We start from the raw sequence: 56,269 nt of genomic DNA on the forward strand, positions 1-56,269 counted from the left end.
GGCCGAGCTGCGGGAGACGGCGAGGGACGGCGGCGGCTGCCGGTTCCGCGCCCGCTGCCCCTTCGCCACCGACCGCTGCGGACAGCCGCCGCCCGTGGTGACCGTCGGCGGCGCGGGCCACGAGGCCCGCTGCTGGCTGCACACGGACGACACCGCCCCCGCCGGGCTCTGATTTGTCCGGACAATCGAACTTCCGGACTTCCCGTCAACTTCTCCCGCCGCTAATCTCGCCCCGTGGCCAAACCCGTAGCCGACCCGACCTCCCACCTCGAACTCAGCGTCGACCGCAGCAGTCCGGTCCCGCTGTACTTCCAGCTCTCCCAGCAGCTGGAGGCGGCGATCGAGCACGGCGCGCTGACCCCGGGCAGCCTGCTCGGCAACGAGATCGAGCTGGCGGGCCGCCTCGGCCTGTCCCGGCCCACCGTCCGCCAGGCCATCCAGTCCCTCGTCGACAAGGGGCTGCTCGTGCGGCGCCGCGGCGTGGGCACCCAGGTCGTGCACAGCCAGGTCAAGCGCCCGCTGGAGCTGAGCAGTCTCTACGACGACCTGGAGGCGGCCGGGCAGCGGCCCGAGACCCGGGTCCTCGGCAACACGCTGGTGCCCGCCTCCGCGGAGGTCGCCGCGGCCCTGGCGATCGGCGAGGGCGAGGACGTGCACCGCATCGAGCGGCTCCGCCTCGCCCACGGCGAACCCGTCGCGTACCTCTGCAACCACCTGCCGACCGGACTGCTCGCCCTGGAGGACGCCCGCCTGGAGGCCACCGGCCTGTACCGGCTGATGCGGGCCGCGGGCATCACACTGCACAGCGCCCGCCAGTCCGTCGGGGCCCGCGCCGCCACGGCCGAGGAGGGCGAGCGGCTCGGCGAGCCGGCCGGGGCGCCGCTGCTGACCATGCAGCGGACCACGTTCGACGACAAGGGGCGCGCGGTCGAGTTCGGCTCCCACACGTACCGGGCGTCCCGCTACTCCTTCGAGTTCCAGCTCCTCGTCCGGTCCTGAGCTCCCCGGGACACGGAACGGGCACGACGTCCGAATGTTCTGACAAATTCATTGACGCTGCCGTGGGACCCCGCTACAAACACCTCCAGCCGCACCGGGCGGCCGGAGGAGAGGTGGCTCCACCATGCGCACGACGCGTACAGCCCGCACGGCCGCGGCCCTCGTCGCGGTGATCGCCCTCGCCGTCGGATGCAGTGGCTCGGGCGGCAAGGAATCCGAGGACAAGCCGGACGCCTCCGGCGGTGGCGGCGGCCAGGGCGTGAACACACCGCGCCTCAAGATCGCGATGGTCACGCACTCCGGCGAGGGCGACACCTTCTGGGACATCGTGCAGAGCGGCGCCAAGCAGGCGGCGGCCAAGGACAACGTCCAGTTCCTGTATTCCAACGACAAGGAGGCCAAGGGGCAGGCCGAGCTGGTCCAGGCGGCGATCGACAAGAAGGTCGACGGGATCGTCGTCACCCTCGCCAAGCCGCAGGCCATGCAGGCGGTCCTCGGCAAGGCGAAGGAGGCCGGCATCCCGGTCGTCTCCATCAACTCGGGCTCCGAGTTCTCGGCGAAGTTCGGCGCGCTCAGCCACATCGGCCAGGAGGAGTCGGTGGCCGGCGAGGCCGTCGGCACCGAGCTGGCGGACCAGGGCAAGAAGAAGGTCCTCTGCGTCATCCACGAGCAGGGCAACGTCTCGCTGGAGCAGCGCTGCGACGGCGTGCGCAAGACGTTCAAGGGCACCGTGGAGAACCTGAACGTCGACGGCACCAACGCCCCCGGCTCCCAGTCCTCCATCGAGGCCAAGCTCCAGGCCGACAAGTCCATCGACGGGATCGTCGCGCTCGGCGCGCCCATCGCGGCGCTCGCGGTGAAGGCGAAGGACGACGCCGGCAGCAAGGCGGAGATCGCCACGTTCGACCTGAACGCCGAGGTCGTACGGCGGCTGAAGGCCAAGGAGGTGGCCTTCGCCGTGGACCAGCAGCCGTATCTGCAGGGCTATCTGGCCGTCGACGAACTGTGGCTGTACAAGACGAACGCGAACGTCCTCGGCGGCGGAAAGCCCGTCCTCACCGGCCCCGCCCTCGTCACCGAGAAGGACGTGCCGCAGCTGGAGAAGTACACCGCGCGCGGTACCCGGTGAATGGATGCATGATCCCCGTGACCCATACTTGTGCGTTTGGGACCGCAAAGTGGTCCCCAAGGACCGGCAAACGGTCCGCCGTGACCGGCTCGCCGCCGATCCCGGTGAACGACGCAGCAGACCAAGAAGGGCACGGCCTCGTGGCACGGTTTCGGACCTGGGTGAGCATCGCCGTAGCGGGGGCCCTCGGCCTCACGCTGGCCGGGTGCAGCAGCACCGGCGGCAAGCGGGCGGAGGACGCCCGAAAGGCCCAGCAGGCCCAGGGCAAGGCCGCGGTCGACACGCCCCGCTGGACGGTCTCCATGATCACCCACTCGGGCGACGGCGACACCTTCTGGGACATCGTCCAGAGCGGCGCCGAGCAGGCGGCGGTCAAGGACAACATCAACTTCCTCTACTCGCACAGCGACGAGGCCCAGCAGCAGGCGCAGCTCGTGGACGCCGCCATCGACAAGAAGGTCGACGGCATCATCGTCACGCTCGCCAAGCCGGACGCCATGAAGGCGGCCGTGGCCCGCGCCGAGAAGGCCGGGATCCCGGTCATCACGGTGAACTCGGGCTCCGAGGAGTCCAAGAGGTTCGGCGCGCTCGCCCACATCGGCCAGGACGAGACGATCGCCGGTGAGGCCGTCGGCGACGAGCTCAACAAGCGCGGCAAGAAGAAGGCCCTCTGCGTCCTGCACGAGCAGGGCAACGTCGGGCACGAGCAGCGCTGCGCCGGTGCGAAGTCGACGTTCGACGGCAAGATGACGAACCTCTACGTCGAGGGCACGAACATGCCCGACGTGCAGTCCTCCATCGAGGCCAAGCTGCAGTCCGACAAGTCCATCGACGCCGTCGTCACGCTGGGCGCGCCGTTCGCCGCCACCGCCGTGAAGGCCAGGGAGGACGCGGGCAGCAAGGCCGAGATCGAGACGTTCGACCTGAACGAGAAGGTCGCCCAGGGCCTCCAGGACGACAGCCTCGGCTTCGCCGTCGACCAGCAGCCCTACCTCCAGGGCTACGAGGCGGTGGACCTGCTCTGGCTCTACAAGTACAACGCCAACGTGCTCGGCGGCGGCAAGCCGGTCCTCACCGGACCGCAGATCGTCACCAAGGAACAGGCCGCCGAGCTGGAGGAATACGCGAAGCGGGGGACACGATGACCACGACGGTGCCCGAGAAGCACCCGGGAAGCGGGCCGCCCGAGCCGCGGCTCGACGAACGGCTCGTGAAGAGCTCGCCCTGGAAGAAGCTGCTCGGCCGCCCCGAGCTCGGTTCGGTGGTCGGCGCGATCGCCGTCTTCGTCTTCTTCTCGATCATCGCGGACAGCTTCCTCCAGGCGTCCAGCCTGGCGACCGTGCTGTACGCGTCGTCGACCCTCGGCATCATGGCCGTCCCGGTCGCCCTGCTGATGATCGGCGGCGAGTTCGACCTGTCGGCGGGCGTCCTGGTGACGTCGTCGGCGCTGATCTCCTCGATGTTCAGCTACCAGATGACGGCGAACACCTGGGTGGGCGTCGGCGTCTCGCTCCTGGTCACCCTCGCCATCGGCGTCTTCAACGGCGTCATGCTGACCCGCACCAAGCTCCCCAGCTTCATCATCACGCTGGGCACGTTCCTGATGCTCACGGGCATGAACCTGGGCTTCACCAAGCTGATCAGCGGCACGGTGTCGACCAAGTCGATCGCCGACATGGAGGGCTTCTCCTCCGCCAAGGACGTCTTCGCCTCGACGCTGACCATCGGCGGCGTCGACTTCAAGATCACGATCCTCTGGTGGCTCGCCCTGGTCCTGGTCGCGACCTGGATCCTGCTGCGCACCCGCGTCGGCAACTGGATCTTCGCGGTCGGCGGCGACGTGGACGCGGCGCGCGCGGTGGGCGTCCCGGTCAACAAGACGAAGATCGGCCTCTACATGGGCGTCGCCTTCGGCGCCTGGATCTCCGGCCAGCACCTGCTCTTCTCGTACGACGTCGTGCAGTCCGGCGAGGGCGTCGGCAACGAGCTGATCTACATCGTCGCGGCCGTCATCGGCGGCTGTCTGATCACCGGCGGCTACGGCTCCGCGGTCGGCGCGGCCATCGGCGCCCTGATCTTCGGCATGACCAGCAAGGGCATCGTGTTCGCCGAGTGGAACTCCGACTGGTTCAAGTTCTTCCTCGGAGCGATGCTGCTCCTCGCGACCCTGCTCAACGCGTGGGTCCGCAAGCGCGCGGAGGCGAGCAAATGACGGAAGACCGCACTCCTCTCGTGGAGCTCGACGGCGTCAGCAAGTACTACGGGAACATCCGCGCCCTGGAGGACGTGTCGCTCGTCGTGAACGCGGGCGAGATCTCCTGCGTGCTCGGCGACAACGGCGCGGGCAAGTCGACCCTGATCAAGATCATCGCGGGTCTGCACCAGCACGACGCGGGCTCCTTCCGGATCGAGGGCGAGGAGACGAAGCTCTCCAACCCCCGGCAGGCCCTGGACCTCGGCATCGCCACGGTCTACCAGGACCTCGCCGTCGTCCCGCTCATGCCGGTGTGGCGCAACTTCTTCCTCGGCTCCGAGCCGACGAAGGGCACGGGCCCCTTCCGGCGCATGGACGTCGACCTGATGCGCCGCACGACCCGTACCGAGCTGCTCCGCATGGGCATCGACCTGCGCGACGTGGACCAGCCCATCGGCACGCTGTCCGGCGGTGAGCGCCAGTGCGTGGCGATCGCCCGGGCCGTCTACTTCGGCGCGAAGGTCCTCGTCCTGGACGAGCCGACCGCGGCGCTCGGCGTCAAGCAGTCGGGCGTCGTCCTCAAGTACGTGGCGGCCGCGCGTGACGCGGGTCTCGGCGTGGTCCTCATCACGCACAACCCGCACCACGCGTACCTCGTCGGCGACCGGTTCGTGCTGCTCAAGCGCGGCGCGATGTTCGGCAGCCACGCGCGCGAGGAGATCACCCTGGACGAGCTCACCCGGCAGATGGCGGGCGGCTCCGAACTCGACGACCTCCGGCACGAGCTGGAGCGGGCGCCGGTGCCCACGCATCTGGGCGGCCACACGCCCGACGGCACCGAGAAGTAGCGCCCCGCCCGACGCGCCGTCTCGGCTGCCGGGTCCTGCGCGGGGAACTGCGCGACCGGCCCCCACGCACCCGCACCCGCCCACGAGAGACCGGCCACCCCGCCCCTGAGGCGCGAAACCCGGCATGCGGCGGAGCCGTTGCGTGAGGCAGAATCGCCGCAATGAGCACCTACCGCGACCTCGCACACCGTGGCAGCGCACGGGCCACCGTCCTGCGGACGGTCGGCACCAGGGAACGCCGCTCGCACCTGACCGCCCCCCGCGTCCCGACGGTCGGCATCGACATCGGCGGCACGAAGGTGATGGCGGGCGTCGTCGACGCGGACGGCACCATCCTGGAGACGCTCCGCACGGAGACCCCGGACAAGTCGAAGAGCCCGAAGGTCGTCGAGGACACGATCTGCGAGCTGGTCCTCGACCTGTCCGACCGGCACGACGTGCACGCGGTCGGCATCGGCGCGGCGGGCTGGGTCGACGCGGACCGCAACCGCGTCCTGTTCGCCCCCCACCTGTCCTGGCGCAACGAACCGCTCCGCGACCGCCTCGCGGGCCGCCTCGCGGTCCCGGTGCTTGTCGACAACGACGCGAACACCGCCGCCTGGGCGGAGTGGCGGTTCGGCGCGGGCCGCGGCGAGGACCACCTGGTCATGATCACGCTGGGCACCGGCATCGGCGGCGCGATCCTGGAGGACGGCCAGGTCAAGCGGGGGAAGTACGGCGTCGCCGGCGAGTTCGGCCACATGCAGGTCGTCCCCGGCGGGCACCGCTGCCCGTGCGGCAACCGCGGCTGCTGGGAGCAGTACAGCTCGGGCAACGCGCTGGTCCGCGAGGCCCGCGAGCTCGCCGCGGCCGACTCCCCGGTCGCGTACAACATCATCGACCGGGTCAAGGGCAACATCCCCGACATCACCGGCCCCCTCATCACGGAGCTGGCCCGCGAGGGCGACGCCATGTGCGTCGAGCTGCTCCAGGACATCGGCCAGTGGCTCGGCGTCGGCATCGCCAATCTCGCCGCCGCCCTCGACCCGTCCTGCTTCGTCATCGGCGGCGGCGTGAGCGCCGCCGACGACCTGCTCATCGCCCCCGCCAGGGACGCCTTCAAGCGCCAGCTGACCGGGCGCGGCTACCGCCCCGAGGCCCGGATCGCCCGCGCCCAGCTCGGCCCGGAGGCCGGCATGGTCGGCGCCGCCGACCTGGCCCGGCTGGTCGCCCGCCGCTTCCGCCGCGCCAAGCGCCGCCGCGTGGAGCGCTACGAGCGGTACGAGCGCTACACCCGTACCCGTAGCGGTGCCGAAGGCTAGGGCCGGGAACAGCGACAGGAAATGCCCACCATGACGACCGTGCCCCGCCAGCCCTCGTCCCCCGACGACGAGGAGTCGCGCCGGGCCGCTGCCCGCCGCCGCGTGATCCGCCGCCGTGCCCTCACGCTCCTGACCATCGTGCTGCTCATCGGCATCCCCGCCGGATACCTGGTGATCTCCGCCAACCAGAGCCGCAACAGCGGCAAGGACAAGGAGGCCAAGTACTCCGCGACCGGCCTCACCATCGGCTGGCCGTCCAAGGTGCAGCGCCGGCTCTACGAGATCCCGATCCCGGCCCACTCGCGCAACGTCGCCTACTACGAGACGAACAACTACAAGGTCAGCCGCCTGTACGCGCAGTTCCTCACCAGCGACAAGGGCCTCGACTCGTTCCTGGAGAAGATCGACAGCGACGCCTCCGACCTGAAGAGGAACGTCCTCCCGATCAGCGACCGCGACCGCTCCGTGGCGGGCTGGAACTTCTCGGGCCCCGGCCCCTGGTACGGCCTGACCCACGACCAGCCCGACCCGAAGCCGACCCAGAGCGTCGTCGTGAACCGCTCGAACCCGGACCACCCGATGGTCTACGTCGTCTCCACCACGGAACCCTGACCACACCGCGACGACGCCAGGGCACAATGCCTCTCGTGCTGCATGTACGAGTGATCAGTCCGGCCGACCGCACCGACGAAGTCCTGCGCATCGCGGGGCAGTCCGTGGGCGTCGTCAACGTCGTGCGCTTCCTGGGCGCCGCCACGGCGCCGCCCGGCGACGTGGTGGAGTTCAACGTCGCCAGGGAGGCCGCCAACCACGTGCTGGGCAGTCTGGGGGAGTTGGGCCTCAAGGACACCGGAGCCATCACGGTGGAACAGATCGACCTGTCGATCTCCACCGCCGCCGAGCGGGCCGAGGAGGCCGCCCCGGGCGACCCGGCCGACGCGGTCGTCTGGGCCGAACTGGCCGCCCGCGTGACCGCCGACACCCGGATGACGTGGTCCTACCTCGCCTTCCTCGCGCTGGCGACGCAGATCGCCGCCATCGGCGTCCTTCTCGACCAGCCCATCCTGATCGTCGGCGCGATGGTGCTCGGACCGGAGTTCGGGCCGGTGGCCGCCGTCTGCTTCGGGATCGTGCGCCGCAGGCCGCGTTTCGTCGGCACCGCCGTGTGGTCGCTGGTGGCGGGCTTCGCCGTGGCGATGGCGATCACGGCCGCCTGCGCCGCCGTCAGCCGGGGCCTGGGCTGGATCACCCCCGAGATGCTCGACGACCGGCCGCTGACGGACTTCATCATCCACCCCGACCGGTGGTCGTTCATCGTGGCGGTCCTCGCTGGGATCGCCGGCATCCTGGCGCTGACCGCGGGCAAGTCGTCCTCGCTCGTCGGCGTCTTCATCTCGGTCACCACGGTCCCGGCGGCGGGCAACATCGCGGTCGCCGTGCCGCTCGCCCACTGGAAGGAGGTCGGCGCCTCCTTCACCCAACTCGGCGTGAACCTGGCCGGCATGTTCGTCGCCGGTGTCGGCACACTGCTCCTGCAACGCGTCCTGTGGGCCCGCTTCGGCCACAGGACCGGCCGGTGAGGCTGGTGTGAACACGCCTTCACGGGAGCCGAACCAACCTGGCCGGACCTCTCCACACCTGTGACCCGCTGTCGTTTCCCGGCCCGGCGTATGGCAGCGTGGGCGCGTGAGCACGACGACGAACAAGCCTCTGGAGTACGGCCTCGACGGGCCCGACGACGCGCCGGTCCTGGTCCTGGGACCGTCCCTCGGCACGACCCGTCACATGTGGGACCGGCAGATCGCCGAGCTGGCCCGGCAGTGGCGGGTGTTCCGCTTCGACCTGCCCGGGCACGGCGGCGCGGGCGCCCACCCGGCAGGCTCCGTCGCCGAACTGGCCGACCGGCTGCTCGCCACCCTCGACGAGGCGGGCGTGCAGCGGTTCGGGTACGCGGGCTGTTCGCTCGGCGGCGCGCTCGGCGCCGAGCTGGCGCTGCGCCACCCCGAGCGGGTCGCGTCCCTGGCCCTGATCGCGGCCTCGCCCCGGTTCGGCACGGCCGACGAGTTCCGCCAGCGCGGCGTCATCGTGCGCAGCAACGGGCTCGACCCCATCGCCCGTACCTCGCCCGAGCGCTGGTTCACGTCCGGCTTCGCGGCGGCCCAGCCCGCCATCACGGACTGGGCCGTGCAGATGGTGCGCACCACCGACCCGGGCTGCTACATCGCCGCCTGCGAGGCGCTCGCCGCCTTCGACATCCGCGCGGAGCTCGGCAGCATCGGCGTCCCGACGCTGGTCCTGGTCGGCTCCGAGGACCAGGTGACCGGACCCGCCGAGGCGCGCACCCTGGTCGCCGGCATCCCGGACGCCCGCCTCGCGGTGGTGCCCGGGGCCTCGCACCTGGCGCCGGTCGAGCAGCCCGCGGCCGTCACCGACCTCCTCGTACGGCACTTCTCCACGGCCTGGCTGCCCGCCTACGAGACCGGCCAGCACGCCATCCCGGCGGCCCCGGTCAAGCCGGTCCTCGCGCCCCCGCCGCCGCCCGCCGCGCCCGTCGCCGAGATAGCGGCCGCCGTGCTGCAGCCCGAGGCCGCCGTCCGCCCCGACCCGCACGACGCGGGTCTGAAGGTGCGCCGCGAGGTCCTCGGCGACGCGCACGTGGACCGGGCCCTGGCCGCGGCCGACGCGTTCTCCGGCGACTTCCAGGAGCTCATCACCCGCTACGCGTGGGGCGAGGTCTGGAACCGTCCCGGCCTGGACCGCCGGATGCGCTCGTCCGTGACGCTGACGGCCCTTGTCGCGGGCGGCCACCTCGACGAACTGGCCTTCCACACCCGCGCCGCCCTGCGCAACGGACTGACCGCCGACGAGATCAAGGAGATCCTGCTCCAGACGGCGGTCTACTGCGGCGTGCCCGCGGCGAACTCCGCGTTCAAGGTGGCCCAGCAGGTGATCCGCGAGGAGACGACACCGCAGGAATGAGCGCAGGATGGGAGGCATGAAGCTCACGAAGAAGACCCATGCCTGCGTCCGCCTGGAGAAGGACGGGCAGACGCTCGTCATCGACCCGGGCGGCTTCTCCGAGGATGACGCCGCCCTCGGGGCCGACGTGATCCTCGTGACGCACGAGCACCCGGACCACTTCGACGAGAACCGGCTGCGCGCCGGGATGGAGGCCAGTCCCGGCGCGCACATCTGGACCCTGGCGTCGGTCGCGGAGAAGATCTCGACGGCGTTCCCCGGCCGCGTCCACACGGTCGGCCACGGCGACACGTTCACGGCCGCGGGCTTCGACGTCCAGGTCCACGGCGAACTGCACGCCGTCATCCACCCCGACATCCCGCGCATCACCAACGTCGGCTATCTCATCGACGGCGGCACCGTCTTCCACCCCGGCGACGCCCTCACCGTCCCCGACCAGCCGGTCGAGACGCTGATGCTGCCCGTCATGGCGCCCTGGAACAAGATCTCCGAGGTCATCGACTACGTGCGCGAGGTCAAGCCGCGCCGCGCCTACGACGTCCACGACGCGCTCCTGACGGACCTCGCGCGCCCGATCTACGACAGGCAGGTCGGCGCGCTCGGGGGCACGGAGCACCTGCGGCTGGCGCCGGGCGACGCCGCCCGGATCTGACGCCCGCTCCGGGTCAGCCGAGGAGCCGCAGCACGTCCTCGGTCGAACCGAGCTCGGCGATCCGCGGGAAGATCTTGCCGAAGGTGTGCTCGTGCGACGCGGCGTCCGTGTCGGTCGTCGCGTCGTCGACCACCACCAGGTGGTAGCTCAGCTCGAACGCGGAGCGCGCGGTCGACTCGACGCCGATCGACGTCGAGATGCCGCCGAGCACGATCTGGGTGACCCCGCGCCGCCGCAGCTGGAGGTCCAGCTCGGTGCCGGTGAACGCGCCCCAGTGCCGCTTGGTGATCACGATGTCGTCGCCGAGCGGCCCGAGCTCGTCGGGGAACGCGGCGAACTCGGCGGGCGGCGCCTGCGTGAGCCCCGGCGCGGCGGACCGGCTCACCGGCAGGTCGCCGCCGTCCGGCGACCAGGCGACGCGCACCCGCACCACCGGCAGACCCTTGGCGCGGAAGGCGTCGGCGAGCCGCGCGGCGTTCTTCAGGACGCCGTCGGAGGGGTGCACGGTCGGCAGGCCGAGGATGCCGTTCTGGAGGTCGATGAGGACGAGCGCGGGGCGCTCGTCGAGGGAGAGGGGGCTCTTGGTGCTCATGTTCGGCAGGCTACCTGCCTAACAGGAAAACTTGCAAGGTTGCCTGTCTATCCTGGGGTGCCGGACGGGCTCGTTGTCACACCCGCCCGGTAGGTTGTGAGGCATGCGCATTGCTACCTGGAACGTGAACTCGATCACCGCGCGGCTGCCGCGCCTCCTTGCCTGGCTGGAGACCAGCGGCACGGACGTGCTGTGCATCCAGGAGACCAAGTGCTCGGCCGAGCAGTTCCCCGCGGACGAGCTGCGGGAGCTGGGCTACGAGTCGGCGGTGAACGCGAACGGCAGGTGGAACGGGGTGGCGCTGCTCTCCCGCGTCGGCCTGGAGGACGTCGTCAAGGGCCTGCCGGGCGACCCCGGCTACGACGGCGCCGAGGAGCCCCGCGCGGTCTCCGCGACCTGCGGCCCGGTCCGCGTCTGGTCGGTCTACGTGCCGAACGGCCGGGAGGTGGACCACCCGCACTACGCGTACAAGCTGCAGTGGTTCGAGGCCCTGAAGGCGGCGGTCGCGGGCGACGCGGCGGGCTCGCGCCCGTTCGCGGTGATGGGTGATTACAACGTGGCGCCGACGGACGACGACGTCTGGGACATCTCCCTCTTCGACGGCGCCACGCACGTCACGCCGGCCGAGCGGGCCGCGCTCGCCGCGCTGCGCGAGGCGGGCCTGTCCGACGTGGTGCCGCGCCCCCTCAAGTACGACCACCCCTTCACGTACTGGGACTACCGCGCCCTCGGCTTCCCGAAGAACAAGGGCATGCGCATCGACCTGGTCTACGGGAACGCCGCGTTCGCCGGCGCCGTGAAGGACTCCTACGTCGACCGCGAGGAGCGCAAGGGCAAGGGGGCATCGGACCACGCCCCCGTCGTGGTGGATCTGGACGTGTAGCGCGACTGCGGGTGCGTAGGGCTTCTCGCGCAGTTCCCCGCGCCCCTGAGATGCGCACCTGCGGTGCGGCATCTCCCCACCGGGAAAGGCTGCGCGCAGCGCATGCCTTCCAGGGCCGCGGGGAACTGCGCGAGCAACCCACCACAATCCGCAGCCCGCGACGAAGGACCTGCCCGGCAGACGCAGTCGTCCTGTTGGGGGCGCGGGGAACTGCGCGAGAACCCCCACGCACCCGCAGGCCGCGACGGAAGCCCGCCTGGCAGACGCAGTCGCGCTGTTGGGGGCGCGGGGAACTGCGCGAGAAGCCCCACGTACCCGCAGGTCGCGACGGAAGCCCACTCGGCAGACGCAGTCGGTATGTCAGGGGCGCGGGGAACTGCGCGACCAGCCCCCGCCGGCTCGCAGCGATCATCGGTGGTCCGGAGCTAAGGCGCGAGCAGTCTCAGGTCGACCGAGTCGGCCAGTGCCTTCAGTCCCGCATCCCCGGGATGCAGATGATCCCCGCTGTCGAACTCGGCCCGTATCCGGGCCGGATGCGCCGGATCCCGCACGACGGCGTCGAAGTCCAGCACCCCGTCGAACCCCGAACCACCCTTCCGCAACCACGAGTTGACAGCGACCCGCTCCACATCGGCCGCGGCCGTGCACAGCGCCTCCCCCTCGCACGGAGTGATCGTCGCCCCGACCACCTTCAGCCCCCGCGCATGCGCCCGCGCCGCGACCTCCCGGAGCCCGGCCACGACCTGCTCCCCGGACGCGCCCCACCGCACGTCGTTGACGCCCATGAACACCACGACCGTCCGGGCCGACGTCTGCGCGAGCACATCGCGGTCGAGCCGGTGCAGCGCGCTCACCCCACCCGTGTCGGTGGAGATGCCGTCGCCCGGGTACCGGTCCGCGACGACCCGGTTCGCCGAGATGCCCTGGTTCAGCACGCCGTACCGCGGCACCTCCGACTGGCCGAGCAGCCGCGTCGACAGCACGTTCGGCCACCGGTGGTTCGCGTCCTGGGTCGACTTCACGCCGTCCGTGATGGAGTCGCCGAGCAGCACCACGGAGCCCGGCCCGCCGCCGACGTCGACGCCGGTGAGGAGCGGCCAGTACGAGAGGGTCGACGTGTACGCCGTGCCGGCCGCCTCCGCCGCGTGGTCGCCGGGCGCGCTGACGTACGACCGCTGGATCGCCTGGCTGTGCACGGGCGCCGCGGCCACCGGCTCCGGCAGGTGGAAGCTCACCAGGAGGTTCGCGTCCGCCGGCACGTCGAAGCCGACCGGGTCGCTCCACGCCTGGGTGCCCGCCGGCAGCAGTGCCCCGGCCCCGCCCCGGAACGTCAGCGGCACCGGCGCGCTCCGCGCCGCCGCCCCCGCCTCCTGCACCGCCACCGACGCGCTGCCGATCCGCACCGGCGTCGAGGCGAACGTGTTGTCGAGCCGGATCCGCACCCGCGGGCCGCCCGTGCTGGTGTGCACGACGAGCCGCACCGTGCGGTCCGCCCACGGCCCCACCGTCGTGTAGCCGGCCGTGGACGCCGACCAGGTGCCCGTCCACCCGGTGGTCGCCGCGCGCACCGAGACGTCGAAGACGTGCAGCGCCCGCCCGTCGCCGGAGGCGTCCGGCAGCTCCACGGACGTGATCTGGCGGCCCTTCCGCACCGGCACCGTGACCGTGTACAGCCGGGTCTTCTCGGTGAGTTGGGCGTCCGGCGTGTTCCGGTGCGGCAGCGCGACCGACTTCGTGGCGAGCGGTCCGGTGCGCCAGTCCGGCGCGGTCAGCGTGTACGAGGAGCGGGAGCCGTCGGCGTACCGGACGGTGCCGGTGCCGGCCGCGTCGCCGCCCGTCCCGGCGACCAGGAACGCCAGCGCGTCGCCCCGGCCGGTCACCCGGACCTGCTGCCCGTCCGCCGTCACGTTGTCGGGGCCGCTGCCCGCGGACCTCGGCCACTTCAGGCGCGCGCCGTCAACTCCCAGCGTCCGGCCGGGAGTCCAGCCCGCCGCGGTCAGGTCCTGCGCGGAGAGCGAGCCGCCCGCGCCGTCGAAGTCCGCCTCGCCGGGCCGCGCGTCGTCGCTGACGGCCCGGTTGTCGAAGAGCCGCTCCAGCGGGAGCGGCCCGGGTCTGTGCGGGGCGGCCTGGGCCGTCGTGACGGGTGTGAGCCCCGCGCAGACGGCCAGTAGGACGGCTGTTCCCCAGGTGCGTCGGCGCAAGACCGGCTCCCCTCCGTGGTGCGGCTGGCGTGACAGGTGCGCCATGAACGTAGGGAGGGGGCGGGAACGCGTCAATGAGGTGCGCCGGAAAGCGGCGTGAACTCGCCGGGAACACAGGCCCGCGCGCCTGTGGTGCCTGCGCGGGGCCAAATGCGAGGCTGTCGGTATGAAGATCCCTTTCGTGGGTAATTGGCGGAAGAAGCCGGGAGCGCGGGCCCTCGCGGTGTTCCCGCCCGACGGCGGCGATGCCGAGGGCGTGGCCGAACTCCTCTCCGAATGCGAGCTGTTGCGGGCCCAGGCGGAGCAGGAGGGCGTCGAACTCGACGACTCCGTCGGCTCGTTGGCGGCCCTCGACCAACTGGTGCCGCGCTGGCGCGAGGACGAGGAGACGCTGCACTGGCTCGGCAACGACGCGGGCCTCTACCTCGGCACGATCCTGGTCCACCAGGTGCCCGGTGCCGCCTGGGTGATCCGGCCCGACGGCCAGCCCGTGGTGTGTCTCGCCTCGGGCCGGGAGATCGACGTCGTCGAGGTGGGGCACGAGTGGGCGGCGAGCGGAGCGCCCGAACTCTCCCAGTTCTACGCGGAGGCCAGCGAGTCGTAGGCCCGGGAGGGAGGGCCGGGCATGTGAACCGCAGTTGAGCCGCAAATACGGTTAATGGCCATAAGTGCGTGTCGTCCGTTAAGTCCCATATCGGCGTGGATAGTTTGCGCGGACCGACACAGCTGAGAGTGGGCAGGTACTGCCATGGCCGTCGATCCGTTGATCGAGCTGCGTGACGTGAACAAGTACTACGGGGAGCTGCATGTCCTCCAGGACATCGACCTCACCGTCGGCAAGGGGGAGGTGGTGGTGGTCATCGGCCCTTCGGGGTCGGGCAAATCGACGCTCTGCCGGACGATCAACCGGCTGGAGACGATCCAGTCGGGGACCATCCGGCTCGACGGACAGCCGCTGCCCGAGGAGGGCAAGGCGCTCGCGCAGCTGAGGGCCGAAGTGGGCATGGTCTTCCAGTCCTTCAACCTCTTCGCGCACAAGACGGTCCTGCAGAACGTCTCGCTGGCCCAGGTGAAGGTCAGGAAGCGCAAGAAGGACGAGGCCGACAAGCGGTCCCGCGAACTCCTCGACCGGGTCGGACTCGCCGCCCACGCCGACAAGTTCCCCGCGCAGATGTCCGGCGGCCAGCAGCAGCGCGTGGCCATCGCCCGCGCCCTCGCCATGGACCCCAAGGCCCTGCTCTTCGACGAGCCGACCTCGGCCCTCGACCCCGAGATGATCAACGAGGTCCTGGAGGTCATGCAGCAACTCGCCCGCGACGGCATGACGATGGTCGTGGTCACCCACGAGATGGGCTTCGCCCGCACCGCCGCCGACCGCGTCGTCTTCATGGCCGACGGGAAGATCGTCGAGGACCGCGCCCCCGAGGACTTCTTCACCCACCCGGAGAGCGAGCGCGCCCGCGACTTCCTCTCCAAGATCCTCAAGCACTGACGGGGGAGTGCAGCACGCATGATCGCCAAGTCGCTACGGCTGCTCGCCGCCCTGCTCGTGACGGCCGTCGCCGCCACCGCCTGCGGCAAGGAAGGCAGCCCGCCGGTCAAGGGCCCGTCGGCCGAGGAGCTCCCCAAGTACCAAGTGGCCCAAGGGTTCTCGCTGCCCGACTCGCCCACCTGGAAGAGGGCCGCGAAGCGCGGCCACTTCGTCGTCGGCGCCAAGGAGGACCAGCCCTACCTCGGTGAGAAGAACCCCGCCAACGGCGTCTACTCGGGCTTCGACATCGAGATCGCCAGGATGATCTCCGCCTCGCTCGGCCTCGACCCGAAGAAGATCGCCTTCAAGACGATCGCCTCCGCCAACCGCGAGACGGCCCTGCAGAACGGGCAGATCGACTACTACGTCGGCACGTACACGATCAACGACAACCGCAAGAAGCTCGTCGGTTTCGCCGGCCCCTACTTCATGGCCGGCCAGTCGCTGCTCGTGCGCAAGGACGAGGAGGACATCAACGGCCCGCAGGACCTCGCGGGCAAGCGCGTCTGCTCGGCCGCCGGATCGACCCCGTACCAGCGCATCCAGGCCGACTACCCGAAGGCCGAACTCGTCGCGTACGACACGTACTCCATCTGCGTCGACAACCTGCTGACGTTCCAGGTCGACGCGGTCACCACCGACGACGCGATCCTGCTCGGCTTCGCCGCCAAGGCCCCCGACGAGCTGAAGCTGGCCGGCGAGCCCTTCTCCGAGGAGCCGTACGGCATCGGCGTCCCGCGCAAGGACAACGCGCTCCGGTTCGCCATGAACGACGCCCTGGAGGCGCGCCAGAAGAACGGGGACTGGAAGAAGGCGTTCGAGGCCACGCTCGGACTGTCCGGAGTGCCCGCCCCGACGCCGCCGCCCATCGACCGCTACCCGGCGAGCTGAGGAGCGTCACGTGAACGTCCTGACCGACAACATCTCGACGTACTGGAAAGGCTTCCTCGGTACCGTCGAACTCACCGTCTACGCCTCGATCCTGGCCCTCGTGCTCGGGTTCGTCATGGCCTCGTTCCGGGTCGCGCCCGTCGGCTCCTTCCGGGCGCTGGGCACCGCCTGGGTCACCGTCCTGCGCAACACCCCGCTGACCCTGCTGTTCTTCGCCGTCCTGCTGGGTCTGCCGCGGTTCGGGCTCGTGCTGCCCTTCACCGTGTTCGCGGTGCTCGCGCTCGGCTGCTACACCTCGGCGTTCATCTGCGAGGCGCTGCGGTCCGGCATCAACACCGTGCCCAAGGGGCAGGGCGAGGCGGCCCGCAGCCTCGGCATGACGTTCAGCCAGACGCTGACCACGATCATCCTGCCGCAGGCCTTCCGGTCGGTGATCCCGCCCGTCGGCTCCACCCTCATCGCGCTCGCCAAGAACTCGGCGATCGCGGGCGCGTTCAGCGTCACCGAGCTGCTCGGCACGTACAAGACGCTCAGCGAGCTCGGCTACAACATCATCTGGACGTTCGTCTGGATCGCGCTCGGATACCTCGTGATCACGCTCGCCATCAGCGCGGTCTTCAACATCCTGGAAAAGCGCTGGGGAGTCGCCCGATGAAAGCACTCGACCACGGCGCCACCGCCCTCTACGACATCCCCGGCCCCAGGACCGAGCGCCGCCACAAGCTGTACGGCGCCCTCTCCACGCTGCTCGTGCTCGCGCTCGTCGGCTGGATCGTCTACCTGCTGTTCGACACCGACCAGTTCACGTACACGAAGTGGATGCCCTTCCAGTACAAGGGGATCCAGGAGCTGCTGCTGCGCGGCCTCGGCAACACGCTGAAGGCGTTCGCCATCGCGGCCGTGCTCTCCCTCGTCCTCGGCACCCTCCTCGCCGTCGGGCGGCTCTCCGACCACCGGCCCGTGCGCTGGCTCGCGACGCTCTTCGTGGAGTTCTTCCGCGCGATGCCGGTCCTCGTGATGATCTTCTTCATCTACGTGGCCCTGAAGGTGGAGCCGCTGCCCGCGCTCGTCGCCGGCCTGACGCTCTACAACGGCTCCGTGCTCGCCGAGGTGTTCCGCTCCGGCATCAACGCGGTGGAGCGCGGCCAGCGCGAGGCGGCGTACGCGCTCGGGATGCGCAAGACACAGGTGATGGCGCACGTGCTGGTGCCGCAGGCCGTCCGGGCCATGATGCCCGCCATCATCAGCCAGCTCGTGGTGGCCCTGAAGGACACCTCGCTCGGCTTCCTGATCACCTATGAGGAGTTCCTCCACGCCGGGAAGCTGATCGCGTCGAACCTCGACTACGATTTGCCCTTCATCCCTGTGGTGATGGTCATCTCGCCGATCTACATCGGGATGTGCATGTTGCTGTCGTGGTTCGCCCAGTGGGTGGCCAGGCGACAGCGGCGCAGTCCCAAGACAGAGGCGGCGGATGTCGCGCCTGCCGAACCAGGGACGCTGCTGCCAGGAGTGCAGTAGCCGGAGCATGGGCAGTCCCCGGCCGGCCGCAGTCGGAGATCACTCCCCGCACCCGCGGGAAGAAGGTCAGCTGTGCGCACGACGGACGGGACGCGCCTGCTTGCCGAGGCCGAGCGGGCCCCGGTCGCATTCGTACGCGACGGGGGCACCGCTCTCCTTGGTGTCAGGGGCTACTTGGCCCGGTGCGAGTTCCGCGGGGCGGTCGCCGCCGCCGGGAGCGGAGTCTGGGCGGACTTGGTGACGTCGGCGACCAGCTCGACGACGTCCGGCCCGTACGCCCCGGAGTTGACGACCTTCAGGAGCAGCACGAACGAACTGTTGCCGTGCTTGCGCGCGAGGCGCTCGTGGTGGCGGGCGAGATAGCGGGTGGCGGCCTGGTTGGTGATGGGGAGCTGGCCGCAGAACAGGAAGACGGGTCTCGCCTCCTTGGACTCCCCGGCGGTGAGGCGGGCCAGGATCACGTACTCGGTCCTGCCCGGCTCCAGGCGGTAGCGCTCGGAGCCGATCTGGAAGGCGCCGCGGTCCGGCCCCGGCTCCGGATCCGTGTTCACGCGGATCCCGGGCAGCAGGCTCACCATGTGGGCGGCCATCCGGCGGTTCGAGGCCGGGCCGCCCACGCAGAACTCCGTACGCTCCCCGAAGCCCTGCTGGGCCGTGTCGTGGGCGACGACCTGGGCGTGGGCGCCGCAGTCCTTGATGAGGGCGGAGAGTTCGAGGAGGGCGAAGACGTCGTGGCGCTTCACCGTCAGCTCGGCGCCGCCCGCGTCGCGGTTCACCACCAGCAGCGACTCCGAGTTGTCGGGCAGCCCGAAGAAGGCCTGCTTGCGGCGGAGCCTCCGCTTCCACAGGTAGGTACGGGCGAGCCAGCCCAGCGCGGCGCTGATGCCCGCTGCGATCAGGCCGAGGACGATGTTGCGCACGTCTTCAGTCATGGGGGCGCACTCTAGCCAACCGGCGGACCGGTGTTCGAGGGGGTCCTGACGGCTCCCGGAAGTCAAGTTACGCTGCGCAGACGGCTGTTGACTGGAGGTACTGATGAGGCGTTCAGTTGGGCGGAATCTGTCGATGTGCGCGGTCGCGGCGAGCATGGTCGCCGTCGGGGCCGCGGCGCCCCCTTCGTCCGCTTCCGGCTCGTCGGGCACCCCGCCGAAGGTTCCGGTTGCCGTCGGGTCCGGCGGCGCCGTGGCGAGCGTCGACGCCGACGCCTCGGCCGCCGGCATCGAGGTCCTGCGCAACGGGGGCAACGCGGTGGACGCCGCCGTCGCCACCGCGGCCGCCCTCGGCGTCACCGAGCCGTACTCGTCCGGAGTCGGTGGCGGCGGCTACTTCGTCTACTACGACGCGAGGACGCGCCAGGTCCACACGATCGACGGCCGGGAGACCGCGCCGCTCACGGCCGGGTCCGACCTCTTCCTGGAGAACGGCAAGCCGCTCGCCTTCAACGACGCGGTCACCAGCGGTCTGAGCGTCGGCACGCCCGGCACCCCGGCCACCTGGCAGTCCGCGCTCGACGCCTGGGGCAGCAAGCGGCTCGGCACCGTCCTGAAGCCCGCGCGGAAGCTGGCCCACGACGGGTTCACCGTCGACGACACCTTCCGCTCGCAGACCGCGTCGAACGAGGCCCGGTTCCGGAACTTCCCCGACACGGCGAAGCTGTTCCTGCCCGGCGGGCAGCTGCCGGTCGTCGGATCGACGTTCAAGAACCCCGACCTGGCGCGCACCTACGACGAGCTGGGCCGCAAGGGGATCGGGGCGCTGTACCGCGGTGACATCGGCGCCGACGTGGTGCGGACGGTCAACGACCCGCCGGTCGACCCGGCCTCGGGCTACCGGGCGCGCCCCGGGCAGCTGTCGGCCAAGGACCTCACGGCGTACACGGCCAAGTACCAGGCGCCGTCGAAGACCTCGTACCGCGGACTCGGCGTCTACTCGATGGCGCCGTCGTCGTCCGGCGGCACGACCGTCGGCGAGGCCCTCAACATCCTGGAGCGGACCGACCTCTCGAAGGCGTCCGACGTGCGGTACCTGCACCGGTTCATCGAGGCGAGCCGGATCGCGTTCGCCGACCGGGGCCGCTGGGTCGGCGACCCGGCCTTCGAGTCCGTGCCGACCGCCGGGCTCCTGTCGCAGAAGTTCGCCGACTCGCGGGCCTGCCTGATCAAGGACGACGCCGTGCTCACCAGCCCGGTGCCGCCCGGTGACCCCCGCCACCCCGGGAAGTGCGGCGAGGCGGGCGACAAGGCCGCCCCGACCACGTTCGAGGGCGAGAACACCACGCACCTGACGGCCGCCGACAAGTGGGGCAACGTCGTCGCGTACACCCTCACCATCGAGTCGACCGGCGGCAGCGGCATCACGGTGCCGGGCCGCGGCTTCCTGCTCAACAACGAGCTGACCGACTTCTCCTTCGCGCCCGCGAGCCCCGACGTGCACGACCCGAACCTGCCGGGCCCCGGCAAGCGGCCGCGGTCGTCCATCTCCCCGACCATCGTCCTCGACAAGGCGAACCGGCCCGTCGTCGCGGTCGGCTCGCCCGGCGGCGCCACCATCATCACCACCGTGCTGCAGACGCTGACCGGGTTCCTCGACCGGGGCCTGCCGCTCGTCGACGCCATCGCGGCGCCGCGCGCCAGCCAGCGCAACGCGGCGCAGACCGAGCTCGAACCCGGCCTCTACGACAGCGCGTCGCGGGCGAAGCTCGAAGCCATCGGACACTCCTTCAAGCTCAACCCGGAGATCGGCGCCGCCACCGGCGTACAGCGGCTGCCGGGCGGCAAGTGGCTCGCGGCGGCCGAGAAGGTGCGGCGCGGCGGCGGCTCGGCGATGGTGGTCGCGCCCGGCAAGTGACAGGACGTCAGACGTCCCTGTGGCGTACGACGAGCAGGGCGAGCGCGACGGCCACCAGCGGCCAGACGGCGAACACCGTCCAGGCCCCGGCGACCGTCGCGCCGCCGTACGCCTCGGGACCCCAGCCGTAGAGCGTGACGAGCCGCTGCCAGGCGCTCTGCACCATCAGGTGGTCGATCCGCTGGACCCAGGGCTCGCGCGAGGAGAAGAACACCGGCAGCATCAGCAGCGTGAACGCGGTCCCGACCATCGTCGTGGCGCCGTGCCGCACCAGGGCTCCCAGGCCGAACCCGATGAGCGCGCACACCGGCGCGAGCAGCGCCGACGCGGCGACCGCCCGCAGCGCACCCGCGTCCGTGAGCGGCACCGCGGCGTCCCGGCCGGCCAGGATCCCCTGCGACACCGCGAACGAGCCCAGCGCGCAGACCAGACCCACCCCCGTCCACAGCAGCGCCGTCACCACCGCCTTCGCCAGCAGCACCGCACGCCGTGCGGGCACCGCGACCGTCGTCGTCCGGATCAGCCCGCTGCCGTACTCGCTGACGACGACGATCGCACCGACGCTGCCCGCCGCCAGCATCAGCGTCAGATACCCCTCCGCGGGGAACGCGTCGCCGAGCGACCACACGTGCTCCCGCTGGTCCCGCCCGCTGTAGTGCGGGTAGTTGCGGTAGTCGCCGTACGCGGCGAGGGCCGCGCTCGTCAGCACGGTCAGCGTGACCAGCGCGAGCACCCACGGCGTGGACCGCAGCGACCTGATCTTGATCCACTCGGCGGCGAGGAGGTCGCCGAAGCGCGCCCGCCCGGTCGCCGCGCTCATCGGGCGGCCCCCGCCGGGTACTCGACGTGGCCGGCGGTCAGTGCCATGAAGGCTTCCTCCAACGAGGCCGTACGGATGGTCAGTTCGTGCAGCACGACGCGGTGCGCGAGGGCGAGCGCGCCGATCCGGTCCGCGGGCAGCCCGGTCACGACCAGGCGCTCGGCCGACTCCGGCACCACCTCGGCGCCGGCCGCCGTGAGCCGCCGCGCCAGCTCCGCCGCGTCCGGGGAGCCCACGACGACGCTCAGCCGCTCGGCCCGCGCCGCGAACGCGCTCAGCGGCTCCGCCGCGACCAGCCGGCCCTGCCCGACGACGATCAACTCGTCCGCCGTGGACTGCATCTCGGACATCAGATGGCTCGACAGGAACACCGTGCGGCCCTCGTCGGCGAGCCGCCGGAACAGACCGCGCAGCCACAGCACGCCCTCCGGGTCCAGCCCGTTGAACGGCTCGTCGAACAGCAGGACCGGCGGGTCGCCGAGCAGCGCCGCCGCGACCCCGAGACGCTGTTTCATGCCCAGCGAGAAGCCGCCGATCCGGCGCTGCGCCGCCGCCCCGAGGCCGACCTCCGCGAGCACCTCGGACACCCGCCGCGCGGGCAGTCCGTTGCTGCGGGCGAGCGCGGCGAGATGGGCCTGCGCGGTCCGGCCGCCGTGCACCTGCTGCGCGTCGAGCAGGGCGCCGGCGTGCCGCAGGCCGCGCGGATGCGAGGCGAACGGCACCCCGTCCACCGTCGCCGTGCCGGCGGTCGGCGCGTCCAGGCCGAGCAGCACCCGCAGCGTCGTGGTCTTGCCCGCCCCGTTCGGTCCGAGGAACCCGGTGACGACCCCGGGCCGCACCGTGAAGGACAGGCCGTCGACGGCCGTCCTGCGGCCGTACCGCTTGGTGAGTTCGCTGACTTCGATCACGTACGCCACCGTGCCGCCGCGCGGCGCGGGCCCGCATCGGCCCACGGGATGCATCCCGTGGACGGATGCCGGGCGCGCACCCGCCCTCGTACGCTCACCTGTGTGAACGCAACCTCCTCCGCCCGGGGTGCCGCCGCCTGGTGCGGGCTCGTCCTGTACCCGCTCGCGGTGTCCCTGTCGCTGTTCGGCTCGTCGATGGTGCTGCCGTCGGTGCGCGCCCTGGGCGTGACCCTGTCGGCCGTGCTCCTGGTGGGGGTGGTGCGGCGAGCGCCGCTGTTCGGGCTCGTCGTGGCGCTGGCCGGCACCCTGCTCGCGGTCGCCGCGCAGCCCACGTACGGCCCCTTCGACGACTCGCGGCAGGCGAACCTGGTGGCGTTCGTCTCGGCCGACGTGGTGCTCGGGTATCTGATCGCCCGGGGGTCGCGCGGGACGGCGGTCGCCGGGATCGCGCTCTCCTTCGTCGCGCAGGCCGTCGGCATCGCGTTCTTCGCGCGTCCCGAGAACCAGATCGGGTTCGGCGTCGTCGCCCTGCTCGTCCTGCTCGTCGCGTGCATGGTCGGCCTGCTCGGACGGGAGCGGCGGCAGCACGCCGCGGCCCTGCGCGAGCAGGCCGTCGCCGAGGCCGTGACCGCCGAACGGCTGCGGATCGCACGGGAGTTGCACGACATGGTGTCCCACAGCATCGGCGTCATCGCGATCCAGTCGGGGGTCGCGAGCCGGGTCATCGAGACCCGGCCGAAGGAGGCGCGCGAGGCGCTGGAGGCCATCGAGACGACCAGCCGGGAGACGCTCCAGGGCCTGCGCCGCACCCTGGTCGCCCTGCGCCGCGCCGAACCCGGCGCCGCGCCCCTGACCCCCGCCACCGGCCTCGCCGACCTCGGCAGCCTCACCGAAGTCACCGCACGGGACGCGGGCGTGCACGTCGAGGTCGTCCGCAGCGGCGCGCAACGGCCGCTGCCCGCCGACGTCGACCTCGCGGCGTACCGGATCGTGCAGGAGTCCCTCACCAACGTCGTCCGGCACGCCGGCACCGACACGTGCCGGGTCCTGGTCTCGTTCGGCGACAGGGACCTGGCGCTGGAGATCGTGGACGCGGGGCGGGGCCCCGCGGCAGGATCACCGGGTACGGGGTTCGGGATCACGGGGATGGGGGAGCGGGTGAGCCTGCTGCACGGCGAGTTCAGCGCGGGGCCACGGCCGGAGGGCGGATTCCGGGTGGCGGCGCGGATCCCGCTGCCGGAGGCGGCGCGATGACGGAGATGACGGCGCAGACGGCGAAGAAGGTACGGGTGCTGCTCGTCGACGACCAGCCGCTGGTCCGCTCCGGGCTGCGCGTCCTCATCGCGGACACCGACGACCTGGACGTCGTCGGCGAGGCGGGCGACGGGGCGGAGGCGGTCGAACTGGCCGCGAGCCTGCGGCCCGACGTCGTCGTGATGGACATCAGGATGCCCGGCACGGACGGCATCGAGGCGACCCGGCGGATCATGGCGGGCGACAGCGGCAGCCGGGTGCTCGTGCTGACCACCTTCGACGAGGACGACTACGTGTACGGGGCGCTGCGCGCGGGCGCCAGCGGCTTCGCCGTGAAGGACATGCAGCTGGAGGAGATCCTCGCGGCGGTCCGGGTGGTCGCCGCCGGGGACGCCCTCATCGCGCCCGCCGTCACCCGCCGGCTGATCGCCGACTTCGTGGGACGCCCGGGACCGGAGGCCGCGCGCTCGCCGCGCCCCGTCGAGGGCGTCACGGAGCGGGAGCGGGAGGTGCTGACACTGGTCGGGCTCGGCCGCTCCAACCAGGAGATCGCCGAGGAGCTCTTCATCAGCGTCGCCACGACCAAATCGCACGTGGCCCGTCTGTTCACCAAGCTCGGCGCCCGGGACCGTGTGCAACTGGTCATCACCGCATACGAGTTGGGGCTCGTGACCCCGTCCCGCTGAGGGCTCCGCCGGGGCGGGCCCGCGCGCCCGCCCGTACTGCTCCCGGCCCGGGCGTCCGCCGGGCGGTACCCGTCGCCGTACACCCGCCAGGCGTACGGCGACCGGTGTGTCGGGGCACGGATGCGGCACCCCGGCGGCCGCTGCGGCCACGCTCGGACACCAACGCCCCCACACCCCTGGAGGACCTCCGTGCCGACGTCGTCCGTGCGCACCGGCGCAGCCGCCTTCGCCCTGCTGGCCGCGGGCGCGGCGGCCTGCGCGGCCCCCGCAGCCGAGAACGTTCCCGACGTCAGCGGTGCGGTCGGCACTCGGCCGGTGATCGCCGTGCCGGACCGGCCCGCCCCGGAAGGGGCCCGGACGAGCGTGCTGCACGAGGGGCCGGGCCCCGAGGTGAAGAAGGGGCAGGTCGTCGTCACCGACGTGGAGATGAGGAGCTGGGAGGGCAACAGGAAGCTCCTGTCGACCTGGGGCCTCACCCAGCCGACGACGGTCGCCTTCGACGGCGCGCACGGGCCGCGCGCCTGGGACCGGGCGCTCGTCGGCCGCCGGGCGGGCAGCCGGGTGCTGCTGGTCGGCCCGGCCGCGAGCGGTCTCGCGCCGCGCGACGTGGCGCCCGCCCGGGTCGCCGCCGGTGACCACGTGGTGCTCGTCTTCGACGTGATCGGCGGGTACGGCGTCGACCAGCGCATCCCGCCCGTCGATGCCGAGGCGCCGGGCGGGCCGGGGGGTGCGCGGGACGGGACGCCGGTCGTCGCCGTCCGGGCGGACCGGGCGCCCCAGGTGACCAGCTGGGGCCGGGGCGCGCCGCGCAGGCTCGACGTCCGCACGCTGGCCGAGGGCCGCGGACCGGTGCTGCAGCGGGGCGACGTCGCCGTCGTGCAGTACGCGTCCTGGGCGTGGGGGCAGCGGGCGCCGTACCGCTCCACGTACGCGGTGACCGGGCCGAACGGGTTCGTCGTCACCCCGGACGCGGTGCCGCCCGGGGTGTTCGAGGCGCTGCGCGGGGTGCGGGTCGGCAGCCGGGTGCAGATCGCCGTGCCCGCCCGCTACCGGCCCGGCTTCACCACGACCAGGGGCGGCGTCGCCGCGCCGGCCGGCCGGGCGGTCCTCTACGTCATGGAGGTCCTGGACCGCCAGGACCGCTGACGTCGCCCGCGACAGGTCCTACAGGGCGGTCAGGATGCGCGGCCCCGCGTCCGTGATCGCCACCGTGTGCTCGGCGTGCGCCGCGCGGGAGCCGTCGTTCGTGCACAGCGTCCAGCCGTCCGACGCCTCGTGGTAGCCGTCGGTGCCGCCGCCGATCAGCATCGGCTCGATGGCCAGGACCATGCCGTGGCGCAGCGGCATGCCGCGGCCCGGGCGTCCCTCGTTCGGCACCGACGGGTCCTCGTGCATCTGCCGCCCCACGCCGTGTCCGCCGAAGTCCTGCGGGACGCCGTACCCGCCCGCGCGGCAGACCGTGCCGACCGCGTGCGCGATGTCGCCGATCCGGTTCCCGACCACGGCCGCCGCGATGCCCGCCGCCAGGGCCCGCTCGGCGGTCTCGACGAGCGTGAGGTCCGCGGGGCGCGGGGTGCCGACCGTGAAGCTGACCGCGGAGTCGCCCACCCAGCCGTCCAGCCGGGCCCCGAAGTCGATGGAGACGAGGTCCCCGTCGCGCAGCCGGTACTTCGTGGGGATGCCGTGCACGATCGCGTCGTTCACGGACGTGCAGAGCACCGCGGGGAAGGGGGTCGTCGCGAAGGAGGGCCGGTAGCCGAGGAAGGGCGAGGTCGCGCCCGCGTCGCGCAGCACCTGGTGCGCCACCTCGTCGAGTTCCAGCAGGCTCACGCCCACGGCGGCGTGCTTGCGTGCGGCGGCCAGGGCCTGCGCCACGACACGGCCCGCCTCCCGCATCGCGTCGATCGATGTGTCCGTCTTCAGTTCCACCATGCCAATAACTATACCGGTATTTGAATCCGGTATAGGAATCGGTGCTCGGGTAGACTGTCGGCATGGTGCGAACCCCCTTGACCCCGGAAGAGCGCGAGCGCGGCGAGCGGCTCGGGCAGCTGCTGCGCTCGGCACGGCAGGAGCGCAGCATGACCGAGGTCGCCGCGGCCGCGGGCGTCTCGGTGGAGACGCTGCGCAAGATCGAGACGGGCCGGGCGCCGACACCGGCGTTCTTCACCGTCGCCGCCCTCGCCCGCGAGCTGGGCATCTCGATGGACGAGCTGGTGATCCGCTGCGCCCTGGTGCCCGCCTGACCGCGCGGCCGCGTGCGCATCACCGTGCGGCCGCGCGTGCCTGACCGTGCGGCCGCGTGCGCACCCCGGAAAAGCGGGCGTAGCAGCCCCGTAACACGGAGGGTGTTTCCTTCCGGAGCGTAGTGCTCCAGGGGTGCGGCGATCGGTGGGGGTGCGTCACGGACGGGGAACAACTCCCGGAACGGGCAAGGGAGTTCGCGATGTATCTGCGCGGACTCACCGCCCGGATCGACCAGGGAGCGGGCTGGTGCGGAGTCTTCTGGCAGCGTGATCCCGACGGCATGACGGCCTGTCTCGACGGGCGCGAGGTGCCGCCCTGGGACGTCGTCGAGGCGCTGCTCCAGGACCTCGCCGCGGCCCACGGCCCGGAGCGGGCGACGTGGGAGACCGGTCGGGCCAGGGCCCTGTACCGGGCGTCGGTGCGGGTGCACGACGCGGTGCCCGGCGGTCGCGAGGCGCTCGTCGGCCGGATCGACGTGATGACCCGCGAACAGCGCGGCGCCACCGACCGTCTGCGCGAACTGGCCGGCCGGCTCGACGCGGCGACCACCCTGGAGGAGGCCGACCCGGTCCGCCGGGACCTGGCCTGGGCGAGGGACGACTACGACCGGGCGACGGCTCGCGTGGCCGAACTCCGTTCGCGGCTGGCCGACTTGGGCGGCACGGAAGCGGCCCCGCCGACACCTCGGACCCGGGACGGGCGCGCGGACGCGGCCCCGGCCCCGGCCTCGCCCGCGAAGAAGCGCAAGCGCGGCGGTGCCCGCTTCGCCGGACTGCCGCAGGACGACACCCCCGTACCGCCCGTCCAGCCGTCAACTCCCGCACCGGAAGCGGACGTTGTCACACCGCGCGGAGCCCGCTTCGCCGGAGCCGAGCAGGACGTCGTCGTGGCCCCGCCCCCGCCGCAGGTGGACTCCATGACCCACGCCCGCATCGCCGCGACGGTGCACGCCCTCGTCCGGCACCGCACGGAGGGCAGGAGCGGCGACGCCCACATCGTGCTCGTCGACGCCGCCCACGGGCCCGCCGCCCACCTGCCGCCGCTCGCCGCCGAACTCCACCGCGCCGGGCTCGGCGCCGACTGGGCCACCCTGCTGTGGGAGGCGGCCTCCCTGCCGCCCGACCGGGTGGTCGACGCCGCCGACGCGCTCGCCGCCGCCGGTCGCGACGCCGACGCCCGCCAACTGCTCCGCCAGGGCGTCGCCCGGCCGCCCGCGGAGATGGGCGACGCGGTCGGCCTGCTGCACGCCGACGGCCGGCGGCGCGCCGCGCAGACCCTCCTCGACGCGTACGTGCGCAGCCGCACCCCCGAGGAGGCGGCCGCCAGCGCCCAGGTCGATCCCGGCCGGCTCGTCCCGCTGATCGCCGAAGCGGCGCGCGCCGTGTCGGGTGAGCGGTACCGGGACGTGGTGCACGCACTGCGCGTCGCGGGACTGACGGCCTGAGCCCCCGGCTCACCCGCACGAGTGTCGAAACGTGATCGATCCAGCGGGTTGACGACGATGGTCTTGGCAAGCCTTCCGGGTGGGCTTACGTTCGTCCCTCTACGGCCCGGTCTACGGGCGTAGAGGCTCAGGCAAAGGAGCGGATCGTGGCCCACGTCGTACGCGCCGCACTCGTCCAGGCCACCTGGACGGGCGACACCGAATCCATGATCGCCAAACACGAGGAACACGCCCGCGAGGCCGCCCGGCAGGGCGCGCGGGTGATCGGCTTCCAGGAAGTCTTCAACGCCCCCTACTTCTGCCAGGTCCAGGAGGCCGAGCACTACCGCTGGGCCGAGCCGGTACCGGACGGTCCGACCGTGACGCGGATGCGGGAACTCGCCCGCGAGACCGGCATGGTGATCGTCGTCCCCGTCTTCGAGGTCGAGCAGTCCGGCTTCTACTTCAACACCGCCGCCGTGATCGACGCCGACGGCTCCTACCTCGGCAAGTACCGCAAGCACCACATCCCGCAGGTCAAGGGCTTCTGGGAGAAGTACTACTTCAAGCCGGGGAACCTGGGCTGGCCGGTCTTCGACACCGCCGTCGGCCGCGTCGGCGTCTACATCTGCTACGACCGCCACTTCCCCGAGGGCTGGCGGCAGTTGGGCCTGAACGGCGCCCAGCTCGTCTACAACCCGTCGGCCACCAGCCGCGGCCTGTCCGCGTACCTGTGGCGCCTCGAACAGCCGGCCGCCGCCGTCGCCAACGAGTACTTCGTCGCCGCCATCAACCGCGTCGGCGTCGAGAGTTACGGCGACAACGACTTCTACGGCACGTCGTACTTCGTCGACCCGCGCGGACAGCTCGTCGGCGACGCCGCGAGCGACAAGACGGAGGAACTCCTCGTCCGCGACCTGGACTTCGGGCTCATCGACGAGGTCAGGCAGCAGTGGGCGTTCTACCGCGACCGCCGCCCCGACGCCTACGACGGCCTCGTCCAGCCGTGAACGCCACACCCAAGCCGTGACCGACGAAGGGATGCCGCACCCGTGAACCCCTCTCTGCACTCCCGCACCCGCGCCGTCCTTCCCGACTGGCTGGCGCTGTACTACGCCGACCCGATCGAGCTCACCCACGGCGAGGGCCGCCACGTCTGGGACGCCGACGGGAACAAGTACCTCGACTTCTTCGGCGGCATCCTCACCACGATGACCGCGCACGCCCTGCCGGAGGTGACGAAGGCGGTGAGCGAGCAGGCGGGCCGGATCATCCACTCCTCCACGCTCTATCTGAACCGCCCCATGGTCGAACTCGCCGAGCGCGTCGCCCGGTTGTCCGGCATCCCCGACGCCCGCGTCTTCTTCACCACGTCCGGCACCGAGGCCAACGACACGGCGCTGCTGCTGGCCACCGCGCACCGCCGCTCGAACCAGATCCTCGCGATGCGCAACAGCTACCACGGCCGCTCGTTCTCCGCGGTCGGCATCACCGGCAACAAGGGCTGGTCGCCGACGAGCCTGTCGCCTCTGCAGACGCTGTACGTGCACGGCGGCGTCCGCAGCCGCGGCCCGTACGCCGCCCTCTCCGACGCCGACTTCATCGAGGCCTGCGTCGCCGACCTGCGCGACGTGCTCGGCCAGACCCGCGGCGACGTGGCGGCGCTCATCGCCGAACCCGTCCAGGGCGTCGGCGGCTTCACCGCACCCCCCGACGGCCTGTACGCCCGCTTCCGTGACGTGCTCCAGGAGCACGGCATCCTCTGGATCGCGGACGAGGTGCAGACCGGCTGGGGCCGCACCGGCGAGCACTTCTGGGGCTGGCAGGCGCACGGCCAGTCCGGGCCGCCGGACATCCTCACCTTCGCCAAGGGCATCGGCAACGGCATGTCCATCGGCGGCGTCGTGGCCCGCGCCGAGGTCATGAACTGCCTCGACGCCAACTCCATCTCGACGTTCGGCGGCTCCCCGGTCACCATGGCCGCGGGCCTCGCCAACCTCTCCTACCTCCTGGAACACGACCTCCAGGGCAACGCGCGCCGGGTCGGCGGACTCCTCATCGAGCGCCTGCGGGCCATCGCGGCGAGCGCCTCCGTCGTACGGGAGGTGCGGGGCCGGGGCCTGATGATCGGCGTGGAACTGGCCGACCGGTCGCCCCGGGTCGCGGCGGCGGTCCTGGAGACCTGCCGGGAGAACGGGCTGCTGATCGGCAAGGGCGGCGGCCACGACACGAGTGTGCTCCGCATCGCGCCGCCGTTGTCGTTGACGGTGAGCGAGGCGGAGGAGGGCGCCGCGATCCTGGAACGGGCGTTGCGGAGCGTGTCGTAGACGTGCCCCCGCCCACGGGGCTCCGCCCCGGACCCCGCTCCTCAATCGCCGGAGGGGCTTGATCGACCCGCCCTCCAGGGGCGCGGGGAACTGCGCGACCAGCCACGACGAACCCGCACACGGCTGAGAGGCATGTGCCCACGGCGTGAATCCGCACCAGAGAGGAGGGCGGCCTCCATGCCGACCGCACCCGGCACCGAACACGCCCTGTCCGTACGCCAGATACTCGCCCTCGAACGCATCGCCGCCGGTGAGCCCGAGGTGGTCGCGGCGGCCGACCACCTCGACCGCCCCGTCCGCTGGGTGCACGTCGCCGAGGCGGCCGACGTCGGCGTCATGCTCAGCGGCGGCGAGATGGTGCTGACCACGGGCGTCCTGCTCGCGGGCGACCCGCACGCCAGGACCGAGTACATCAAGTCGCTGCACCGCGCGGAGGCCGCCGCACTCGTGCTCGGCCTCGGCCGCGCCTTCCCGTCCCCACCGGAGGACATGTGCCGCGCCGCCGAACGGCACGGCCTGCCCATGGTGGTCCTGCACCGCCCGTTCCCCTTCGCCGAACTCACCGAGGAGGTCCAGTCCCGGCTGGTGCGGCGGAAGTTCGCGGCCGTCAGCCTCTCCGAGGGCATCCGCACCGCGCTGACCGGACTCATCACCGCGGGCGCCCCGCTGCAGAGCCTGCTCGACGAGGTCGCCGCGCACAGCGCCTGCCCGGTCGTCGTCACCAACCTCGCCCACCGCGTCCTCGCCACCGCGGGCGAACGCCCCGCCGTCGACGACGTGCTGCGCGACTGGGACCGCATCGCCAGGCAGCCGGGCGGGGTCGACGGCGAGGGCTGGATCCGCGCCGACCTCGGCGGCCGCGGCGAACGCTGGGGCTCCGTCGTGCTGTGCGGGCACCGCGGCGACGGCGCGTCGGGGCGGCTGCTCGCCGACCGGGCCGCCGAGGCCCTCGTCCTGCACCGGATGCTGGCCGGCTCCGCCGCGAGCTGGGAGGAGCAGTCCGCGCAGTGCCTGCTCGCCGACCTGGTGTCCGGTGCCGTCCCGGCCCGCCAGCTGCTGCCCAGGGCCCGGGCCGCGGGCCTGCCCGTCAACCGCCGCACCTTCGTCCCCCTCGTCGTACGGGACGGGGAGCCCGCCCAACTCGACCGCGTAATGCGGCTGTTGGGGCTGCCGGGGCTGGTCGCCGAACTCGCCGAGAACTCCACCGCCGTGCTGCTCAGCCTCGCTCGCGACCAGGCCGCCGAGCCGCTCGCCGCCCACTTCGCCGCCCGGCTGCGCGCCGAGACGGGCCGGCCCGCGGTCGTCGCCGCCGCCCCCGCCCGCACCGGCTGGGAGGAGGTGCCCGACGGGCTGCGGGAGGCGCTGCACGTCGCCGACGCCGTCGCCGGATCACCGCTCGACCTGCCGGCCGTCGTCCGCCTCGGCGACGTACGGCTGCGCGGCCTGATGCGGCTGCTGCGCGACGACCCGCGCGTCCTGTCCTTCGCGGAACGGGAGCTGGACGGCCTGCTGTACGCCGACGACGCCGACGCGCTGCTGCCCGTGCTGCGCACCTACCTCGCCACCGGCCGCAACAAGTCACGGTCCGCCGAGCTGCACCACATGAGCCGCCCCGCCCTCTACCGCCGCCTGGAGGCCATCGAGGGACTGCTCGGCGTCGACCTCGACGACTTCGAGCAGGCCGCGTCCGTGCACATCGCGCTGCTCGCGCACGACGCACAGGAGACGTGACACGGTGGAACGACACCCGGCCCCGGACGTGACACGGTGCAACTCGGCCACCGCGTCCGGAATTCCTATCGTCGTGGGCACACCGAGCACCCCCGCAGCCTTCCGCAGGAGGTCCCGATGAGCCCCGTGATCCGCGCCGCGATCTTCCAGACCGCATGGACCGGCGACAAGGAATCCATGATCAAGGTGCACGAACAGGCCGTTCGTGACGCCGCCGCGCAGGGCGCCCAGGTCCTGTGCTTCCAGGAGCTGTTCTACGGCCCGTACTTCTGCCAGGTGCAGGACCCGAAGTTCTACGAGTACGCCGAGGCGATCCCCGACGGACCGATCGTGCGCCGCTTCCAGGAGCTGGCCCGCGAGCACGGCATCGTCCTCGTCCTGCCCATGTACGAGGAGGAGCAGCCGGGCGTCCTCTACAACACCGCCGCCGTGATCGACGCCGACGGCACCTACCTCGGCAAGTACCGCAAGACGCACATCCCGCAGGTGAAGGGCTTCTGGGAGAAGTTCTACTTCCGGCCGGGGAACAGCGGCTGGCCGGTCTTCGACACCGCCGTCGGCAAGATCGGCGTCTACATCTGCTACGACCGGCACTTCCCCGAGGGCTGGCGCGCGCTCGGCCTCGAAGGCGCCCAGATCGTCTTCAACCCCTCGGCCACCAGCCGCGGTCTGTCCCGCTACCTGTGGCAGCTCGAACAGCCGGCCGCCGCCGTCGCCAACGAGTACTTCGTCGGCGCCATCAACCGCGTCGGCGTCGAGGAGTACGGCGACAACGACTTCTACGGGACGTCGTACTTCGTCGACCCCGAGGGCCGGTTCGTGGGCGAGGTCGCCGACGACAAGGCGCCCGAACTCGTCGTCCGCGACCTCGACCTGGCCAAGCTGCGCGAGGTCCGCGACCGCTGGCAGTTCTACCGGGACCGCGCGCCGCAGGCGTACGAGCCCCTGACCCGCCCGTAGCAGTCCCCGTCCGTACCTGGAGGAGAGCATGAGCGCCGTCCGTACCGTCATCCGCGGCGGTCTCGTCGTCACCGCCGCCGACGAGATGCACGCCGACGTCCTCATCGAGGACGGCCGCGTCGTCGCCCTCGCGGCCACCGGCAGCGACACCGCCGCGTCCTGGACGGACGCGCGCACCATCGACGCGAGCCAGAAGTACGTCATCCCGGGCGGCGTCGACGCGCACACCCACATGGAGATGCCGTTCGGCGGCACCTACGCCGCCGACACCTTCGAGACGGGCACCAGGGCCGCCGCCTGGGGCGGCACGACCACCATCGTCGACTTCGCCATCCAGACGGTCGGCCACAGCCTGCGCGAGGGACTCGACGCCTGGCACGCCAAGGCCGACGGGCAGTGCGCCGTCGACTACGGCTTCCACATGATCGTCTCCGACGTGCACGAGGAGACGCTGAAGGAGATGGACCTGCTGGTGGCGGAGGGGGTCACCTCCTTCAAGCAGTTCATGGCCTACCCGGGCGTCTTCTACTCCGACGACGGGCAGATCCTGCGCGCCATGCAGCGGGCCGGGGAGAACGGCGGGCTGATCATGATGCACGCCGAGAACGGCATCGCGATCGACGTGCTCGTGGAACAGGCCCTGGCCCGCGGCGAGACCGACCCGCGCCACCACGGCGAGGTCAGGAAGGCGCTCCTCGAAGCGGAGGCCACGCACCGCGCGATCAAGCTGGCGCAGGTGGCGGGCGCGCCCCTGTACGTCGTGCACGTGTCGGCGCAGGAGGCCGTCGCCGAGCTGGCGCGGGCCCGCGACGAGGGCCTCCCGGTCTTCGGCGAGACCTGCCCGCAGTACCTGTTCCTGTCGACCGACAACCTCGCCGAGCCGGACTTCGAAGGCGCGAAGTACGTGTGCTCGACGCCGCTGCGCCCCAAGGAGCACCAGGCGGCGCTCTGGCGCGGACTGCGCACCAACGACCTCCAGGTCGTCTCCACCGACCACTGCCCGTTCTGCTTCACCGGCCAGAAGGAACTGGGCCGGGGCGACTTCTCGAAGATCCCCAACGGCATGCCGGGCGTCGAGAACCGGATGGACCTCCTGCACCAGGCGGTCGTCGACGGCCACATCTCGCGCCGCCGCTGGATCGAGATCGCCTGCGCCACCCCGGCCCGGATGTTCGGCCTCTACCCGAAGAAGGGCACCGTCGCGCCGGGCGCCGACGCCGACATCGTGATCTACGACCCGCACGCCGAGCAGACGGTCTCGGCGGACACCCACCACATGAACGTCGACTACTCCGCGTACGAGGGCAAGCGCCTGACCGGCCGCGTGGAGACCGTCCTCTCGCGCGGCGAACTCGTCATCACCGACCGGGAGTTCACCGGCCGGGCCGGACACGGCGCGTACACCCCGCGCGGCACCTGCCAGTACCTGAACTGAACCTGAACTGAGCAAGTGAGGGAACCCATCATGGACTTCGGACTCGTTCTGCAGACCGACCCGCCGGCCTCCGGGGTCGTGGACCTGATGAAGCGGGCGGAGGCGGCCGGCTTCAGCCACGGGTGGACGTTCGACTCGTGCGTGCTGTGGCAGGAGCCGTTCGTCATCTACAGCCGCATCCTCGCGGAGACCGAGCGCCTGATCGTCGGCCCGATGGTGACCAACCCGGGCACCAGGACCTGGGAGGTGACGGCCTCCACCTTCGCGACGCTCAACGACATGTACGGCAACCGGACCGTGTGCGGCATCGGCCGCGGCGACTCGGCGATGCGCGTCGCGGGGCGCAGCCCGAACACCCTCGCCAGGATCAGCGACGCCATGAAGGTGATCAGGGCCCTCGCGCGGGGCGACGAGGCGGACCTGGGCGGCGGCGCCGTGGTGCGGTTCCCGTGGGTGCGGCCCGGCGCCGAACTCCCCGTCTGGATGGCCGCGTACGGGCCCAAGGCCCTGAAGATGACCGGCGAGGAGGCCGACGGCTTCATCCTGCAGCTCGCCGACCCGTTCCTGACGGAGTGGATGGTCAAGGCGGTGCGGGACGCGGCCGCCGCGGCCGGCCGCGACCCGTCGGCGGTGAAGATCTGTGTCGCCGCCCCGGCCTACGTCACCGACGACGACTCGCCCGAGGCGCTCGCCCACGCCCGTGAGCAGTGCCGCTGGTTCGGCGGCATGGTCGGCAACCACGTCGCCGACCTGGTCGCCAAGTACGGCGCGCACTCCGGCATGGTCCCCGACGAGCTCACCGAGTACATCAAGGCCCGCGAGGGCTACGACTACGCGCACCACGGCCGCTCCGGCAACCCGGACACCGCCTTCGTGCCCGACGAGATCGTGGACCGGTTCTGTCTGATCGGCCCGGCCTCCGCCCACATCGAGAAGCTGCGCGCGCTGCGGGAGCTGGGCGTCGACCAGTTCGCCGTGTACGCGATGCACGACGCGAAGGAGGCGGTGATCGACCGGTACGGCCGGGACGTCATGCCCGCGCTGAGCACCGTATGAACAGCGACCCCACCGGTTTAACAACACCCCCACACAGCACGGCAGTTCACGGCATCCGCACGGCCGCCTTCCCCCGTCCTCCTCCGTAGAACGGACTGCCCATGACCGACACCACCGCCAGACCGCCCATACCCGGGGGCGCGGTCGAGCTGACCGCCGACGCCTACCCGGCCGACAGCCGCTACGCCAACGACGACCTGCGCCCCGTCCCGCTCTCCGAACGCCGCTGGACCACCTACAACTTCGTGGCCCTGTGGATCGGCATGGCTCACTGCATCCCGTCCTGGACGCTGGCCTCCGGCCTGGTCGCGCTCGGCATGGACTGGAAGCAGGCGGTCCTCACGATCGCCCTGGCGAACGTGATCGTCCTGCTGCCGATGCTGCTGACCGGGCACGCGGGACCCAAGTACGGCATACCCTTCCCCGTCCTCGCGCGGGCCTCGTTCGGCATCAGGGGCGCCAACCTGCCCGCGATGGTGCGGGCGGCGGTGGCCTGCTGCTGGTTCGGCATCCAGACCTGGATCGGCGGCCAGGGCATCTTCATCCTGCTCGGGAAGATGTTCGGCGGGTGGACGGACGCCGGGCAGATCGGCGGCTACCCGTGGACGCTGTGGCTCTGCTTCGTCGTCTTCTGGGTGCTCGAACTGGCCATCATCTACCGGGGCATGGACACCCTGCGCCGCTTCGAGAACTGGGCGGCGCCGTTCGTGCTCGTCGGCGCCGCGGTGCTCCTCGTGTGGATCGCGAACAAGGCCGGCGGGTTCGGGCCGCTGCTGCACGAGCCGTCGAAGGTCGGCTGGGGGCCGGACTTCTGGAAGGTCTTCTTCCCCGGTCTGATGGGCATGATCGGCTTCTGGTCGACCCTGTCGCTGAACATCCCGGACTTCACCCGCTTCGGGAAGGGCCAGCGGGCCCAGGTGTGGGGCCAGACGCTCGGCCTGCCCACCACCATGACCCTCTTCGCGCTGATGTCGGTCCTGGTGACCGCCGGTTCGGAGAAGGTGTACGGGGCGGCGATCTGGGACCCGGTCGCCCTGGCCGGCAAGACCGACAACGTCTTCGGCCTGCTCTTCGCGCTCGTCACCGTCTTCGTCGCGACGATCTCGGTGAACATCGCGGCGAACGTGGTCTCACCCGCGTACGACCTCGCGAACCTCGCGCCGAAGGTCATCAACTTCCGTACGGGCGCGATCATCACCGGCATCGTGGGCGTCCTCGTGATGCCGTGGAAGCTGACGTCGACGCCCGAGCTGTACATCTTCACCTGGCTCGGTGTGGTGGGCGGACTGCTGGGCACGGTCGCCGGCATCCTCATCGCGGACTACTGGATCATCCGCCGGACCGTGCTGCACCTGGCCGACCTGTACGTCGCCGGGGGCCGGTACTGGTACGCGGGCGGCTGGAACTGGCGGGCGGTGGTGGCCTTCGGGGTCGGCGGCGTGCTCGCGGTCGGGGGGTCGTACTCGACGCTCGACGCGAAGGGGGAGAAGGCCGGGCCGTTCCCGCTCGACGGGATCGTCCCGTTCCTGAAGCCGCTCGCGGACTACGGCTGGGCCGTCGGGCTCGGGGCCTCGCTGATCGTGTACACGGCGCTGATGGCGGGCGGCAGGCGGCGGGTCTGAACCGGGCCGCCGCCTCCCGACGGGAGGCGGCGGTGCCGCAGCAGACCGGCTAGGACCGGGCCGGCGGGTCGCCGGCGGCGGCCTGGAGGTCGGCGAGGAGTTCCGCCTGGTTGCTGAGCACCCCGGTCAGGATCGTCCGCGCCACCCGCAGCAGTTCCGCCACGTGCGGATTGGCCAGCGAGTAGTAGACGTTCGAGCCCTCCTTGCGGGTCGTCACGAGGTTCGCCCGGCGCAACACCGCGAGCTGCTGCGACAGGTGGGCCGGCTCGATCCCCACCTCCGGCAGCATCTCGGCGACCGCGTGCTCGCGCTCGCTCAGCAGCTCCAGGACCCGGATGCGGGCGGGGTGTCCGAGCGTCTTGAAGAACTCGGCCTTGAGTTGGTAGAGGGGCGTGCTCAACGCGGCGTCCTCCCCGTCCCGTTCTCGTCGCGGCCGTCGCGCCCCGCGCGCTCCGGCCACCGCATCCGTTCAGAGATCATCAGCATGCAGCCATTTTCGCCGGTTGCGGCCGGTGCCGTTCACAGCGGCAGCGTGATCCAGATGCTCTTGCCGCAGCCGTCGGCGTCGGGGCGTACGGCGGCCGTGCCGGACAGGGCGAGGGTGAGCTCCGCGACCGTGGCCAGACCGCCGTGCACCGCTCCGTACAGCGCCGGCTGGTACGGGTGCCGGTCGTGGACGCCGAACGCGAAGGTGTCCCGGTCCGCCGCCAGCAGGACGGTCAGCTGCGGCGACACCTCGGGGGTGTGCCGGACGCAGTTGGTGACCAGCTCGGCGAGGATCAGCAGGGCCGGTCCCACGACCGGATGGCGCGGGCTGACGCCCCACTCGGCCAGCGCCTGCTCGGCCGTCTCGCGCGCCATCCGGACCGCCTGCGGCATCGTCGGCAGGGTCAGCACGTGCCGGTAGGGCAGCCCGGCGAGTTCACCGGCGAGCATCACGGGCGGCCGCTCCCGGATCGGGCGCGCCGGAAGCGGGGGCTCACCGGGCCGTGACCTCGAAGGCCGGATCCCGGTCCTGGTCCTGGTCCTGGTTCCGGTCCCGATCCCGGTGCTGGTCCCGGTCACCCGCCTGCAACTCGGTGAGCAGCTCGTTCTGCCCGGCCACGATCTCGGTCAGGATCCGGCGGGCCGCCCGCATCAGCTCGGCGACGTCCCCGCCGGCCAGCGCGTACACCACCGTCGAGCCGTCCCGCCGGGACGTCACGATCCCGGACCGGCGCAACACCGCGAGCTGCTGGGACAGCGCGGCCGGCTCGACCTCGATCTCCGCCAGCAGGTCCCGTACCGGGGTCGGTCCGTCCTGCAGCAGTTCGAGCACTCTTATCCGGACGGGATGACCGAGCATCCGGAAGAACTCGGCCTTGGCCTGGTACAGCGGAACCGACACGCAACCCACTCCCCGAACCGCGCCCCGCCCGGGCGCGCACACGACAGGCAGCCGCGCCCGCGGGAGCGACACCACAGGCAGGGTCCACGGGCACGGCCACCACACCATCTAATGAATTGCAAAGATTCGCAATTCCGCGAGTCCCGTCAGGGATCGTGGTGAAGCAGGCCTGTCCGGTCAGTCGTCGGATTTCTCGGCCGGGCCGAGACCGGCCACCGCGTCGCCCGCCGCCCGCAGTGCGCCCTTGCTGATCGTGTCGGCGGACGGGGCGCCCTTGGACTCGAAGTCGCTGCCGTTGAAGGTGACCGTCACCAGGGCGTTGCCCTTGCGGACGGTCACGACGGCCTCGCGCGTCTCCTGCTTGTCCTTGGTGGTGAGGCCGGTCGTCAGCCGGGCCTCGTCGCCGAGACCGGACTGCGCCGTGCCCTTCCCGTCCTCTCCCGCGGACTTGAACGCCTGCTGCGCCAGCGCGTCGGACGCCTTCATCTCGAAGGACACGTCGAGCCAGCGGTAGTCGTAGCCCTCCAGCGCGCTCCAGGAGCAGCCCCGGCGCACCGACTCGTCGGTGGCCGAGAGCTCCTTGCCCGCCGTCTTCGCCCCCGGCACCAGGGACGTGACCGTCTTCTCGCCGACGGTGCCGCACGGTGCGGGCGGCTCGGCGTACGTCTGGGCGGCCACGCTCGCGCTGGGGTTCTCCGGCTCCGCCGACGACTGCGGCGCCGCGTCGTGGTGCTCCTGCCCGGCGGGCTCGGCCATCGGTCCGGTGGACCAGGCCCAGCCCACGCAGGCGAGGACGGTGACCGGCAGCAGCCGGACGGCGAGGGTGACCGGGAGCGGGAGAGAACGCACGGCGTACGTCCCTTACGTCAGTGGGGTGGGGGACGCCAGTGTCACATGAGTTGCTGTGCGGGGATACCGCCACTTCCGTCACGCCGGAATCACACAGCGGCACCATCGCCCCGGCGCACGGCCGTGACCAGCCACACGCCCGCGCGCGTCCGTACGCCGCGTGCGGTCGCGTACGGGCAGAGCGTGTCCTCGAGGGCGGCGCGCGTCGCCGCGGGCACGTGCCGGTCCGGGGTGCGGGAGAGCAGGAACTCGACGGCGTCCGCCGGGGTTTCGCCCCACCGGGTGTGGAGGTCCACCGGGTTGACGGCGATCTCCGTGAACGTGCGGTGCAGCGCGCCGTGGATCAGGTGCGGCTCGGACAGCGAGGCCATCGCGGTGTGCGCGGCGACCACCGCCGGGTCCGGGCGTACGGGCTCGGCGCCCTCCTCCAGGATCCGGGCGAACCGGCCGAGCACCTGGCTCTCCTCGGTGTCCGTCCCCGGCCGGCGCGGACAGACGAACACGATCCGGCCGCCGGGGCGCAGCGCCCGCCCGATGTTCGCGAAGGCCGCCACGTGGTCGGCGAAGAACATCACGCCGCCGCGGCTGATCACGACGTCGTAGCCGCCCGGCTCGAAGCGGTGCGTCTGCGCGTCGCCCCGCACGTACGCGACACCCTGTACCCCCTCGGCGGCCGTGTTCTTCCTGGCGCGGGCCAGGAGCGGTGCCGAGATGTCGACGCCGACCGCGTGGCCGGGCGCCGCGAGCAGGGCCGCCGCCCGGGTGGTGGCACCGGCTCCGCAGCCGACGTCGAGGACCCGGTCGCCGGGCGCGATCGCGGCGGCCTCGAACAGGGCGTCGTCGACACCGCCGACCATCGCGTCGAACTCCCGGTGCCGGGCGGCCCAGTGCTCGCCGAGCACCCCGTCCCACGGGCTGTCCGTGCGGTCGGGCGTGCGGTTCTCCGTGGTGGTCATGTCGTCTCCAGGAGGGCGGTCAGGGGGAGTGCGGACTCGATCCGGTCGACGGCGGCGAACGCCCCGTAGGCGATCAGGTGCACCAGGCAGTGGTCGGTGAACGGCGGGACGCGCCACGCCGCGACGTCCTCGTCGGTGATCCGGTACGGCGCGAGCGCGGCGAGCAGCGCGAGCCGCGCCCCGGGCCGCTCGCGCCGGTCGGGCAGCGCCTCCCACCCGGTCGGCGGGTGCGCGCCGTCCCAGTGGGCGACGGTCTCCTGCACGAGGGCGAGGTCGGCGTCGTCGAGGAGGCCCGCTCCCGTGGTGGCGGCGGTGCGCAGGGACTCGTAGGCCGGTCCGACCGAGGTGCCGGCGGCCCAGGACGGGCCGGGGTCGGGGGAGTCGAGGAAGGCCAGGGACGCGCCGGGCCGGTGTGCGGCGCGCACGACGCGGGAGACGCCGCGGCCCGCCAGCGAACGGACCGCCTGGAGGCGCTGGGCGCCCGCGGGCAGCAGGTTCTCGGTCAGCAGCGACGACACGATCCGGTTGATGAAGTGGAAGGCGAGCGCCGTGCCCAGGTGGGAGGCGAGGTGGTCGCGAGGGAAAGGCAGCGGCGCAAGATCCGGCGAGCCGGGGACGCGGCTGGCCCGGCCCCACTCCAGGATCCGCGCCGCCCGCTCGTCGGCCGGGGTCTCGGCGCGGGCCACCGCCTCGCCGAGCGCGTGGTCGCCGGTCGCGTGCAGCAGCACGGCGTGCGCGTCGACGCAGAACGGGCAGCGGTTCGCGAGGGAGGCACCGGCCGCGACGAGTTCCCGGTCGGTCCGCGAGCCGCTGCCCGCGATCAGCGACTCGCGCAGCAACGCCCAGACGGGCGCCAGGAGTTCGGGCGCCGACGACAGGACGATCAGGGTCGACGGCTTCGGGATGCCGAAGTCGGTCTCCGCCTGGGCGAGGACCGCGGCGGTGGTGCCGGTGGCGGCCTTCGGCGACGGCGGTTCGGTGTAGCGGTACGGGCCGGACATACGAGCTCCTCGGGTCGGCTCAGGGCGGTCGCCCCTGACCCGCCCAGACTCGCCCGGCGGCCCGCCCGGGGCGTCGTACGGCGGAGCCCACCGGCGGCTACTCCCCAGGGAGTAGCCGGGCGGCCGGTGCCGTTCTCGCGGCGGACGACGCCGTCGGGGCCCGCCCCTACCGTGGAGCCATGCAGGGGGACTTGAGCACAGCAGCCGTGCCGGCCGGCGCGCCGGAGCGGGGCACGCCGCCGCCGACCTGGCGCCGCGATCTGGCCGACGCGGCCCTGGCCGCGGTCGTCGGCGCCGTCGTGGTGCTCGCGGCGGCGCTCGGGGACGGCGCGGAGCCGGTGGACTACGCGCTGATGGTGGCGTCGGCGGTGCCGCTGGCCGGGTACCGGCGCGCGCCCCGGGCCGTGCTCCTGGCCTCGACCGCCGTGACGCTGGCGTACGTCGTGCACGCCCGGCCCGATCCGCTCGCGGCGCTGCCGGTGCTCGCCGCCGTGCACACGGCGGCGCGGGCGGGCCGTCGAGGGGTGGCCGCGGCCACCGGTGGCGTGTTCCTCGCCGCGTACATCACCTGTGACGCGCTCGCGGACGACGGGGCGACGACGCGCGGTCTGCTGCTCGCGGGCTGGTTCCTGTGCGCCGTCGTCACCGGTCTCGCCGACAAGAACTGGCAGGCGTACCTCCACCAGACCGAGCAGCGCGCCCTGGAGGCGGAGCGCACCCGGGAGGAGGCGGCGCTGCGCCGGGCCGGGGAGGAACGGCTGCGGATCGCCCGGGAGCTGCACGACTCGCTGACCCACAGCATCTCGATCGTCAAGCTCCAGGCGGGCGTCGCCGTGCACCTCGCCCGCAAGCGCGGCGAGGAGGTGCCGCCCGCGCTGCTCGCCATCCAGGAGGCGAGCGGCGAGGCGATGCGCGAACTGCGGGCCACGCTCGGCGTGTTGCGCACGGACGAGCCGGCCGGCAGCCCCGCGCTGCTCGTCGAGCGCGCCCGGTCGGCGGGCGTGGCCGTCACGCTCACGGTCACCGGGGCCGAGCGTCCGCTGCCCGCGGCGCACGACCGCACGGTCTACCGCATCGTCCAGGAGTCGCTGACGAACGTGGCGCGGCACGCGGGCCGCGACGCCGAGGCGGCGGTCCATCTCACCTACGGGGAGACCGAGTTGACGGTGTGCGTCACGGACGACGGGACCGCCGCCGAGGACCGTCCGCCGCAGGAGGGCACGGGGCTGACCGGGATGCGGGAGCGGGTGACGGCGCTCGGCGGCACGCTGACGGCGGCGCCGCGCGGGGCGGGGGGCTTCGTGGTGCGGGCGGTCCTGCCGCTCCCCGGGGACCCGGCCGCGGGCCCCGCACGGACGACGCCGGTGGCCTCCGCATCGGCGGTCACCCCGTGACGCCGCTCGTCCGGGTCGTGCTCGTCGACGACCAGGCGCTCATGCGGGCCGGGTTCCGGGCGCTGCTCGACGCCGAGGACGGGATCGAGGTCGTGGGGGAGGCGTCCGACGGGGAGGAAGGGGTCGCGCTGGTCCGGGCGAGCGTTCCGGACGTCGTGCTCATGGACGTGCAGATGCCCGGCACCAGCGGGATCGAGGCGACCCGGCGGATCGCGAACGACGCCGCCCTGGCCGGCGTGCGCGTCGTCATCCTCACCAACTACGGCCTCGACGAGTACGTCTTCGAGGCGCTGCGCGCGGGCGCGTCCGGGTTCCTGCTCAAGGACAGCGAACCGGAGGACCTGCTCGCCGGGATCGCCGTCGTCGCCCGCGGCGACGCCCTCCTGTCGCCGTCCGTCACCCGCCGCCTCAACGGCGAGTTCGTGGCCCGGCCGCCGGACCGGGCCACCGCGCCCGGCCTGGAGTGCCTCACCCCGCGCGAGCGCGAGGTCACCGCGCTCGCGGCCCGCGGCCTGACCAACGAGGAGATCGCCGCGCACATGGTGATCAGCCCGTTCACCGCCAAGACCCACATCAGCCGCGCCATGACCAAGCTCGCGGCCCGCGACCGGGCCCAACTCGTCGTGTTCGCCTACGAGTCGGGGCTCGTCGCCGCGCGGGGTACGTAAGATCGCCGGATGGGGACCGAGGGGACCAAGAGGATCGGCGGGCGCGTGCCCAGGTCGGCGGCGGCGGTCGTGGCGGCGCTGCTCGTGGCGGGGTGCGGTATGCGGACGGCGGCGGGCGGGGCCGGGCCCGCCGACCCGGCACCGGGCGGCGTGCACGCCGACACGCTGGACACGCGCGGCCCGACCCCGGCTCCCACGGCGTATCCGAGCGCCGGACTCCCGCACACGAGGGGCCCGGCGACGCCGTCCGGGCCGTGCCCGGACTCCGGCATGCGGATCGTGCCGGGCCTCACCAACCCCGCGATGGGCCTGCGCGTCCTCGACGTCGTCCTCACCAACTGCGGCGAGGGCACGTTCGAGCTGTACGGGTACCCGCGGCTGGGGCTCGCCGAGTCGGACGGCACCCCCGTCGACGGCGTGCGCGTCCTGAAGGGCACCGCGGACGTCACCCTCGCGGTGGGCGACCCGGGCCCGCGCCGCCTCACCCTGCGCCCGGGCGACAGCGCCGTCACGGCCCTGGTCTGGCGCAACACGTACGCCGACACGACGTACCCGCCGGTCACGGTCGACCGGGTGACGGTCGATCCCGGTCTCGGACGGGGCACGCAGACCGTCGTCCCGGACCCGCCGCTCGACCTCGGCAGCACGGGCCGGCTCGGTACGACGGCCTGGCACAAGGGCTGACGGCGTCCCGCTAGGATCCGCAGCAAGATGTTGAGGGCGCGGACACCGGGTCCGCCGTGGTGGCTGGGGGTCGGCGTGGTCGCTGGTCGTGTGGTGCGCTTCGACGGAGCGCGTGGCTATGGGTTCATCGCGCCGGACGACGGCGGTGAGGACGTGTTCCTGCACGTGAACGACCTCCTCATCCCCGAGTCGTACCTGCGCACCGGCCTCAAGGTCGAGTTCGAGATCGAGGAGGGCGACCGCGGCCCCAAGGCGTCCTCGGTCCAGCTCGCCGAGGGCGCCTCGGCACCGGCGCCCGGCCGGCACACCGCGGCCGACGGCGACGACGTGCTGTGCGACGTGCTGCGCGTCGACGAGTTCACGAACGAGGTCACGGAGCTGCTGCTGCGCGCCGCCCCCTCCCTGACCGGCGAGCAGATCCTGGCGATCCGCCGCGAGCTGGTGCAGAGCGGGCGCAAGCACGGCTGGGTGGACAGCTGACCCGCGGCCGCCGCTGAGCGTCCGAACCGCCCGGGGCCCGGGCCGAGTCGTCGTACTCGGTCCGGGCCCCGTCGCGTTCCCGGACCCGGGCGGGCGGTCCGCGGCGCCGATCTGCCCCGGGAGTCCCTTTATGTCGGGCCCAGTTATTCAATCTTCATCGAATGTCGTCCGGCATCCGGACAACCCCCTTGTCCTGCGGACTGTATGCGAAATACGTTCTGCTGTATTCCTTGATCGCCCACAGATTTCCTGTGGCCCCTCACCGGTCCCTGCGGATCCTTTTCCTGGCGGAGGTATGTCCTCGTGCGCCGAACAGCGGTTGCCCTCGCGGCAGTTGCCTTGGTGATGTCCACAACGGCGGGCTGCGGCTCCCTCCAGTCCTCGGCCACCGAGGTCGGCGGGGAGCGGATGACCGACGACCGGCCCGTACGAGACGGCGGCACCCTCACGGTCGCCCTCAACGCGGACCCCGACAAGCTCGACCCGACGCTGGCCCAGACCCTCGTGGGCCGCACCGTCTTCGCCGGCATGTGCGAGAAGCTCTACGACGTCGACGCGAAGGGCAAGGTCGTGCCCCAGCTCGCGACCGCACTCCCGAAGGTGTCCGACGACGGCCGCACCGTCACCTTCGACGTCCGCAAGGACGCGCGGTTCAGCGACGGCACGCACCTCGACGCGGCCGCCGTCGTCACGTCCCTGCTGCGCCACCGCGACCTCGCCGGATCCGCCCGCGCCACCGAACTGGCGCCGCTGAAGGACGCCGAGGCGACCGGCCCGTACAGCGTGCGGCTCACCCTCAAGCAGGCGTACGTGCCGCTGACCGCGGTCCTCGCGGACCGCTCCGGCATGGTGATGTCGCCGGCCGCGCTGAAGAAGTACGGCAAGAACTTCACCAACCACCCTTCCTGCGTCGGCCCGTTCACGTTCGTCGAGCGCGTCGGCGGCGACCGCATCGTCCTCGCCAAGGACAAGAACTACTACGACGCGGACGACGTGCACCTCGACAAGGTCGTCTACAAGCCGATCCCCGACGGCAGCGTCCGCCTCGCCAACCTGCGCTCCGGCGACGTCCAGGTCGGCGACCAGATGGTGCCCGTCGACGTGAAGAGCGCGCTGACCGACGACAAGCTCCAGCTCTTCAACTCGCCCTCGCTCGGCTACCAGGGCATCGGCATCAACGTCGGCAACACCCAGGGCCTCGGCAAGAAGCCCGGAAAGATCGACACGCCGCTCGCGAGCGATGTGCGCGTCCGCGAGGCCTTCGACCTGGCCATCGACCGAGACCTCATCAACAAGGTCGTCTTCCAGGGCATGTACGAGCCCGCGTGCGGGCCGATCTCCCCCGAGGCCGCGCTCGCCCCGGGCGTGAAGTCGTCCGCGTGCCCCAAGCGCGATGTCGCCAAGGCCAAGCGGCTGTTGAAGGCGGCGGGCGTGAAGACGCCGCTGCACATCGAGCTGAAGACGTCGACCACCCCCGAGTGGAGCCGCATCGGCCAGGTCATCCAGGCCATGGCCAAGGACGCGGGCTTCGCCGTCACACTCCGCCCCACCGAGTACGCCACGATGCTCGAGGAGACCGACGACGGCCACTACGACGCCTTCAACAGCGGCTGGTCCGGACGGCTCGACCCCGACGGCAACATCGCCAGCTTCCTGCAGACGCAGGGTGCGATGAACGCCTACGGCTACTCCGACCAGAAGGTCGACGACCTCATCGCCCGCGGCCGCACCGAGCCCGACGCCGGTGAACGCGCCACGATCTACGGCGAGTTGATCCGCCGCGTCAACGACGCCCACGCGCTCGTCTACCTCTACCGCCAGAAGAACTACGTCGTCGCAGGGAAGGACGTCGCGGGCGTACACGTCTACGGCGACGGCCTGATCCGCGTGAAGGATGCGGGGTACGCCAAGTGACGACCGCTCAGATTTCGCTCAAGAGGCGGGGGTTGCTCGCCGGGCACCCCATGGCCAAGTACTTGCTGACCCGCGTGCGGCAGTCCGTCATCACGCTCTTCCTCGTCTCGATCGTCGTCTTCGCCGGCATCCGCGCGCTGCCCGGCGACCCGGCGCTCGCCCTCGCCGGCGAGGAGCGCAGCCCCGAGGCCCTCGCGGCGATCCGCTCCGAGTACGGGCTCGACGACAACGTCGTGATCCAGTACCTGCGTTTCATCGGGCACGCGCTGCAGGGCGACCTCGGCACGTCCTCCCGTACCGGCCTGCCGGTCTCCGACGCCATCGCCGAGGCGCTGCCCGTCACCCTCGAACTCGCCGCGCTCTCCCTGCTTTTGGCGATCGTCCTCGGCATCGGCGCCGGTGTCGTCGCGGCCGTGCGGCGCGGCAGGCCCGCCGAGTGGATCGCCAACGCCCTCGCCCTGCTGGGCCTGTCGATCCCCACCTTCTGGCTCGGCATCGTCCTCGTACTCGCCTTCGCCATCGCCGTCCCGGTCTTCGCCGCCTCCGGATTCGTCCCCTTCGGCACCGACCCGCTCGACAACCTGCGCCGCATGATCCTGCCCGCGATCGTCCTCGGCTCCGGACTCGCCGCCGTCGTGATGCGCCAGACCCGCGCCGCGATGCTCGACTCGCTCTCCGCCGACTACGTCCGCACGGCACGCGCCAAGGGCCTGTCCCGCCGCGAGGTCATCGGCGGCCACGCCCTGCGCAACTCGCTCGTCACCGTCGTCACCGTCCTCGGCCTGCAACTGGGCCACCTGATCTCCGGCGCGGTCGTCACCGAGCAGATCTTCGTGCTCCCCGGCTTCGGCAAGCTCACCATCGACGCCGTCTTCACCCGTGACTACGCGACGCTGCAAGGCGTGGTGCTGTGCACCTCCTTCGCGTACATCTTCATCAACCTGCTGGTCGACGTGGCGTACTCGGTCATCGACCCGCGCATCCGGCTCGGAGGTGCCCGGTGACCACGCTCGCCCTCACAGGAATCCGGGCCCGCGCGGCCCGCAGCGGCAAACTGCGCGCCCTGCGCAGGAACAAGCTGGCCATGACCGGCGGCATCATCGCCGTGGTCTTCGTGCTCGCCGCACTGTTCGCCCCGCTCGTCGCGCCCTACGACCCGGCGCAGCCGAACTTCGACAACGTCCTCGCCGCGCCCGGCTGGTCGCACTGGCTGGGCACCGACGACCTCGGCCGCGACCAGCTGTCCCGCGTCGTCTACGGCGCGCGCGCCTCCATGCAGGTCGGCGTCCTCGCCGTCGTCCTCGCCTTCGTCGTCGGCGTCCCGCTCGGCCTGCTCGCCGGCTACTACGGCAAGTTCACCGACAGCGTCGTCTCCCGCGTCACCGACACGATGCTCGCGTTCCCGTTCCTGGTCCTGGCCGTCGGCCTCGCCGCCGTGCTCGGCCCCTCGCTCACCAACGCGACCATCGCCATCGGCATCTCGCAGATCCCGGCCGTCATCCGCATCACCCGCGCCGAGACGCTCCGCCTCAAGCACGTCGACTACGTGGCCGCGGCCGTCGCCAACGGCGGCGGGGACGGCACCGTCCTGTTCCGCCACATCCTGCCCAACGCGACGTCCGCGCTGACCGTGCAGGCCACCGTCGGCATCCCCGCCGCCATCATCGGCGAGGCCCTGCTCAGCTTCCTCGGCCTCGGCGTGCAGCCGCCCGAGCCGTCCCTCGGCGTGATGCTCTCGTCCGCCCAGTCCTTCCTCGCGCCCGCGCCCTGGATGGCGGTGTTCCCCGGCCTCGCCGTCGTGGCCGCGACCCTGGCGTTCAACCTGCTCGGCGACGGCCTGCGCGACGTCCTCGACCCCCGTGGAGCGACCCGATGACCGAGCCAGTCCTGAGCGTGCGCGACCTGTCGGTCTCCTTCAGGTCCGACACCCGCACCGTGCACGCCGTCGACCACGTCTCCTACGACCTGCACGCCGGCGAGGTGCTCGCCGTGGTGGGCGAGTCGGGCTGCGGCAAGTCCGTCACCTCGATGGCCGTCATGGGACTGCTGCCGCCCACCGCGCAGATCACCGGCTCCGTCCGGCTCGGCGAGCGCGAACTCGCCGGCGCCGACGACAAGACGTACGGGAAGATCCGCGGCAAGGACATCGCGATGATCTTCCAGGAGCCGATGACGTCCCTGAACCCGGTGCTCACCATCGGCCGGCAGATCGGCGAGGTGCTCCGCCGCCACCAGGGACTGAGCAAGAAGGAGGCACGCGCGCGTGCCGTCGAACTGCTCGACCTCGTGGGCATCCCGGCCCCCGCCCAGCGCGTCGACGAGTACCCGCACCAGCTGTCCGGCGGCATGCGGCAGCGCGTGATGATCGCCATCGCGGTGGCCTGCGACCCGGCGGTGCTGATCGCCGACGAGCCGACGACCGCGCTCGACGTCACCGTCCAGGCGGGCATCCTGGAGGTCCTGCAGTCGCTGCGCGAACGGCTCGGCACCGCCATCGTGCTCATCACCCACGACCTGGGCGTCGTCGCCGACATCGCCGACCGCGTCCTCGTCATGTACGCGGGCCGCCCCGTCGAACAGGCCCCGGTCGACGAACTGTTCGCCACACCCAGGCACCCGTACACCCGCGGCCTGCTCTCCGCCGTGCTCCGCCCCGGCACCCCCAAGGACCGCCTCCCCGAGATCCCCGGTCTCGTGCCGAGCCTCGACACCCAGCCCGACGCCTGCACGTTCGCGCCGCGCTGCGCCCGCGCCGACGACACCTGCACCGCGGGCCGCCCCGGCTTCAGGGCCGTCCCCGACAAGAACGGTGCCGCCGGGGCCGACGCCGCGCACCGCGCCGCCTGCTGGCACCCGCACACCCTCCAGGAGACCGCCTCATGAGCACCGCCCCCGCGCTGGAACTCACCGGCCTCGAACGGCACTTCGCGGGCGCGGGCGGCACCGTGCGCGCCGCCGACGGCGTCACCCTGACCGTCGGACACGGCGAGGTCGTCGGCCTCGTCGGCGAGTCCGGCAGCGGCAAGTCGACCGTCGGACGCTGCGCCGTCCGCCTCGACGAACCCACCGGCGGCACCGTCCGCATCAACGGCACCGACGTCACCACCATGTCCCGCCGTGCCCTGCGGCCGCTGCGCAAGGACTTCCACCTGGTCTTCCAGGACCCGTCCTCGTCGCTCGACCCGCGGATGACCGTCGGCGAGATCGTCGCCGAACCGCTGAAGCTGCACGGGATCGCCAAGGGGGAGGCCGCCCGCGCGCGCGTGGCCGAACTCCTCGGCCAGGTGGGGCTGCGCCCCGAGCACGCCGACCGGCACCCGCACGAACTCTCCGGCGGCCAGCGCCAGCGCATCTCCATCGCCCGCGCGCTCTCCGTGGACCCCGCCCTCCTCGTCGCCGACGAGCCGACGTCCGCGCTCGACGTCTCCGTCCAGGCCTCCGTCCTCAACCTGCTCGCCGACCTCCAGCGCGACCGCGGCTTCGGCTGCCTGTTCATCACGCACGACCTGGCGGCCGTCGAGTACCTCGCGGACCGGATCGCCGTCATGTACCTGGGCCAGATCGTCGAGCAGGCGCCCACGAGCGAACTGTTCGCCGACCCCAAGCACCCCTACACCCAGGCCCTGCTGTCGGCCGCCCCCGTCCCCGACCCCGTCACCCAGCGCACCCGCGAACGCATCGTGCTGAGCGGCGAACTGCCCAGCCCGCTCGCCCCGCCGCCCGGCTGCCGCTTCCACACGCGCTGCCCGCTCGCCGTCGACCGGTGCCGCACGGAGGTGCCCGCCCTGCGCACCCTGGACGGGGGCCGCGAGGTCTCCTGCCACCTGGTCGCCGACGACGGCACCGCACCCGACGCCGCCGCGGCACCCTCTCGTACGATCCCGACCACCCGCACCGCCACCCGCTAGGAGCCCTCTTGTTCACCACCCGGCCGACCCTCCAGGGCACCTTCGGCATGGTGTCCTCCACGCACTACCTCGCCTCCCAGTCCGCGATGGCCGTCCTGGAGGACGGCGGAAACGCCTACGACGCCGCCGTCGCCGCGGGCTTCGTCCTGCACGTCGTGGAGCCGCACCTGAACGGGCCCGCGGGCGAGGTGCCGCTGATCCTCGCCCCGGCCGGCGGCGAGGTGCGCGTGCTGTGCGGACAGGGCGTGGCCCCCGCCGGCGCCACCGTCGCGCACTACAAGGACGAGCTGGGCCTCGACCTCGTGCCCGGCACCGGCCCCCTCGCGGCCGCCGTGCCCGGCGCCTTCGACGCGTGGATGCTGCTCCTGAAGGACCACGGCACGAAGTCCCTCGCCCAGGTCCTCGCGTACGCCATCGGCTACGCGGAGGACGGGCACGCCCCCGTCGAGCGCGTCGGCGAGACCGTCGAGACCGTGCGCGAACTCTTCGAGACCGAGTGGCCGTCCTCCGCCGCGGTCTACCTCGTCGACGGCCGGTCCCCGCGCCCCGGCGAACTGCTGCGCAACCCGCAGCTCGCCGCCACCTGGAAGCGGCTGATCGACGAGGCCGAGGCGGCGGGCGCCGACCGCGTCACGCAGATCGAGGAGGCCCGCCGCATCTGGCGCGAGGGCTTCATCGCCGAGGCCCTCGTCCGGCAGGCGCAGCGCCCCACCATGGACACCAGCGGCGAGCGGCACACCGGCACGCTGACCGCGCAGGACCTGGCCGGCTGGTCGGCGACCTACGAGGCCCCGGCGACCTACGACTGGAACGGCTGGACGCTGTGCAAGGCCGGCGGCTGGAGCCAGGGCCCCGCCTTCCTCCAGCAGCTCGCCCTGCTCCCGCCCGAGCTGCCCGCCTACGGGTCCGCCGACTACGTCCACCTCCTCATCGAGGGCTGCAAGCTCGCGATGGCCGACCGCGAGGCCTGGTACGGCGACGCGGACCCCGCGGGCGTCCCCGTGGACGCGCTGCTGTCCGCCGAGTACAACGCCGCCCGGCGCGCCCTGATAGACGCGGAGAAGGCGTCGTACGAGCTGCGCCCCGGCAGCCCGCTCGGCGCTGAGCCGCGGCTCAGCGCGCACGCGAGCGCGGTCGCCGCGGGAGAGCCCGGCTTCGACGCGATGGGCGTCGCGGGCGCGGGCGAGCCCACGGTCGCCAAGAGCCCGGCGTCCCCGGTGCCGGGCGAGCCCGACGTGCGCGAGGACGGCCTGACCCGCGGCGACACCTGCCACCTCGACATCGTCGACCGCTGGGGCAACATGGTCGCCGCCACCCCGTCCGGCGGCTGGCTCCAGTCCAACCCGGTGGTGCCCGAGCTCGGCTTCCCCCTCGGCACCCGGCTGCAGATGGCCTGGCTCGACGAGGGCCTGCCCAACTCGCTCGCCCCCGGCCGCCGCCCGCGCACCACCCTCACCCCGTCCCTCGCCCTCAAGGACGGCGTGCCCGTCCTGGCGTTCGGCACGCCCGGCGGCGACCAGCAGGACCAGTGGCAGGTGCACTTCTTCCTGGCGGTGGCGCTGCGCGACAGCGTGCGCGGCGGCCTCGACCTCCAGGGCGCGATCGACGCCCCGAACTGGCACAACGACTCGTTCCCCGGGTCCTTCTTCCCGCGCGGCATGCGGCCGGGTTCGGTCACCGTCGAGGCGCGGATGGACGAGGAGGTCGTCGCCGAGCTGCGCCGGCGCGGCCACGACGTGACCGTCGGCGACGCCTGGTCCGAGGGCCGCCTGTGCGCCGTCGCCCGCGACCCGCGCACCGGCGTCCTGTCGGCCGCGGCCAACCCGCGCGGCATGCAGGGGTACGCCGTCGGCCGCTGACCCCATGAGAGGTGGAATCCCGGTCTTCCCTGGGATTCCACCTCTCGTTCACCCCAGCGGAACGCATTGTCAGTGGCTCGTGTTCTCATGGACCCATGATCGAAACCATCACGGAAAGCATCGACGACTTTCTGGACCAGTACGTGACCGACCAGCTGCTCACCGACGTCGAGCGGATCGTCCGCGCCGCGGCCGCCGCCGAGATAACCCCCCGCTTCCGTGGGCTCGCCGCCCACGAGATCGAGGAGAAGAGCGCCCCGCACGACCTCGTGACCGTCGCCGACAAGCGCGCCGAGGAGTACCTCACGCGCGAGCTGGGCGCCCTGCTGCCCGGCTCGGTCGTGGTCGGCGAGGAGGCCGTCGCCGCCGACCCGGCGACGTACGAGGCGATCCGGGGCGCGGCCCCGGTGTGGATCGTCGACCCGGTCGACGGCACCCGCCAGTTCGTGCACGGCGACCCCGGCTTCTGCACCCTCGTCGCCCTCGCCCTGGACGGCGTCGTGCTCGCCTCCTGGACGTACGCGCCCGCGCTCGACGAGTTCGCCGTGGCCGCCCGCGGCCGGGGCGCCCGGCTCAACGGGCGGGCGCTGCACGCCGGTTCACCCGACCAGGACCGCGACCTGCGGATCGCGACCTCGCACCCCGACTACACGACGGACGACCAGAAGCGCGCCCTGCTCTGCCTGCGCAGCGACGGATTCGCCCCGCGGCCGTGCGGCTCGGCCGGCCTGGAGTACCTGGCCGTCGCCCGCGGCGCCCTGGACGCCACCGCCTTCAGCTGGGAGCTCGCCTGGGACCACGCGGCCGGGCTGCTGCTGGTCGAGGAGGCGGGCGGCGCCCACCTCACGCGCGACGGCGTGCCCTTCACGATCACCGGGGACAACGCCCTGCCGTTCACGGCGGCGCGGGACGCGGCTACGGCACGGCGGGTGGCAGGGGTGCTGTCGGGCGGAGCCTGACCTGGATGTTCGGCGTCCGCTCGAACTCGGCGTCGATCCTGACGTCGAGGACCTCGAACTCCCCGGCCGTGCCCACCGCCGGCCACTGCTCGGGCACCCCGGGCAGTGCCCCCATGTCGACGAAGGCCTGGAACGGCACCTCGGACGCCGGCCGGACGAACAGCCCGGTGACGCCCGGCCCCCACGGCACGGCCTCGACCGTGCCCGTCACCCGCGTCCCGTCGGGCAGCGGACCGTCCAGCCGGCGCGTGCACTGCCGGTCGCTGCGGGCCCGCCCCCAGACCACGGCGAAGTCCGACCGGGACACCGGTTCGATGTCGGACACGGTCGCGGCGGGCCGTGTCCGCGCCGTGAGCCGGCCGTAGATCTTGTGGTAGATCCGCGCGCCCAGCGTGCCGAACCGCCAGGTCACGCGGGCGAGTTCGGGCCGCGACGCGGCCACCACCGCGGCGCCCCACGGCACGGGCTTCGACGGGGGAAGCAGGTCGGGCGGCCTGACCCGCTCGTCGAACAGCGCCTCCCGCAGCACGAGCCCACCGTCGCCGACCTCCACCCAGCGGTGAAGGGCTCCCTCGCTGCTCCGGAACCACTGCGTCATCCGGCGCACCCTACCCGCGCACCGGCCGGCGCCGACCCGGCCGGTGCGCGCCGGGGGCCGGACGGGCGCGCGCCTCCTTCACGGTCGTCCGGCGTCCCCGGGCCCCGCCGCCCGGTGCTGTCGGTGCCGCGGCATATCCTGGGCGCGCAGTGTGGACACCGGCTGACGAAGGAGTCCGAAGGTGCCGTCGATGCTCGATGCCGTCGTGGTGGGTGCGGGGCCCAACGGGCTGACCGCCGCCGTCGAACTGGCCAGGAGGGGCTTCTCCGTGGCCGTGTTCGAGGCCAAGGACACCGTCGGCGGAGGGGCGCGCACCGAGGAGCTGACGCTGCCCGGGTTCCGCCACGACCCGTGCTCTGCGGCGCACCCGCTGGGCGTCAACTCCCCGGCGTTCCGCGCCCTGCCGCTGGAGCGGTACGGGCTGCGGTGGGCGCATCCCGAGCTGCCGATGGCGCACCCGTTCCCGGACGGCACCGCCGCCGTCCTGTCCCGGTCCGTCGGCGAGACGGCCGCGTCGTTCGGGCCGCGGGACGCCGGCGCGTACCGGCGGCTCATCGACCCGCTGCTGCCGCACTGGGACGACCTCGTGCGGGACTTCATGGCGCTGCCGCGCACGGCGCTGCCGCGCGACCCGGTCACCCTCGCCCGGTTCGGCCTCGTCGGGCTGCCGCCGTCGACGCTGCTGCTGCGCCGGTTCCGCGACGAGAAGGCGCGCGCCCTGCTCTCGGGCCTGGTCGCCCACGTCATCGCCCCGCTCGGCGGCTTCGCGACGTCCGCGATCGGCCTCGTGTTCGCCCTCGCGGCCCACGCGCGCGGCTGGCCCGTCGCCCGCGGCGGCTCCCAGGCGATCGCCGACGCGCTCGCCGGATACCTGAAGGACCTCGGCGGCGCGATCCACACCGACTACGAGGTGAAGCGGCTCGACGACCTGCCGCCCGCCCGCGCCTACGTCTTCGACACCTCGCCCAGCGCCCTCGCCCGGATCGCGGGCCTCGGCCGCTACTACGACCGGTTCCGGTACGGGGCGGCCGTCTTCAAGGTCGACTACGCGCTCGACGGACCCGTGCCGTGGACCGCCCCGGAGGCCAGATCGGCCGGCACCGTCCAGGTGGGCCCGTACGGCTCGGACATCCGCCGCGCCCTGCGGGCCGTCTCGCAGGAGGACCGGGCGCCCGACGTGCCGTTCCTGATCACCGTGCAGCCGGGCGTCGCCGACCCGACGCGGGCACCCGCGGGCAAGCACACGTTCTGGGCGTACGGGCACGTCCCGAACGGCTGGGACGGTGACCTGACGGACGCCGTCGAGCGTCAACTGGAGCGATTCGCCCCGGGGTTCAGGGACCTGGTGCTCGCCCGCGCCACCGCGGGCCCGCCCGAACTGGTCGCGCGCAACGCGAACTACGTGGGCGGTGACATCGCCGCGGGCGCGGCCAGCGGCCTCCAGCTCCTGCTGCGACCCAAGCTGTCCCTGTCCCCGTACACCACCCCGCATCCCGCGGTCTTCATCTGCTCGTCGTCGTCCCCGCCGGGCCCCGGCGTGCACGGCATGTCGGGTCACAACGCGGCGAAGGCCGTCTGGAGGAGGCTGCGCGCGTCATGAACCCCGACAGGGAGCCCCGTACCCCTCCCCGCCTCGCCCTGGTCCGCGGCGACATCACCGAGCAGCAGGTGGACGCCGTGGTGAACGCGGCGAACTCGTCGCTGCTCGGCGGCGGGGGAGTGGACGGCGCCATCCACCGGCGCGGCGGCCCCGAGATCCTCGCGGAGTGCCGGAAGCTGCGGGCCTCGCACTACGGCAAGGGGCTCGCCACGGGCCGCGCGGTGGCGACGACCGCCGGGCGGCTGCCCGCGCGGCACGTCATCCACACGGTGGGGCCCCGCTGGTCGGCGACGGAGGACCGGTCGGAGCTCCTGGTGTCCTGCTACCGCGAATCGCTGCGCGTGGCCGCCCAGTTGGGTGCGCGGACCGTGGCCTTCCCGGCGATCTCGACCGGGATCTACGGCTGGCCCCTGGACGACGGGGCGCGGATCGCGGTGGCGACGGTGCGCTCGGCCGCGCCGGGTACGGTCGAGGAGGTGCGCTTCGTGGTCTTCGACGACCGGGCCGAGGAGGCGTTCGCCCGGCACCTGGCCGAGAACGGGTAGCCGTCCGGGTTCCACCCGGTTCCACCGGGACCCGCTGGCGCCGACCAAGATCAACAACGGCAGAATGGCCGGTATGTCGACAACGAACACCCTTCGTACCGCCGTGCCCGACGACGCCCCCGAGATCGGGAGCCTGCTCGCCCGCGCCTTCGACGACGACCCGATGATGCGCTGCTTCTTCCCCGACGCCACGACCCGACAGGCGTCCATGGAGCGGTACTTCACGACCGTCTTCGGCCGTCAGTACGTCCACCACGGGCTCTGCGAGCGCACCGCGTCCGCCGCCGCGTTCTGGGTGCCCGCCGAGGACCAGGCCAAGGCCGTGCCCGACGCCGACACCGTCCAGGAGCTCCGGGCGATACTCGGGGACCGCGCCGCGCTGTTCGGGCGGACCGTCGAGGCCGCCGCCGCCCACACCCCGGCCGAACCG

Annotated in this window: 56 protein-coding genes (1 of these 56 cut by a window edge); 43 read left to right on the forward strand and 13 right to left on the reverse strand. The window is 72.5% G+C overall.

The features are described 5' to 3' along the window. Positions 1-234 precede the first annotated feature (234 nt). The 10 genes from RBJ77_RS01655 to RBJ77_RS01700 all read left to right on the forward strand — a co-directional run bounded on the left by RBJ77_RS01655 (position 235) and on the right by RBJ77_RS01700 (position 10,102). Positions 235-999, forward strand: coding sequence for a GntR family transcriptional regulator (locus tag RBJ77_RS01655; RefSeq protein ID WP_372343321.1), 765 nt, complete (start codon positions 235-237; stop codon positions 997-999). A 124-nt stretch (positions 1,000-1,123) separates the two neighbouring features. After that, positions 1,124-2,128 carry a sugar ABC transporter substrate-binding protein gene (locus tag RBJ77_RS01660; protein ID WP_372343322.1) on the forward strand — a complete coding sequence of 335 codons (1,005 nt, stop codon included), beginning with the start codon at positions 1,124-1,126 and terminating at the stop codon, positions 2,126-2,128. Between the two features lie 140 nt (positions 2,129-2,268). After that, the gene (locus tag RBJ77_RS01665) at positions 2,269-3,273 is read left to right on the forward strand and encodes a sugar ABC transporter substrate-binding protein (RefSeq protein ID WP_372343323.1); all 1,005 of its coding nucleotides are present in this window, start codon (positions 2,269-2,271) and stop codon (positions 3,271-3,273) included. Then, positions 3,270-4,340, forward strand: coding sequence for an ABC transporter permease (locus RBJ77_RS01670; RefSeq protein ID WP_372343324.1), 1,071 nt, complete (start codon positions 3,270-3,272; stop codon positions 4,338-4,340). Before RBJ77_RS01665 ends, RBJ77_RS01670 begins: the two co-directional genes overlap by 4 nt. Further along, complete coding sequence (locus tag RBJ77_RS01675) at positions 4,337-5,170, forward strand: ATP-binding cassette domain-containing protein (RefSeq protein WP_372343325.1); 834 nt, start codon at positions 4,337-4,339, stop codon at positions 5,168-5,170. The genes RBJ77_RS01670 and RBJ77_RS01675 overlap by 4 nt, the downstream gene beginning before the upstream one ends. Before the next feature lie 161 nt (positions 5,171-5,331). Continuing rightward, positions 5,332-6,471 carry an ROK family glucokinase gene (locus tag RBJ77_RS01680; protein ID WP_255967234.1) on the forward strand — a complete coding sequence of 380 codons (1,140 nt, stop codon included), beginning with the start codon at positions 5,332-5,334 and terminating at the stop codon, positions 6,469-6,471. 30 nt (positions 6,472-6,501) lie between these two features. Continuing rightward, positions 6,502-7,083: a sugar kinase gene (locus RBJ77_RS01685; protein WP_372343326.1), complete on the forward strand. Its 582-nt coding sequence runs from the start codon at positions 6,502-6,504 to the stop codon at positions 7,081-7,083. A gap of 35 nt (positions 7,084-7,118) precedes the next feature. Further along, on the forward strand, positions 7,119-8,051 hold the full coding sequence (locus RBJ77_RS01690) for a DUF389 domain-containing protein (RefSeq protein WP_372343327.1): 933 nt from the start codon (positions 7,119-7,121) through the stop codon (positions 8,049-8,051). 106 nt (positions 8,052-8,157) lie between these two features. Beyond that, the gene (pcaC, locus tag RBJ77_RS01695) at positions 8,158-9,450 is read left to right on the forward strand and encodes a 4-carboxymuconolactone decarboxylase (RefSeq protein ID WP_372343328.1); all 1,293 of its coding nucleotides are present in this window, start codon (positions 8,158-8,160) and stop codon (positions 9,448-9,450) included. A 16-nt stretch (positions 9,451-9,466) separates the two neighbouring features. Beyond that, positions 9,467-10,102, forward strand: coding sequence for an MBL fold metallo-hydrolase (locus tag RBJ77_RS01700; RefSeq protein WP_372343329.1), 636 nt, complete (start codon positions 9,467-9,469; stop codon positions 10,100-10,102). Positions 10,103-10,115: 13 nt separating this feature from the next. Here the strand turns inward: RBJ77_RS01700 and RBJ77_RS01705 are convergent, their stop codons facing one another. After that, a complete protein-coding gene (locus RBJ77_RS01705; RefSeq protein WP_372343330.1) occupies positions 10,116-10,694 on the reverse strand; it encodes an isochorismatase family protein in 579 nt (192 codons plus the stop codon). 103 nt (positions 10,695-10,797) lie between these two features. Between RBJ77_RS01705 and RBJ77_RS01710 the strand changes: the two genes are divergently transcribed. Then, positions 10,798-11,577 (forward strand): exodeoxyribonuclease III, encoded by a 780-nt coding sequence (locus RBJ77_RS01710; protein WP_372343331.1) that lies wholly within the window; start codon positions 10,798-10,800, stop codon positions 11,575-11,577. 425 nt (positions 11,578-12,002) lie between these two features. Here the strand turns inward: RBJ77_RS01710 and RBJ77_RS01715 are convergent, their stop codons facing one another. Next, on the reverse strand, positions 12,003-13,823 hold the full coding sequence (locus RBJ77_RS01715) for an SGNH/GDSL hydrolase family protein (protein ID WP_372343332.1): 1,821 nt from the start codon (positions 13,821-13,823) through the stop codon (positions 12,003-12,005). Positions 13,824-13,944: 121 nt separating this feature from the next. On the opposite strand from RBJ77_RS01715, the gene RBJ77_RS01720 reads away from it, so the two are divergent. The 5 genes from RBJ77_RS01720 (at position 13,945) to RBJ77_RS01740 (ending at position 17,721) form a co-directional block, all read left to right on the forward strand. Beyond that, positions 13,945-14,382: a DUF6278 family protein gene (locus RBJ77_RS01720; RefSeq protein WP_255967218.1), complete on the forward strand. Its 438-nt coding sequence runs from the start codon at positions 13,945-13,947 to the stop codon at positions 14,380-14,382. Between the two features lie 144 nt (positions 14,383-14,526). After that, positions 14,527-15,270, forward strand: coding sequence for an amino acid ABC transporter ATP-binding protein (locus RBJ77_RS01725; RefSeq protein WP_255967217.1), 744 nt, complete (start codon positions 14,527-14,529; stop codon positions 15,268-15,270). Positions 15,271-15,288: 18 nt separating this feature from the next. Then, positions 15,289-16,200: a glutamate ABC transporter substrate-binding protein gene (locus RBJ77_RS01730; RefSeq protein WP_372343333.1), complete on the forward strand. Its 912-nt coding sequence runs from the start codon at positions 15,289-15,291 to the stop codon at positions 16,198-16,200. A 10-nt stretch (positions 16,201-16,210) separates the two neighbouring features. Then, positions 16,211-16,855, forward strand: coding sequence for an amino acid ABC transporter permease (locus RBJ77_RS01735; RefSeq protein ID WP_255967215.1), 645 nt, complete (start codon positions 16,211-16,213; stop codon positions 16,853-16,855). Further along, positions 16,852-17,721 carry an amino acid ABC transporter permease gene (locus tag RBJ77_RS01740; RefSeq protein WP_372343334.1) on the forward strand — a complete coding sequence of 290 codons (870 nt, stop codon included), beginning with the start codon at positions 16,852-16,854 and terminating at the stop codon, positions 17,719-17,721. The genes RBJ77_RS01735 and RBJ77_RS01740 overlap by 4 nt, the downstream gene beginning before the upstream one ends. Positions 17,722-17,891: 170 nt before the next feature. Here RBJ77_RS01740 and RBJ77_RS01745 read toward each other — a convergent pair whose 3' ends face one another. Further along, entirely contained in the window at positions 17,892-18,653 is a 762-nt protein-coding gene (locus RBJ77_RS01745; protein WP_372343335.1) for a hypothetical protein, read from the reverse strand. A 103-nt stretch (positions 18,654-18,756) separates the two neighbouring features. Between RBJ77_RS01745 and ggt the strand changes: the two genes are divergently transcribed. Continuing rightward, positions 18,757-20,568 carry a gamma-glutamyltransferase gene (ggt, locus tag RBJ77_RS01750; protein ID WP_372343336.1) on the forward strand — a complete coding sequence of 604 codons (1,812 nt, stop codon included), beginning with the start codon at positions 18,757-18,759 and terminating at the stop codon, positions 20,566-20,568. A gap of 7 nt (positions 20,569-20,575) precedes the next feature. Here the strand turns inward: ggt and RBJ77_RS01755 are convergent, their stop codons facing one another. Together RBJ77_RS01755 and RBJ77_RS01760 are read right to left on the reverse strand one after the other, a co-directional pair. Further along, positions 20,576-21,388: an ABC transporter permease gene (locus RBJ77_RS01755; RefSeq protein WP_372343337.1), complete on the reverse strand. Its 813-nt coding sequence runs from the start codon at positions 21,386-21,388 to the stop codon at positions 20,576-20,578. Then, positions 21,385-22,296, reverse strand: a complete 912-nt coding sequence (locus RBJ77_RS01760) for an ATP-binding cassette domain-containing protein (protein ID WP_372343338.1) — start codon at positions 22,294-22,296, stop codon at positions 21,385-21,387. Before RBJ77_RS01760 ends, RBJ77_RS01755 begins: the two co-directional genes overlap by 4 nt. 102 nt (positions 22,297-22,398) lie before the next feature. Here RBJ77_RS01760 and RBJ77_RS01765 point away from each other — a divergent pair, with 102 nt between their 5' ends. The 3 genes from RBJ77_RS01765 to RBJ77_RS01775 all read left to right on the forward strand — a co-directional run bounded on the left by RBJ77_RS01765 (position 22,399) and on the right by RBJ77_RS01775 (position 25,382). Next, entirely contained in the window at positions 22,399-23,550 is a 1,152-nt protein-coding gene (locus RBJ77_RS01765; protein ID WP_372343339.1) for a sensor histidine kinase, read from the forward strand. A 5-nt stretch (positions 23,551-23,555) separates the two neighbouring features. Beyond that, positions 23,556-24,236: a response regulator gene (locus RBJ77_RS01770; RefSeq protein WP_372343378.1), complete on the forward strand. Its 681-nt coding sequence runs from the start codon at positions 23,556-23,558 to the stop codon at positions 24,234-24,236. A gap of 189 nt (positions 24,237-24,425) precedes the next feature. Continuing rightward, positions 24,426-25,382 carry an FKBP-type peptidyl-prolyl cis-trans isomerase gene (locus RBJ77_RS01775; protein WP_372343340.1) on the forward strand — a complete coding sequence of 319 codons (957 nt, stop codon included), beginning with the start codon at positions 24,426-24,428 and terminating at the stop codon, positions 25,380-25,382. Positions 25,383-25,400: 18 nt separating this feature from the next. Here the strand turns inward: RBJ77_RS01775 and map are convergent, their stop codons facing one another. Continuing rightward, the gene (gene map, locus RBJ77_RS01780; RefSeq protein WP_372343341.1) at positions 25,401-26,168 is read right to left on the reverse strand and encodes a type I methionyl aminopeptidase; all 768 of its coding nucleotides are present in this window, start codon (positions 26,166-26,168) and stop codon (positions 25,401-25,403) included. A 62-nt stretch (positions 26,169-26,230) separates the two neighbouring features. On the opposite strand from map, the gene RBJ77_RS01785 reads away from it, so the two are divergent. The 9 genes from RBJ77_RS01785 (at position 26,231) to RBJ77_RS01825 (ending at position 37,037) form a co-directional block, all read left to right on the forward strand. After that, complete coding sequence (locus tag RBJ77_RS01785) at positions 26,231-26,482, forward strand: helix-turn-helix domain-containing protein (RefSeq protein ID WP_255967199.1); 252 nt, start codon at positions 26,231-26,233, stop codon at positions 26,480-26,482. Between the two features lie 200 nt (positions 26,483-26,682). Continuing rightward, the gene (locus tag RBJ77_RS01790; protein WP_372343342.1) at positions 26,683-27,927 is read left to right on the forward strand and encodes a hypothetical protein; all 1,245 of its coding nucleotides are present in this window, start codon (positions 26,683-26,685) and stop codon (positions 27,925-27,927) included. Positions 27,928-28,073: 146 nt separating this feature from the next. Further along, complete coding sequence (locus RBJ77_RS01795; RefSeq protein ID WP_372343343.1) at positions 28,074-28,916, forward strand: nitrilase-related carbon-nitrogen hydrolase; 843 nt, start codon at positions 28,074-28,076, stop codon at positions 28,914-28,916. A 42-nt stretch (positions 28,917-28,958) separates the two neighbouring features. Next, positions 28,959-30,233, forward strand: a complete 1,275-nt coding sequence (locus tag RBJ77_RS01800) for an aspartate aminotransferase family protein (protein ID WP_372343344.1) — start codon at positions 28,959-28,961, stop codon at positions 30,231-30,233. A 177-nt stretch (positions 30,234-30,410) separates the two neighbouring features. Continuing rightward, entirely contained in the window at positions 30,411-31,964 is a 1,554-nt protein-coding gene (locus tag RBJ77_RS01805) for a PucR family transcriptional regulator (protein ID WP_372343345.1), read from the forward strand. Positions 31,965-32,081: 117 nt separating this feature from the next. Then, positions 32,082-32,924 (forward strand): nitrilase-related carbon-nitrogen hydrolase, encoded by an 843-nt coding sequence (locus RBJ77_RS01810; RefSeq protein WP_372343346.1) that lies wholly within the window; start codon positions 32,082-32,084, stop codon positions 32,922-32,924. A gap of 28 nt (positions 32,925-32,952) precedes the next feature. Next, a complete protein-coding gene (gene hydA, locus RBJ77_RS01815) occupies positions 32,953-34,359 on the forward strand; it encodes a dihydropyrimidinase (protein ID WP_372343347.1) in 1,407 nt (468 codons plus the stop codon). Positions 34,360-34,389: 30 nt separating this feature from the next. Further along, entirely contained in the window at positions 34,390-35,415 is a 1,026-nt protein-coding gene (locus RBJ77_RS01820; protein WP_372343348.1) for a TIGR03842 family LLM class F420-dependent oxidoreductase, read from the forward strand. Between the two features lie 101 nt (positions 35,416-35,516). Continuing rightward, the gene (locus tag RBJ77_RS01825) at positions 35,517-37,037 is read left to right on the forward strand and encodes an NCS1 family nucleobase:cation symporter-1 (RefSeq protein ID WP_372343349.1); all 1,521 of its coding nucleotides are present in this window, start codon (positions 35,517-35,519) and stop codon (positions 37,035-37,037) included. A gap of 49 nt (positions 37,038-37,086) precedes the next feature. On the opposite strand, the gene RBJ77_RS01830 is transcribed toward RBJ77_RS01825, so the two are convergent. From RBJ77_RS01830 to RBJ77_RS01855, 6 genes are all read right to left on the reverse strand, one after another. Further along, complete coding sequence (locus RBJ77_RS01830) at positions 37,087-37,437, reverse strand: ArsR/SmtB family transcription factor (protein WP_372343350.1); 351 nt, start codon at positions 37,435-37,437, stop codon at positions 37,087-37,089. A gap of 119 nt (positions 37,438-37,556) precedes the next feature. Then, the gene (locus RBJ77_RS01835) at positions 37,557-37,973 is read right to left on the reverse strand and encodes an ATP-binding protein (RefSeq protein WP_372343379.1); all 417 of its coding nucleotides are present in this window, start codon (positions 37,971-37,973) and stop codon (positions 37,557-37,559) included. 43 nt (positions 37,974-38,016) lie between these two features. Then, a complete protein-coding gene (locus tag RBJ77_RS01840) occupies positions 38,017-38,424 on the reverse strand; it encodes an ArsR/SmtB family transcription factor (RefSeq protein WP_372343351.1) in 408 nt (135 codons plus the stop codon). A 177-nt stretch (positions 38,425-38,601) separates the two neighbouring features. Then, on the reverse strand, positions 38,602-39,273 hold the full coding sequence (locus tag RBJ77_RS01845; protein WP_372343352.1) for a hypothetical protein: 672 nt from the start codon (positions 39,271-39,273) through the stop codon (positions 38,602-38,604). An 89-nt stretch (positions 39,274-39,362) separates the two neighbouring features. Next, positions 39,363-40,229: a class I SAM-dependent methyltransferase gene (locus RBJ77_RS01850; RefSeq protein WP_372343353.1), complete on the reverse strand. Its 867-nt coding sequence runs from the start codon at positions 40,227-40,229 to the stop codon at positions 39,363-39,365. Further along, the gene (locus RBJ77_RS01855; protein ID WP_372343354.1) at positions 40,226-41,230 is read right to left on the reverse strand and encodes a carboxymuconolactone decarboxylase family protein; all 1,005 of its coding nucleotides are present in this window, start codon (positions 41,228-41,230) and stop codon (positions 40,226-40,228) included. The genes RBJ77_RS01850 and RBJ77_RS01855 overlap by 4 nt, the downstream gene beginning before the upstream one ends. Before the next feature lie 179 nt (positions 41,231-41,409). Here RBJ77_RS01855 and RBJ77_RS01860 point away from each other — a divergent pair, with 179 nt between their 5' ends. The 11 genes from RBJ77_RS01860 (at position 41,410) to RBJ77_RS01910 (ending at position 53,096) form a co-directional block, all read left to right on the forward strand. After that, positions 41,410-42,624 carry a sensor histidine kinase gene (locus RBJ77_RS01860; RefSeq protein ID WP_372343355.1) on the forward strand — a complete coding sequence of 405 codons (1,215 nt, stop codon included), beginning with the start codon at positions 41,410-41,412 and terminating at the stop codon, positions 42,622-42,624. Positions 42,625-42,665: 41 nt separating this feature from the next. Then, positions 42,666-43,292: a response regulator gene (locus RBJ77_RS01865; protein ID WP_372343380.1), complete on the forward strand. Its 627-nt coding sequence runs from the start codon at positions 42,666-42,668 to the stop codon at positions 43,290-43,292. A gap of 9 nt (positions 43,293-43,301) precedes the next feature. Continuing rightward, positions 43,302-43,976, forward strand: a complete 675-nt coding sequence (locus RBJ77_RS01870) for a DUF4232 domain-containing protein (RefSeq protein ID WP_372343356.1) — start codon at positions 43,302-43,304, stop codon at positions 43,974-43,976. 75 nt (positions 43,977-44,051) lie between these two features. Further along, complete coding sequence (locus RBJ77_RS01875) at positions 44,052-44,456, forward strand: cold shock domain-containing protein (protein ID WP_255967169.1); 405 nt, start codon at positions 44,052-44,054, stop codon at positions 44,454-44,456. A gap of 345 nt (positions 44,457-44,801) precedes the next feature. Beyond that, positions 44,802-46,370 carry an ABC transporter substrate-binding protein gene (locus tag RBJ77_RS01880; protein WP_372343357.1) on the forward strand — a complete coding sequence of 523 codons (1,569 nt, stop codon included), beginning with the start codon at positions 44,802-44,804 and terminating at the stop codon, positions 46,368-46,370. 50 nt (positions 46,371-46,420) lie between these two features. Then, positions 46,421-47,374: an ABC transporter permease gene (locus RBJ77_RS01885; RefSeq protein WP_372343381.1), complete on the forward strand. Its 954-nt coding sequence runs from the start codon at positions 46,421-46,423 to the stop codon at positions 47,372-47,374. 50 nt (positions 47,375-47,424) lie between these two features. Further along, positions 47,425-48,246, forward strand: coding sequence for an ABC transporter permease (locus RBJ77_RS01890; protein ID WP_372343382.1), 822 nt, complete (start codon positions 47,425-47,427; stop codon positions 48,244-48,246). Further along, positions 48,243-49,253: an ABC transporter ATP-binding protein gene (locus RBJ77_RS01895; RefSeq protein ID WP_372343358.1), complete on the forward strand. Its 1,011-nt coding sequence runs from the start codon at positions 48,243-48,245 to the stop codon at positions 49,251-49,253. The genes RBJ77_RS01890 and RBJ77_RS01895 overlap by 4 nt, the downstream gene beginning before the upstream one ends. After that, positions 49,250-50,278, forward strand: a complete 1,029-nt coding sequence (locus tag RBJ77_RS01900; RefSeq protein ID WP_372343359.1) for an ABC transporter ATP-binding protein — start codon at positions 49,250-49,252, stop codon at positions 50,276-50,278. Before RBJ77_RS01895 ends, RBJ77_RS01900 begins: the two co-directional genes overlap by 4 nt. Positions 50,279-50,286: 8 nt before the next feature. Next, positions 50,287-52,137 (forward strand): gamma-glutamyltransferase family protein, encoded by a 1,851-nt coding sequence (locus RBJ77_RS01905; protein ID WP_372343360.1) that lies wholly within the window; start codon positions 50,287-50,289, stop codon positions 52,135-52,137. A 95-nt stretch (positions 52,138-52,232) separates the two neighbouring features. Beyond that, positions 52,233-53,096 carry an inositol monophosphatase gene (locus RBJ77_RS01910; RefSeq protein ID WP_372343361.1) on the forward strand — a complete coding sequence of 288 codons (864 nt, stop codon included), beginning with the start codon at positions 52,233-52,235 and terminating at the stop codon, positions 53,094-53,096. On the opposite strand, the gene RBJ77_RS01915 is transcribed toward RBJ77_RS01910, so the two are convergent. Beyond that, positions 53,053-53,694, reverse strand: coding sequence for a hypothetical protein (locus RBJ77_RS01915; RefSeq protein ID WP_372343362.1), 642 nt, complete (start codon positions 53,692-53,694; stop codon positions 53,053-53,055). The two genes, RBJ77_RS01910 and RBJ77_RS01915, sit on opposite strands and share 44 nt — an antisense overlap. A gap of 190 nt (positions 53,695-53,884) precedes the next feature. Between RBJ77_RS01915 and RBJ77_RS01920 the strand changes: the two genes are divergently transcribed. From RBJ77_RS01920 to RBJ77_RS01930, 3 genes are all read left to right on the forward strand, one after another. Continuing rightward, on the forward strand, positions 53,885-55,294 hold the full coding sequence (locus tag RBJ77_RS01920) for a phytoene desaturase family protein (RefSeq protein ID WP_372343363.1): 1,410 nt from the start codon (positions 53,885-53,887) through the stop codon (positions 55,292-55,294). Further along, entirely contained in the window at positions 55,291-55,839 is a 549-nt protein-coding gene (locus tag RBJ77_RS01925; RefSeq protein WP_372343364.1) for an O-acetyl-ADP-ribose deacetylase, read from the forward strand. Before RBJ77_RS01920 ends, RBJ77_RS01925 begins: the two co-directional genes overlap by 4 nt. 73 nt (positions 55,840-55,912) lie before the next feature. After that, a protein-coding gene (locus RBJ77_RS01930; protein WP_372343365.1) for a GNAT family N-acetyltransferase crosses the window boundary here: on the forward strand, positions 55,913-56,269 show its 5' portion. Its footprint extends 240 nt past the window's final position; the window shows 357 of its 597 coding nt (coding positions 1-357); it begins with the start codon at positions 55,913-55,915; its stop codon lies off the right edge, out of view.

The organism is Streptomyces sp. KL116D (assembly GCF_030766975.1).
In the GTDB taxonomy this organism is placed as follows: Bacteria; Actinomycetota; Actinomycetes; order Streptomycetales; family Streptomycetaceae; genus Streptomyces; species Streptomyces longispororuber_A.

Bases quoted from the DNA above. Each gene is read 5' to 3' on its own strand.
- RBJ77_RS01660 (WP_372343322.1), top strand. From the start codon at position 1,124: ATGCGCACGACGCGTACAGCCCGCACGGCCGCGGCCCTCGTCGCGGTG.
- RBJ77_RS01670 (WP_372343324.1), top strand. From the start codon at position 3,270: ATGACCACGACGGTGCCCGAGAAGCACCCGGGAAGCGGGCCGCCCGAG.
- RBJ77_RS01675 (WP_372343325.1), top strand. From the start codon at position 4,337: ATGACGGAAGACCGCACTCCTCTCGTGGAGCTCGACGGCGTCAGCAAG.
- RBJ77_RS01680 (WP_255967234.1), top strand. From the start codon at position 5,332: ATGAGCACCTACCGCGACCTCGCACACCGTGGCAGCGCACGGGCCACC.
- RBJ77_RS01685 (WP_372343326.1), top strand. From the start codon at position 6,502: ATGACGACCGTGCCCCGCCAGCCCTCGTCCCCCGACGACGAGGAGTCG.
- RBJ77_RS01700 (WP_372343329.1), top strand. From the start codon at position 9,467: ATGAAGCTCACGAAGAAGACCCATGCCTGCGTCCGCCTGGAGAAGGAC.
- RBJ77_RS01705 (WP_372343330.1), bottom strand. From the start codon at position 10,694: ATGAGCACCAAGAGCCCCCTCTCCCTCGACGAGCGCCCCGCGCTCGTC.
- RBJ77_RS01710 (WP_372343331.1), top strand. From the start codon at position 10,798: ATGCGCATTGCTACCTGGAACGTGAACTCGATCACCGCGCGGCTGCCG.
- RBJ77_RS01715 (WP_372343332.1), bottom strand. From the start codon at position 13,823: ATGGCGCACCTGTCACGCCAGCCGCACCACGGAGGGGAGCCGGTCTTG.
- RBJ77_RS01720 (WP_255967218.1), top strand. From the start codon at position 13,945: ATGAAGATCCCTTTCGTGGGTAATTGGCGGAAGAAGCCGGGAGCGCGG.
- RBJ77_RS01725 (WP_255967217.1), top strand. From the start codon at position 14,527: ATGGCCGTCGATCCGTTGATCGAGCTGCGTGACGTGAACAAGTACTAC.
- RBJ77_RS01730 (WP_372343333.1), top strand. From the start codon at position 15,289: ATGATCGCCAAGTCGCTACGGCTGCTCGCCGCCCTGCTCGTGACGGCC.
- RBJ77_RS01740 (WP_372343334.1), top strand. From the start codon at position 16,852: ATGAAAGCACTCGACCACGGCGCCACCGCCCTCTACGACATCCCCGGC.
- RBJ77_RS01745 (WP_372343335.1), bottom strand. From the start codon at position 18,653: ATGACTGAAGACGTGCGCAACATCGTCCTCGGCCTGATCGCAGCGGGC.
- ggt (WP_372343336.1), top strand. From the start codon at position 18,757: ATGAGGCGTTCAGTTGGGCGGAATCTGTCGATGTGCGCGGTCGCGGCG.
- RBJ77_RS01755 (WP_372343337.1), bottom strand. From the start codon at position 21,388: ATGAGCGCGGCGACCGGGCGGGCGCGCTTCGGCGACCTCCTCGCCGCC.
- RBJ77_RS01770 (WP_372343378.1), top strand. From the start codon at position 23,556: ATGACGGCGCAGACGGCGAAGAAGGTACGGGTGCTGCTCGTCGACGAC.
- map (WP_372343341.1), bottom strand. From the start codon at position 26,168: ATGGTGGAACTGAAGACGGACACATCGATCGACGCGATGCGGGAGGCG.
- RBJ77_RS01785 (WP_255967199.1), top strand. From the start codon at position 26,231: ATGGTGCGAACCCCCTTGACCCCGGAAGAGCGCGAGCGCGGCGAGCGG.
- RBJ77_RS01790 (WP_372343342.1), top strand. From the start codon at position 26,683: ATGTATCTGCGCGGACTCACCGCCCGGATCGACCAGGGAGCGGGCTGG.
- RBJ77_RS01805 (WP_372343345.1), top strand. From the start codon at position 30,411: ATGCCGACCGCACCCGGCACCGAACACGCCCTGTCCGTACGCCAGATA.
- RBJ77_RS01810 (WP_372343346.1), top strand. From the start codon at position 32,082: ATGAGCCCCGTGATCCGCGCCGCGATCTTCCAGACCGCATGGACCGGC.
- hydA (WP_372343347.1), top strand. From the start codon at position 32,953: ATGAGCGCCGTCCGTACCGTCATCCGCGGCGGTCTCGTCGTCACCGCC.
- RBJ77_RS01820 (WP_372343348.1), top strand. From the start codon at position 34,390: ATGGACTTCGGACTCGTTCTGCAGACCGACCCGCCGGCCTCCGGGGTC.
- RBJ77_RS01825 (WP_372343349.1), top strand. From the start codon at position 35,517: ATGACCGACACCACCGCCAGACCGCCCATACCCGGGGGCGCGGTCGAG.
- RBJ77_RS01835 (WP_372343379.1), bottom strand. From the start codon at position 37,973: ATGCTCGCCGGTGAACTCGCCGGGCTGCCCTACCGGCACGTGCTGACC.
- RBJ77_RS01850 (WP_372343353.1), bottom strand. From the start codon at position 40,229: ATGACCACCACGGAGAACCGCACGCCCGACCGCACGGACAGCCCGTGG.
- RBJ77_RS01855 (WP_372343354.1), bottom strand. From the start codon at position 41,230: ATGTCCGGCCCGTACCGCTACACCGAACCGCCGTCGCCGAAGGCCGCC.
- RBJ77_RS01860 (WP_372343355.1), top strand. From the start codon at position 41,410: ATGCAGGGGGACTTGAGCACAGCAGCCGTGCCGGCCGGCGCGCCGGAG.
- RBJ77_RS01865 (WP_372343380.1), top strand. From the start codon at position 42,666: ATGCGGGCCGGGTTCCGGGCGCTGCTCGACGCCGAGGACGGGATCGAG.
- RBJ77_RS01870 (WP_372343356.1), top strand. From the start codon at position 43,302: ATGGGGACCGAGGGGACCAAGAGGATCGGCGGGCGCGTGCCCAGGTCG.
- RBJ77_RS01880 (WP_372343357.1), top strand. From the start codon at position 44,802: ATGTCCACAACGGCGGGCTGCGGCTCCCTCCAGTCCTCGGCCACCGAG.
- RBJ77_RS01885 (WP_372343381.1), top strand. From the start codon at position 46,421: ATGGCCAAGTACTTGCTGACCCGCGTGCGGCAGTCCGTCATCACGCTC.
- RBJ77_RS01895 (WP_372343358.1), top strand. From the start codon at position 48,243: ATGACCGAGCCAGTCCTGAGCGTGCGCGACCTGTCGGTCTCCTTCAGG.
- RBJ77_RS01900 (WP_372343359.1), top strand. From the start codon at position 49,250: ATGAGCACCGCCCCCGCGCTGGAACTCACCGGCCTCGAACGGCACTTC.
- RBJ77_RS01910 (WP_372343361.1), top strand. From the start codon at position 52,233: ATGATCGAAACCATCACGGAAAGCATCGACGACTTTCTGGACCAGTAC.
- RBJ77_RS01915 (WP_372343362.1), bottom strand. From the start codon at position 53,694: ATGACGCAGTGGTTCCGGAGCAGCGAGGGAGCCCTTCACCGCTGGGTG.
- RBJ77_RS01920 (WP_372343363.1), top strand. From the start codon at position 53,885: ATGCTCGATGCCGTCGTGGTGGGTGCGGGGCCCAACGGGCTGACCGCC.
- RBJ77_RS01925 (WP_372343364.1), top strand. From the start codon at position 55,291: ATGAACCCCGACAGGGAGCCCCGTACCCCTCCCCGCCTCGCCCTGGTC.